Below are 57172 nucleotides of genomic sequence, written 5' to 3'. Positions count from 1 at the left end.
ACCGGGGACCCCGAAGGGTCCCCGGTGAACCTGCGGTGCGAAGCGGCTAGTTCGAGGCCGCCATGCCCACCATCGGCTTGTTCAGCGTGATGCTGCCGGCGGAGCCGAAGAACTTGGCGTCGCCGTAGCTGAAGATGCCGCCGTCCGACGCGTCCAGCCAGTACCCGCCGCCGGTCGGGGTGGGGGTCATGCCCACCATGGGCTTGTTGAGCTTGATGCTGCCTGCCGAACCCTGGAAGGTGGCGTCCCCGTAGGTGAAGATGCCGCCGTCCGAGGCGTCCAGCCAGTAGCCCTGGCCGTCGGCCGTCGGGGCCATGCCCACCACCGGCTTGTTGAGCTTGATGCTGCCGGCGGAGCCGAAGAAGCTGGCGTCCCCGAAGGAGAAGATGCCGCCGTCGGACGCCACCAGCCAGTAGCCCTGGCCGTCGGCGGTGGCCGCCATGCCCACGATGGGCTTGTTCAGCTTGATGCTGCCGGTCGAGCCGAAGAACTTGGCGTCGCCGTAGCTGAAGATGCCGCCGTCGGACGCCACCAGCCAGTAGCCCTGGCCGTCTGGGGTTGATGCCATTGCAACCACGGGCTGGTTCAGCTTGATGGCGCCGGTCGAGCCGAAGAAGTTGGCGTCGCCGTAGCTGAAGATGCCGCCGTCGGTGGCCACCAACCAGTAGCCCTGGCTGTCCGGGGTGGCCGCCATGCCCACCACCGGCTTGTTGAGCTTGATGTTGCCGGTGGAGCCGAAGAACTTGGCCCCGGGGCCGTAGCTGAAGATGCCGCCGTCGGAGGCGACCAGCCAGTACCCGCTCTGCTGGACGCCACGCCCGATAAGCAGCGCCGTCTGCGGGCTGTTGGCGGCATTGTCCTGGAAGCTGATCGTTGCCGCCTGGACGCCCTCAGTGACCGGGGCGAACTCCACCGCCACCGAGCAGAGGCCCTGCGGGGCCAGCGTCTGGCCGGAGCAGTGGTCCTGCACGATGGGGAACTCGGCTTTGGCGGTGCCGGTGACGAACACGCTGCCCACGGTCAGGTTCCCCGGACCGGCGTTGCCCAGGAACACCGAGCGGGAGGTGCTGGTGGTACCCAGCCCGGTGTTCGGGAACAGGGTGACCGAAGGGAACACGCTGGTGGTCAGGACGGATCCGGAACCCGTGACGGGTACCACCGCCGGCGAGTTGCTCGCCGAGCTGGTCACGGTGAGCGTGGCCCCCTGGGCGCCGGTGGCGGCGGGGTTGAAGGTCAGCCCGAGCGTGCAGGTGGGGCTGGCCGGGGTCAGCACTGCGTTGGTGCAGTTGTCGGACGCGATGGCGAACTGGGTGCCGGTCACATTGGCCAGGCTGACCGCGGTGACGGTGGCGGCGCCGCCGCTGGCGGTGACGGTGACCGTCCGGACGGTCGAGGTGGCGCCGATCCCCTGTTCACCGAAGGCGACCGGGTTGGGGCTCACCGATACGTTGCCGGAGATCGTCAGGCGGCCAATCTTGCCGGTGGTCTGTTCGGTGAACCAGATGTTGCCGTCCGGGCCTTCCGTGATGCCCCCGACGGCGCTGCTGGCCGGCAGGGTCGGTGCGAAGGCATTGGCGCTGGGCACCGGGTACTCCGCCACCACGGTGCCCGTCGTGCTGATCTGGTCGATGGTGTTCGTGCCGGCGACGGTGACCCACAGATCGCCGTCCGGGCCGGACGTGATGCCGAGCGGCTGGGCGGTGGTGGTGGTCAGGGGGAAGCGGGTGACGACCCCGGTGGCGGGGACCACCTTGTCGACGAAGCCGTTGCCCGTCCCGTCGCCCGACTCTGTGAACCACAAGTTGTTGTCCGGTCCCACGGTGATGTCACCCAGGTTGCTGTTCGCCAGGGTGGTGGTGGTGACCGAATGGTTGGTGAGCACGCCGGCCGGGGTCATCTGCCCGACCGTGGGCGTCGCGCCGTCCTGCTCGGTGAACCACAGGTTGCCGTCCGGGCCGGTGGTGATCTCGGTGGGGAGCCCGATGACGGTGCCCGACACCGGCTGGGTGGTGACGGTCCCGGTGGCGCCCACCTCGACGACGTGGCCGCCGGCGTACTCAGTGGCCCAGACCGCATTGGTGCCGGACGGGCCCGCCGTAATGCCCGTGGGTACGACCGAGGCGGTGGGCAGGCCAAAGGTGTTGACCATGACTCCCGCCGGGGTCATCTCGCCCACGGCGTTGCCGCTCCCCGATGACTCGGTGAACCAGAGGTTGCCGTTCGGGCCGGAGGCGATGCCCACCGGGGCGCTGGCGGCGTTGGTCACCGCGAACTGGCTGACAGTGCCAGACGGGGTGATCCGCCCGATGGCCCCGGACGCCTCGGCAAACCAGAGGTTGCCGTCCGGCCCGGTAGTAATGCCCATGGGGCTTCCGGTGGCGCTGACGGCGAACTCGTCGATGTGGCCGGTGGCGCCGGCGGCTGGTGCCGCCAGAGCCGTGACAGTGGACCCGGGGAGGAGCGCCAGCACGGACCCCAGGATCGCCAATGTGAGGACACGGCCGAGGAAGCCGGGGCTGACCAACCGAAACCGCTGCATACACAACTCCTTTGCGAGACGGACGTCTGAAGGCATCCGGTATGGGAGGGGGCCGGACGGTACCGGCTCTGCTAGGTACCCGTTTCTACCGCGAACAAACGGGGAAAGCAAGGGAAATTACCGATGTACACAGAGGGATGCGGGGGTATTTAACAGGATCGAGACCATTTTTAATCCTCCGAGCGGCGCAGGAAGCCGCTTCCTGATGGCTTGCTTCAAGACCGCGAACAGTGTCTGTGTGCCCCCTGTGAGCACGCCCAGGTCCTCTCGAATAGCTTGAATTGCTCACACCGCCGGGCCGCGTGGCAAGGTTCTATGGTTGAACCGCCCGTTCGCGGGGCCGATCGCCGATAGGAGGCCGCGCATGTCCCGGGCCCGGCTTGACCGGCTTGACCGGCTTGACCCAGGGGTGAGCGTGCGCCGTGACGCCCAGGCGAGCGCTCCGGGAGCAGGGCGATGCCGCCCGCCCCCGCCCGGGAGCTGGAAGACGTGGCGCAGCAGGGCTCAATGCCGGGCAAGCTCCATCTCGGCGTGCTCCATAGCCGAGTTCCCGCGCTTCCTCAACTATGTACGAGCATCTTGTTCACCCGAAATGTGACTACGCTCCATGGTGCCTTACTACTGTGCCGCTGCGGTGCCCACAGTCGCCGGAAGACCGGCCGTGCCGGCCAGCCGGCCGGGAAGTTCGTCGGCCGAATGGAGTACGAACGCCAGCGCGGTACGCTTGCGGAAGCCGGGAATCCACCGGTGATCGGGGTGCAGGCCCATCTGGCCGTCCAGACAGCTCGAGCACAATTCGAGCCGGTAGCGCACCCCATCCACCTGGAAGACCACCTCCTTGGCGGCCTCATCTGGAATCTCCTTGCGGCAGGCGTCGCAGAGAATGAGCATTGCGTGGCTTCGCATCTGAGGCCTCCTCCGTGAATAGCGGGCATCGGGTCGCGTCATTGTCCTCGTTCGGGCGTCGCCGGTTGCGACGCCCACCCGGCCAATCCCGGGCGAGCCGCCTCCCGACGCGCACCGGCCGGGGGCAGGTGCCCCCGGCCGGCCGGGAAACGTCGGGACTGCAGGTGGGGCTACCGGGCGGTCATCCCCACGATCGGCTTGTTCAGGTGGATCGCCCCGGCGGAGCCGAAGAAGCCGGCGTCGCCGTAGTTGAAGATGCCGCCGTCGCTGGCCACCAGCCAGTAGCCGCCCGAGTCGGGCGTGCCCGCCATGCCGACGATGGGCTGGTTCAGGTGGATCGCCCCGGCGGAGCCGTGGAACAGGGCGTCGCCGTAGGCAAAGATGCCGCCGTCGGTGGCCACCAGGTAGTAGCCGCCCCCACTGGTCGTGGCTGCCATGCCCACGATCGGCTTGTTCAGGTGGATCGACCCGGCGGAGCCGTGGAACGAGGCGTCGCCGTAGTTGAAGATGCCACCGTCGCTGGCCACCAGCCAGTAGCCACCGCCGCCCAGGGTGGGCGCCATGCCCACGATGGGCTTGTTGAGGTGGATGGAGCCCGTCGACCCGAAGAACTTGGCGTCGCCGTAGGCGAAGATGCCGCCGTCGGTCGCCACCAGCCAGTAGCCCTGGCCGTCCGGGGTGGAGGCCATGCCCACGATGGGCTTGTTGAGGTGGATGGAGCCCGTCGAGCCGAAGAACTTGGCGTCGCCGTAGCTGAAGATGCCGCCGTCGCTGGCCACCAGCCAGTAGCCGCCGCCGTCGGGCGTGCGGGCCATGCCGACGATGGGCTGGTTCAGGTGGATGGAGCCCGTCGAGCCGAAGAACGAGGTGTTGCCGTAGTTGAAGATGCCACCGTCGGTGGCCACCAGCCAGTAGCCGCCGCCGCTGGCGGCGGGGGCGACGCCCCTCCCCGCCAGGTTGGAGGTCTGCGGGCTGCCGGCACCGGCGAAGGCGACGGACAGCGACGCCGAGCGGCCCCCAAGCGCGGTGGGCCGGAAGGCGACCTGCACGGCGCAGCTGGACCCGCTCGCCACCGTCTTGCCGGAGCAGCCGTCGGACAGCACCAGGAAGTCGCCGGCGTTGGTGCCGCCCACGCTGACGCCGCCGGGGTTGACCGCCACCGGTGCTCCGGTGACGTTGCTCAGGCTGAACACGATGGCCCTACCGGTGGTGCCGACCCCCTGATCGGGGTACGTGGCGCTGTTCGGGGTCAAGGTGGGGGCGCCGGAACCGGTGCCGCTCAGCACCACTGCATGCGGGCTGCCCGATCCGGTGTCGGTGAACTGCAGGGATGCGGTCCGCGTGCCCTGGGCACTGGGTTTGAACTGCACGGTGACGCTGCACGACGCCCCGGACCCGAGCGACGCTCCGCAGGTGTTGGTCGGGATGGTGAAGTCGCCGGCGTTGGGGCCGACCACCTGGACATTGCTGATGCTGATCGCCGCCCCGCTGGTGTTCATTGCCGTGACCGCCAGAGAGCTCGCCGTCCCGACGCCCTGCGTGCCGAACGCCAGCGGCGACGGCGAGAACGTGATGGCCGACGCAACCGATACGCGATCCAGTGCGCCGCAGGTGTTGTTCTCGGTGAACCAGACGTTGCCATCGGGGCCGACCGTCATGCCGGTGGGCTGCACGTTGCCGGAGAAGGGGCTGATGTTGGTGTTGGAGTTGGGGTCGTGGCACCCGGGCACGGAGACCGAGAGCCAGGCGTGGGTGGTGGGGTTGAACTGCCACACCGAGCTGGTGGAGACGTCGGTCATGTAGATGTTGCCGTCGGGGCCGGCGATGATCGAGTTGGGGGCGAAGGCGCCGAACCCGTTGCCCGAGCCGGGGAGGTCGCCGGGCGGGACGAAGGTATGAATGGCACCTCCCGTGGTGATCATGCCGAGGGCGCCGTTGCCCACCATCGTCGGCCGGAAGGGCGGGCTCCCGGGGCTGTGGTCACCTTCGGCGGTGAACCAGAGCGCTTTGCCGCCGGCGCCGTCCGGGCCGACGGTGATGCCGTCGAGACCGGCGAGCGCGACCCCGGCGTTGGACGGGGCCGGGTCGCCGGCAGGCGGCACGGCGGCGAACTGGTGAACCAGGTGGCCGGTCGGGTCGAGCACGCCGATGTACCTGCCGCCCTGCACCGTCGTCCACAGGTTGCCGTCCGGCCCGGCCACAATGGCCTCAGGCTGTTCGGTCACGGTCGTGGTCGTGCCGAGCGGCTGGCCGCCGGGCAGTGTGAAGATGCTGAGGCCTGTGCCCTCGGTGTTGATCGCGCCGATCCGGCCCGCCCCGAACTCGGTGAACCACATGCGCCCGTCGGGGCCGGGGGTGATGTCGGTCAGCTGCGGCGAGGCGGTGCCGGTTGTCTGGTTTGGGTCGGCCACTCCCACGGGCGCGAACCGGTTGCCGCCCTGGGCGGTGAAGGAGTCGATGTCGTTGGTCGAGCTGCCGTTGTTCACGGCCCACAGGTTGCCCTGCGCGTCGGGAGCGATGGCGACGGTCACCGCGCCCGGCGGCTCGACCTGGTAGAGGGAGAGGGTCTGCGACGCCGGGTCAAACGACCCGATCTGGCAGCTGGGAGCGGGTGATCCGCCCGGCACGCCCGAATTGGGGGCGGACAGGTCCTCGCCGGCATCGGTGTAGAACAGGTTGGCACCGAGGGTGGTCAGGCCGACCGGGTCGCTGCTGTTGTTCTGGACGATGCCGGATCCGGGGCAGTTGCCGCCCGTGCTGGACGTGGGCTGGAACTGCGTGAGGGTGCCGATGGCCGCTTGGGCGGGAGTCGTCAACGCCGCCAGGGGCGCCACCGCCAGCACTGTGCCGACGAGGGACACCAGGGCGACCTGGGCTGAACTCAACCGCAACCGGCGATCATGCATACGCATCTCCTTTGTGAGCGGGACTTCAAAGCTGCCTTGTTTGTGTTGTTTTTGATGCTGAGTGTTCCTGCTTTGCCTGTTCCTACCCTCTGGCTGCCCTGCAAAGCAAGGCCAGCACCCGATTCAGCGCGTTCATCCCGGCGCCTGAGCGAATCTTCAGCGCGCGTTAATGGTGCTCCGCCCTCCCGTACTCCTTCCTGGGCTTCCTCCGGCGCGTGAACTTACTCCATATCGGATTCGAACCGTAAAAGCTGAATCCGTTGCTTAAAAACCAGGCGCCATCCCGACGATCGGCTGGTTCAGGCGGATGCTGCCCGCTGAGCCGTCGAACGACGCATCACCAAAGGCAAAAATGCCGCCGTCGGTGGCCACCATCCAGTACCCATTCCCCGAAGCGCTCCCCGCCATGCCAACGATGGGCTTGTTGAGGTGGATTGAGCCGGTGGAGCCGAAGAACCGGGCGTCACCATAGGAGAAGATGCCCCCGTCGGTGGCCACCAGCCAGTACCCCGCCCCGTCGGGGCTGGCGGCCATCCCGACGATGGGCTTGTTCAAATGGATCGCCCCGGTGGACCCGTAGAAGGTGGCGTCGCCGTAGCTGAAGATGCCGCCGTCGGAGGCCACCAGCCAGTAGCCGTGACCGTCCACGGTGGGCACCATGCCCACGATCGGCCGGTTGAGGTGCAGCGAGCCCGTGGACCCGTAGAAGGTGGCGTCGCCGTAGCTGAAGATGCCGCCGTCGCTGGCGACCAGCCAGTAGCCCCCGCCGTCGGGGGTCGTGGCCATGCCCACGATGGGCTTGTTCAGGCGCAGCGACCCGGTGGACCCGAGGAACTTGGCGTCGCCGTAGCTGAAGATGCCGCCGTCGGTGGCCACGAGCCAGTACCCACCGGCGTCGGTGGTGGCCGCCATGCCCACGATGGGCTTGTTCAGGTGGATGCCGCCCGCCGATCCGTGGAACACCACGGAGCCGTAGCTGAAGATGCCGCCGTCGCTGGCCACCAGCCAGTACCCCAGCGTCACGACGCCCCGCCCGAGGAGGGTGATCGACTGGGGGCTGTCGATGCCGGTGTCGTGCACCTGGAGCGAGGCTGCCCGGATGCCCTGGGAGCTCGGGTGGAACACCACACCAATGGCGCACGTCCCCCCCGGGGCCACCGTGGTGCCCGAGCAGCTGTCCGACGTCACGGCGAAGTCGCCGGCCGCCGCCCCGGTGATGGACGTCGAGGTGACCGCCACCGGCGAGTTGCTCACGTTGGTGAGCACCGCCGCCCGGGAGGTGCTGGTGACCCCCACCTGCTGGTTGCCGAAGGGGAGCAGGGTCTGGGTGAACGACAGGGTGGCCGCCACCCCGGTCCCGGACAACGGCACGGTCTGGGGGCTCCCGAGCGCCCCGTCGGTCACGGTCAGGATGGCGCTGCGCGGGCCGAGGCTGCCGGGGGTGAACGAGACCTGGATGGTGCATGTCTGACCGGTAGCCAGCGTCGCCCCGGAGCACCCGTCAACGATGGGGAAGTCATCGGGGTTGGGGCCGGTGACGCTGGTGGAGGTCACCGAGAAGCTGGCGCCCGCGTTGTTCGAGAAGGTGAGGGTCACCGGCGCCGAGGTCGAGCTGACCGCCTGGTTGCCGAAGCTGATGCTGCTCTGGTTGAACCCGGCGCCGCTGGTGGCGGACCCGGAAAGGTTGACCACCTGGGACTGGGTCCCGGCATCGTCAGCGAAGGTCAGGGTGGCGTTGCGGGCCCCGAGCGGGCCGGTGGTGGGCGAGAAGGCGACCGACACCGTGCAGGAGTTGTGTGCCGGGATGAGGGCCTGACCTCCGCAGCCGTCGCTCACGATCCGGAAGTCGGCGGCGCTCGTGCCCCCGAGGGTGACCGAGGCGATGCTCAGGGTACCCCCGCCGGTTGACGTGGCGGTGACCACCTGGGGGGCGCTGGCACTGCCGATCGCCTGGCTGCCGAAGGTGAGCGAAGCGCTGGCCGGGGCGATGGCCACCGACGGGCTGATCAGGAGCTTGCCGATCTTGCCGGTGTTGGGCTCGGTGAACCAGATGTTGCCGTCCAGCCCGGCGGTGATGCCCGTTGGCGGGATGTTCGTCGAGCTCGAGAAGGCGCCGGCGGTGGGGACGGCGTACTCCTGGACGGTGCCCCCGGTGGTGACCGAGCCGACCTTGTTGGTGCCCTGGTCCGTGAACCACAGGTTGCCGTCCGGTCCGGCGGTGATGGACGTCGGGTTCGAGCTGGCGATGGGGAACGTCGCCACCGACCCGCCGGTGGTCATCCGGCCGACGACACCCGGGGCCGTGAACCACAGGTTCCCATCCGGCCCGGCCGCCAGGCCGTCGACGCCGGTGGCCGCGGCGAACTCGTTCAGGACCGTCCCGCTGGTGTTCATCTCCCCGATCTTGCCGGTGCTCTGCTCGGTGAACCACAGGTTGCCCGCCAGGGACACGATCGCCTCCGGGTGCACGGTGCCGGTGAGCGGGTAGTCGGTGGTCTTGGTCCCGGCGCCGGCGTTGGCCGCGATCGCCCCGATGGCGTTGGCCCCCTTCTCGGCGATCCACATCCGGCCGTCCGGCCCGAGGGTGAGGCCGGTGGCCAGGCTCAGGCTGGTGGAGACCCCGAAGTCGGTCTCCACGCCCCCCACGGTGGTGCGCCCGACCTGATCGATCAGCGCGGTGAACTCCGTGAACCACAGGTTGGACCCGTCGGAGGCGATGGCCACCGGCTCGGCGCTCGGGGTGAGGGTGGCGTGGACCGTGGCCCCGGTGCCGTTGGTCGCCACCTTGCCGACGCCCGAGTTGGTGGCATCGGTGAACCACAGGTTGCCGTCCGGCCCGGAGGTGATGCCCACCGGTTCGGCGGCGGCGGTCAGCGTCGGGATCGCAATCTCCGAGATGGTGCCGGTCGTCACCACCTCGGCCCCCGCCCGGCCCGCCAGCGGCGTCCCCGGGGCGGCGATGAGGAGGCTCGCCAACAGGGCGAGGAGGGTGCCGCTGGCCAGCGGGTGGCGGGCAGCCGGGTGCGGGCGGGACGGGGATTGGGTCATCGTGGCCTCCTCATAGGCAGAACCGAGATTGTCTCGCATTGCTCACTAATTCCACCAGCCCCACCCCGCCAGGACTGCGGGCAGGTCCTCCAGCGTGTCGATGGCGGCGTCGGGCTCCAGGGTGGCCACCACATCGCCGCCCGCCGCCAGCGCCTCGGCGCGCTCGGCGCCGTCGAGCTCGTTGCGGAACTGACGGGTGAGGACGGTGCGCATCCCGACCTTCTGGGCGCCGCCGATGTCGTCATACAGCCGGTCGCCGACGAAGGCGGCCTGCGTCGGCCGGGCGCCCAGGCCGCTCAGCACGTGCTCGAAGATCCGCCGGTCCGGCTTGCGCCAGCCGAACTCGGAGCTGAACGCGGTGGCAGCGAGGAAGGGCGCCAGCCCGAGGGCCTCGAGGTCGGCCCGGAGGAGGTGCGGCATCAGGGTGATGTTGGACACCAGCCCCATGCCCACCTCCCGCTCCCGCAGCGCCTCCAGGACGCCGATGGTGGCCTGAGGCACGGCGATCGACCCCGAGAAGGCCCGGTGGTCCAGGACGGCCAGCTCACGGGCCAGCGTCGGGGGGAGGTGGACCCCGATGCCGGCGAAGGCCTCGGTGAGCAGCTCGACGACGTCCAGCTCCTGGATGCGGGCCTCCTCGTAGGAGCGCCGCACCAGGGCGTCCATGGCGTCGGTGATCTGCCGGGCGAGGTCCTCGGTCTCAGGCACCTCGTGGTGCGCCTCCCGGATCAGCCGGTTGCGGATCTCGCCGTAGGCGGCGAAGAGCGCGGCGGGAACCCGGCGGAAATCCACCAGGGTGTGGCCGAAATCGAACAGCACGAACCTCTCCCCGCTCAAGACCCCTCATTCTTCCTGCCGCGCCCGACCGATGTCTGGATTTGCATGCCGGGCGGCTAACCTTGCGGGGATGGCGGTCAAGGTGGTGTCCGATCTCCACTCCGGCGTCGAGGCCCTCGCCCGGGAGGTGGGACCCTGGGACACCCTGCTGCTGCTGGGCGACCTGATCAATGTCATCGACTACCGGGCAATGGACGGCATCCTCGTCGAGGTCTACGGCGCCGAGGCGGTGGCCGAGGTGGTCCAGCTCCGGGCGCAGCGCCGCTTCGACGAGGCCCGGGCCGTGATGCGCCGCCGGCGGGAGGGCCGGGAGGAAGAGGTCACGGCCGCCTTCCAGGGCCGGATCCGGGAGGGCTACCGGCGGGTCGCCCAGGTCCTGCCCGCCCGCACGCTGCTCATCCTGGGCAACGTAGACTCACCGGCCATCGCCGCTGAAGAACTCGGCTCGTGCGCCGAGTTTGTCGACGGGAAGGTGGTCGAGATCGAGGGGCTGCGGGTCGGCTTCGCCGGGGGTGGGCTGCCCACGCCGCTGGGGGTGGCGGGTGAGGTCTCCGAGGAAGATTTCGATGCCAAGCTGGCGGCCTTGGGCGAGGTGGACATCGTCTGCTCGCACGTCCCCCCCGACCTGCCCGAGCTGACCTACGACACCATCGCCCGCCGGCGGGAGCGGGGGTCGGCCGGGCTGCTGGCCTACGTGCGTGAGGTCCAGCCCCAGCGGGTCTTCTTCGGCCACATCCACCAGCCGCTGCTCTCCTCGACGCATGTCGGGAGGACGCACCTCGTCAATGCCGGGTACTTCAGGAAGACCCACCGCGCGCTTCGTCTTTCTCTGTAAAGGCGCTCTAGAATCAGCCGATCCCCCGGCGCCGGGTACCACTTCGTAGGGGGGACCGTTCACGAAAGGCACTGTGCGATGGCAGCAGAGTCCGGAAGCGAGACAATCGACATCAAGGCCACCCCGACCCGCATCCTGCAGGTGGTCACCGATCTCGAGGCCTACCCGAAGTGGAACGAGGAGTTCAAGGAGGCCAGCATCCTGGACCGGGATGGCGAGGGCCGTCCGTCCCGGGCCGCCTTCGTGCTCGATGCCAAGATCAAGACGGTGAAGTACACCCTCGACTACACCTACCCGCCCGACGGCGTCGCCTGGGTCAACGAGGAAGGGGGCGATGTGAAGCTCATCAAGGGCTCCTACGCCCTCTCCCAGACCGGCGACACCACGACGGTGACCTACAACTTCGAGATCGACCCGGGCTTCCCGGTCCCGTCGTTCATCCGCCGGCAGGCAGTGAAGATGATCGTCTCCCGGGCGCTCGGGGGCCTGAAGAAGCGCTGCGAGTCCGGCGAGTAGGGGCGCCGCCCCCGGCCCGATGCTGACCGCAGGGGTCGACCTCGGGGGTACCAAGGTGTTCGCCGCCCTGGTCGACGAGGCCGGGGAGATCCGCGCCCGGGCCACGCGCCCGACCGAGCCCGACGCCGCCACCCGATCCACCCTGCGGACGCTGGCTGCCCTGCTGGACGCCTCGGACGAGCGCCCCTCGGCGGTGGGGGTGGCCGCGGCGGCGATGGTGGAGCGGCCGTCAGGGCGGGCGATGTTCTCGCCCAACCTCGCCTTCGAGGACCCGGACCTCGGGGCGGCGATCCGGGGCCGCTTCGGCCTCCCGTCGGTCGTGGTCAACGACGCCACCGCCGCCACCTGGGCGGAGCACCAGCACGGGGCGGGCCGCGGGGTGGCCGACATGATCTTGCTGACGGTCGGGACCGGCATCGGGGGCGGGGCGATTGTGGACGGTCGCCTCCTGCAGGGCGATCGGGGGTACGCCGGCGAGTTCGGCCACATCACCCTCGTCGAGGGCGGCCCGATGTGCGGCTGCGGCCAGCGCGGGTGCCTCGAGGCGCTGGCCTCGGGGACGGCTATCGGGCGGATGGCCCGGGAGGGCATCGGCTCGGCCGGGGACTCCATCGTGCTCGAGCTGGCGGGCGACCAGCCGCAGCGCATCACCGGGGCCCTGGTGGCGGAGGCGGCGCATGCGGGCGATGAGTACGCCGCCGGCATCCTCGAGCGGGCGGGCCGCTGGCTGGGCACCGGCCTCGCCAGCCTGGTCAACGTCTTCGACCCCGCCCTGGTCGTCGTCGGCGGCGGCGCCGCCGGGGCCGGGTGGTTCCTCTTGGAGCCGGCCCGCCAGGAGCTGGGGCAGCGGGTCGGGGACCGGCGGCCGCCCCCCCGGATCGTGGCCGCCGCCCTGGGCAACGACGCCGGTGCGCTCGGGGCGGCGGCCCTCGCCCGCGAACACGCCGCCCACAACCGGTAGGCTGGGCTCTGTGAACGCCGACCTGTTGCTGCGGGAGCTCAAGCGCTGGGGCCTGGCCGTCCCGGCGATCGGCAAGCTGGTGGTCGCCCTGATGATGGACCCCCGGGTGCCGAAGGCCAACAAGCTCATCGTCGGCGGCATCACCGCCTACCTGCTGGACCCCATCGGCATGGTGCCCCGCCGGCTGCTGGGGCTGCGCCGGATCAACGACGTGATCATGCCGGTGGTGGCCCTGGACGTCCTGCTGAACGGGGCGAGCGACCAGGTGCTGCGGGACCACTGGGATGGCGACCCCGAGGTGCTGCGGACGCTGCGCAAGCTGGCCCGCCGGGGCAGCGCGCTCGCCCCGGGCCGGGTGCAGCGCCTCATCGGCAGCGCCGGCTAACCCCCTCCCACCCCGAAGTGCAAGGCCCGGCTGGCGCCTTTATCCTCGTCGGCGTCGAGACGCTCGCCGGGACGTTCCTCCTCATGTGGATCACCATGCTGGGCTGGCGGGTGGTCGACCGCGGCCACTACCGGGCGGCCACCTACTGCATCGTCCCCCTGCTCGCTGCCCTGTCGTTCGCCCTGAAGGGGACGCTGCGGGTGGAGGGCTTCGTGCTCACCGGGCTCATGGCCCTGTTCCTGGTCATGGTGTACACCCAGCGCCCGGCGCTGGAGATCCTGACCGGGGCTCTGGCCTCCGGGCTGGGCGTGTGGCTCATCGTGCAGGGCGGGTCCCGGAGCTGCGGTGGCTGCGGCGACGGCGTGGTGCTGTCGGTGAGCGGCGCCTTCTTCCTGGGAGCCGTTACCCACGCCATGGTGCTGGGGCACTGGTACCTCACCCAGCCCCGCCTCCCCCTCGAGCCCCTGAAGGGGGCTACCCGGATCATGCTGGCATCGATCGGGGCGGTGGTGGTGGCGGGCGTCGCCACCCGGGGCCGGCTGCTGCGGGCGGTGCTGCCCGGGCTGGTGCAGATGTCGGCCGCCAGCTACTGGTGGGCCTGGGTGCTGCTCATCGCGGGGACCGCCGGCCTGGGCCTCATGGTCCGCTCCACGGTGTGGGCCCGCTCGACGCAGTCGGCGACGGGTCTGCTCTACGTGGCGGTGCTGACGGCGATCGGCGCACACTTCCTGGTGAGCCTGCTGCTGGCGTCCTGAGCATCGGTGCCTGCTAAGTCTGAGGGTTCCGTCAGCATTGCTGCGCCTGGTGCTCCGGGTCTGTTACCGCGCGGCCGGCAGTAGCATGGGTCGACGACTGCTGACGACGCCTCAGGAGGAAGCGGCCATGGTTCAGGAAGTGCTCTCCGTACCCGAAGTCACCTGCCATCACTGCGTTTCTGCAATTGAGGGCGCCGTGGGGGCCCTGGCCGGGGTGAGCAGTGTGAAGGTCGACCTCGACCGCAAGGACGTCACCATCGCCTACGACGCCGCTGCGGTGGGCCACGACTCGATCGTCACCGCCATCCAGGGCGAGGGCTACGAGGTGGCGGGGGTTGCCGCGGGCTAGCCGGGCTACACACACCTGGGGACCCGGCTGAGGGCGAAAGCTGGCGCGATGTATCCACAGTGGAGACATCGCGCCACCAACTCGGCCCTGCGCCCGAGCGGTTAGGGCTGTTTCTTCCGCTTGGCCAGCAGGCGGGCGGCCAGGTCTTCCGGTTCCTCGGCCGGCTGCGCTGAGGGCGTGGCTGGCTCCGGCTTCGCCTTCTCGGCTCCACCCGCCCGGCGGTCCAGCCGTCCCCGCAGGCGCAGCAGGGTCGGCTCCACCTCGGCCGGGGCGGCGGGGGGGCGGACGGCCTCGGCCCACACCTTCGTGTCGGCCCGGGAGACCACCAGGCGCCGGGCGGCGATGTCGATCGGGACCAGGAGGGCTGCCAGGGCGAGCAGCCAGGCGGTGAGCGCCTCGCTGACCGACAGCCGGGGGAGGCGCACCCGGTAGGCGGCAGCGGCACTGGGCAGCACCGTCCCGCCCCCCGCCGTGGCCAGCTGGCGCAGGAAGGCGGCGTTGGTGCCGAGGAACTGGTACTCGGGGGAGTAGGCAATCGCCACCCCGCCCAGGGTGCTGTGCAGGACGGTGCCCCCGGACGACGCCGAGACGTGCACCAGGTAGCTGCCGGTCTGGCCGGCGGGGAAATTCCCGACGTAGGTGCCCGGGCCGGTGGCGGTGAGGGGGACCTGCACGCCGGAGAGGTCGGGGCCGGCGACCGTGGCCACCACCTGGGCGCCGGCCGGCAGCGCGGTCGAGGTGGCCAGCTGGGCCGTGATCGCGCCCTGGTTGCCCTGGACGCTGGTCTGGAGGTTGAGGGCCGAGTCGCTGGGGGTGGGCAGCGTCCAGGCCACGATGTTGGCCAGCAGGGTCCCCGACTGCGGCGACGCCAGGAGCGCCCTGGTCCACAGCCCGTCGGTGTCGCTGGTCCAGGTGGCCGCCCGGCCGAGGCCGTACTGCCAGGTGGCCAGCACGGGGTCGCCGGCCGGCGAGGTGAGCACGTCCTGGGCGGCCGGCTTGGTGGTCTCGGCCACGTAGGCGTCGATCGGGGGCAGAGTCGACGGGTTCACCCCGCCCAGGGCAGGGCTCGCAGTGTGGAGGGCCGGGGTGAAGCTGCCCTGCACCACCCACGGCTTCAGGGACTTCTGCGATTCCTGGAGCAGGAGCTGGGGGAGCTGGGAAGGGTTGTCGGACTCGAAGAAGTCGCCGCCGCCCCCGGTGGCGAAGGCCTGCATGTTGGTCATGAACGTCGACTGGGAGTGGACATTGATGCCCACGGCCGAGGCGCTGATGCCCTGGGCGGCCAGCGCCTTGCCCTCGCCGTTGTAGTCGTCCGAGGCGTCGCCGTCGCCCACCAACACGATGAACTTGTTGGCGTTCAGGTTGGTTCCGGGGTTGGCGCTCAGGGCCTTGGCCGCCTCGTTCAGGAAGGGCGAGTAGGTCGAGGGATCGCCAAAGGACATGGTCTGGATGGCGTTGTCGATTGCCGACTTGTTGGCCGCGCTCTGCAGGGGCACGGCGAGCCCGGACGCCCCGTCGGTGATCCCGACGAAGTCCTGTGGGGTGAGCTGGTTGACCAGGGCCACCGCCGCCCCCCGCTCGACGACGTCGGCCTGCGGGTCCTCCATCGTCTCCAGGCAGAGCACGACCGCCACCGGTGGCTTCTTCAGCTGCTGGGGCAGCTGGGCCGAGACCGGGAGGGTCGAGTCCAGCGGGGTGCCGGCGTACCCGCCCGGCCCCAGGGAGTCCTGGCCCCCGAAGGCGGCCAGGCCGGTGCCCAGGTCCCGCACGCCCGCCTGCAGGGTGCCCATCTGCGCCGCGCTCAGAGCCGAGGCGGGAACGTTCACCAGGGCCACCGCCGAGTAGGCGGCCAGCCCGGCGAGGGTGGCGGGCACGGCGGCGGGCGGCACCGTGGTGGGGTTGAGGGCAGCCGCCTTCAGGGCATTGGCGACGTTGGCCCCCTGCCCCGGGGCGCCCTCGACCACCAGCACCCGCTCGGGACCGGTCACCTGGAGGAGGGCGGCGCCCACGTTGTTCTGGGCGTAGGTGTCCTGCGGGGGCGAGATCTGGGCCGTGATGGAGTGGAACCCCGAGACCGCCGGCGGCAGCGGCACGTTCACGGTGGTCTGGCCGGCGCCCAGGCTGACCGGCGCCTGGTAGACCTGGGTCTGGTCGACCGACACCGACAGGGCGGCGGTCTGGGTCACGTTGGAGTCGATGACCACCTGGACCTGGGTCGATGCCCCGGCCGGGAGGCTGGACGGGGCGTGCACCGAGTCCACCCGGGCTTCGGCACCGGTGGGCACGGCGACCGGGAGGACGTCAACCCGGACCCCCTGGGAGCGCAGGGACCGGGCTTCGGAGACCGCGTCGCCCAGGTTCTGCTGCCCGTCGGAGACGACCACGATGTGCTGCAGGGTGGTGGTCGGCATCACCGAGGCGCCGAGGCGCAACCCGGCTTCGAGATCGGTGAAGTCGGCGTCCGGGCTGGTCTGGAAGGTGGTGAACGCCGGCGCCGCGCCCGCCGGGGCCGGGGGCTGCTCGACCAGCGCCTGCTCGCCGGTGGTGACGACGCCCAGCTCGTTGGCCCCCGTCAGGGTGCGCTGCAGGGCGGCGACGGCCTCAGTCTCCTGCTGGGCGCCGCCGGCGGTGCTGGCGCTGCGGTCCACCACGGCCACCAGGCTCTGGGCGTGCGGCGCCCGGGCGAAGGCCAGTCCGCCGATGGCGGCGGCGAGCAGGAGGAGCACCAGCAGGTGGATCCCGAGTGACAGCCGGCCCCGGCGCCGGGAGAGCGGGGGCGGCATCGCCAGCCAGATCGCCACGGCCGCCACCGGCGCCAGGAACGCCACGGCCCCGAGGGCCGGGTGGGCGAGCTGGATGAGGCTAGAGGCCACGGTGGAACACCGCCCACTCGGCGGTCAGGAGCACCAGGGCGGCCGCCGCCGCCCAGGGCCACCACTCGGTGCGCTGGGAGCGCCGGGCTGCCCGGGGCCCGCCCGCCCCCTGGGCGAGGGTGAGCTGGGGGACCGGGGCGATCGGTGCCGGGACAGCGTTCACCACGAAGCGGGACAGCGTCGAACGGCTCCCACCGCTCACCCGGACGACGGTGTAGACGCCCGGCGTCCCGGTGTCGGCGAAGACGAGCGGCTGGGCGGCGGTCAGGGCGTCGAGGTGGCCGTTGGGGCGGATGACGCCGAGGTCGCTGCCGGTCTCGGCGATCCCGACCTCATCGCCCGGGTGGTAGGTGGCCTGCGTGGTCTGGGGGAGCAGCCAGCCGGTCAGGCGGTCGATGAGCACCGGGAAGGCGGTGCGCAGCGGCAGGTCGGACTCGTGCAGGTCGAACCCGATCAGCACGCCCCGGGCCGGTGCGGCCGGCGGCTGCCGCAGCTCCACGACCGGCCCCCCGGGCGAGGTGATGAGGGGCTGGCCGAAGCCGGATTTCGTCAGGTCGTGGGCGGCGGCGACGTGGACGTCGCTGAGTGTCAGGCCGGTGAGGAGCGGGTTCGGCCCGGCCGGCTCCAGCGGGCCCGGGGAGAAGGCGTTGCCCATGGCCCCCGCCGCCCCGCTCGGCGGGTCCACCAGCAGCACCGGCGCGGCGGGCAGGGTGGGCGGGGTGAACTGGTCAAAGACGTAGAGGTCGGCGGGGGGCTCGGCGCTGTAGGCGCTGGCCGTCGCGCTCACGGAGGTGACCGTGATCCCGGGCACGAGGCTCAGGGCCTGCTGGAGGAAGACGTTGCCGTTGCTCACCAGCAGGACCCGGTAGCCGCGGGCCGGGCGGGCGAGGGCCCAGGCCGAGTCGTCCAGGGCGAAGGCGTCGCCCGGGTCGAGGGTGGCGTGGAGTTGCTGGGCGCCCGGCGGCAGTGGGAAGGTGAGGTCCTGGCCCGCCCCGCCGTCCAGGGCGATGGTGCGGGCGTTGGTCAGGCGCCCGTCCACGCTGAGGTTGACCGTCGCCGACCGGCGCTGGCGGCCAGTGTTCTGCACATGGGCGAAGGCCTGCTGGCCGGTGTCGCCGGGCTGGGCCGACAGCGCGGTGATGGCGAGGTCCTCACCCGAGGCCCCGATGGCGTGGAAGGTGACCTGGAAGGGGAGCGCCACCGGGGCGACCACCGGCTCGGTGATCCCGTCGGACAGCACCACCAGCTGGGTGTCCGTACCCGACCCGGACACCGAGGCGGCCAGCGCCAGGGCACCCTGCAGGTCGGCAGGACCGTCGCCCGGCTGGAGGGTGTCGAGGGCATGGCGCAGGGGGCCCTGGTTCCCGACGCTGTCGGCGACCACCCGCGGGTTGCCGTCGAGCACCATCAAGGTCATCCGGTCGCCCGCCTTGACCTCGCCGATCAGCTTGGCCGCCTGGGACTTGGCCTCCTGGAAGCGGCTCGGGTGGACGTCGGTGGCCTGCATGGTGGCCGAGGCGTCGATGAGCACGATGGTGTGGCCCGCCAACGGAGCCGGCGCGCTCTGGGCGGGGCGCATGAGGGCCAGCACCAGGGCGATGGCCGCCAGGATCTGCAGGATGAGCAGCCACGAGATGCGCAGGCGCTGCCAGGGGACGCTGGCCTGGCGATCCTTGATCATCGAACGCCACAGCAACGTGCTGGAGACCGGGACGGGGGTCCGGCGGACCTTGAGGAAGTACAGGGCGACGATCGCCGGCACGATGACGCCGAAGGCGGCGGCAGCCGGGGCGAGGAAGGTCACCAGCGCGCGACCGTGGCCGCGGCGGGCGGCGGGCTAGCTGGACCTTCGGGTGCCGGATCCGAGGCAGTTGGGCCGCCCCGAGGAAGTCTGTGAGTGCCCAGTCCCGTATAGCGACGCGAAACACTCACAGGCAGCCCACCGGGAGGGGGCGGCGGCCACGTGTCTGTGAGTGCCCAGTCCCGTACAGCGACGCGGAACACTCACAGACAGTCCACGGGGAGGGTAGTCGGCGGCTGGGATGCATGGCGTACGGGGTCAGGTGAGCAGGCCGATGCGCCGGAACACGTCCACGACCACGAGATCGAGGGGCTCGTCGCTGCGTACCCGGCGGTAGAGGGCCTGGTGGGCGCGGGCCAGGGCGCGCAGCCGTTCCGTGTGCTCCTCGAGGGCATCCCGGTAGGCGGCGATGAGTGCCGGGGTGACGGTGACGTCCACGCGGGCGCCGGTCTCGACGTCGGTGAGGGCGACGTCGCCCGCGACCACCGGGTCCAGCTCCTGGGGGGCCAGCACCTGCAGGAGGGTCACCTGCTGGCGGGCCCCCCGGAGGGCGGCGAGGGCCGTGCCCAGGGTGGCCGGCCGGTCCTCGCCGCCGAGCGGGGTGAGGAAGTCGGAGAGGATCACCGTGATCCCGGGGCGCAGTGAGCGGGTGACCGGGAGGAGGGTGGTGAAGTCGCTGGCCGGGCCGGTCGACTGGGAGCCCAGCCGGCGCAGGGTGCCCCAGACCCGGGGGCAGCTCTGGCGGCCGCGTTGGGGGCGCAGCAGCCCGGTGACCCGGTCGGCGAAGCCGGCGACTCCGAGGCGGTCGAAGCCCGAGAGCCCCACGTAGGCGAGAGCGGCGGCGATGGAGCGGGCAGCGGCGTCCTTGGCGGGCTCGCCCCAGTGCATCGAGGCGCTGGTGTCCACGAACAGGTGGACCGACAGGTCCTCCTCGCCGAGATACAGGCGCAGCATGAGGCGGTCGAGGCGGGCGTAGGCGTTCCAGTCCACCCGGCGGAAGTCGTCGCCCGCCACGTAGGTCCGGTAGTCGGAGAACTCGGCCGAGGTCCCGGGCCGGGGCGAGATCCGCTGCCCGGCCCCTGACCCCACGACCGGCCGCCGGGAGCGGAAGGTCAACCGGTCCAGCCGGGCGAGCAGGGCCGGGGAGAGCCCGACGTCGTGCGGGCCGGCGACCGCGAAGGCGGGGGTCACGAAGCCGGCGGGCAGCAGGAGTTCAGCGGGCGGGCTCCGGGACCACGGCGTCCAGCAGCTCGGTGACCACCGTATCGGCGGCTACCCCGGCGGCCTCCGCCTCGAAGTTGACCAGCACCCGGTGGCGCAGGGCGGGCAGGGCGGCGGCCGTGATGTCCTCGAAGGCCACGTTGTAGCGCCCGGCCAGCAGGGCCCGCACCTTGCCGGCGGACACGAGGGCCTGCAGCCCGCGCGGGCTGGACCCGAAGCGCACGTAGCGGGTGACCGAGGCCAAGGTAGAGCGGTCGGGGTGGGTGGCGGACACCAGGCGGACGGCGTAGTCCAGCACGTGGTCGGCGATCGGCACCGCCCGGGCCAGGTGGATCATCCCGAGGAGGAGGGCGGCGTCGGCGGCCACCTTCGGGGTGGCGCTGTGCTCTCCGGTGGTCCGCTTGGCGATCTCCATCAGGTCGGGGGCCGACGGGAACGGGACGAGGATCTTGAAGAGGAAACGGTCGAGCTGCGCCTCGGGCAGCGGGTAGGTGCCCTCCAGCTCGATGGGGTTCTGCGTGGCCAGGACGAAGAACGGGGAGGGGAGCCGCCGGGTCTCGGTGCCGACGGTGACCGAGCGCTCCTGCATCGCCTCCAGCATGGCGCTCTGGGTCTTGGGCGTCGCCCGGTTCACCTCGTCGGCCAGCACCAGGTTGGCGAACAGCGGGCCGGGCTGGTAGGCGAAGCGCCGGCCCCCGTCGGTGTCCTGGATGATGTTGGTGCCGACGATGTCGGCGGGCATCAGGTCGGGTGTGAACTGGATCCGGGAGAAGCGCAGCGACAGCACCTGGCCCAGTGTCCGCACCAGCATCGTCTTGCCCAGGCCGGGGACGCCCTCCAGCAGGACGTGGCCGCCCGCCAGCAGGCAGGTGATGGCGTCGCGCAGCAGAGCCGCCTGGCCCACCATGACCGTGCGCAGCTCGCGCTCGATGGTCTCGGCGGCGGCGGCGAACTGCTCCGGGGTAACCGGCCGGCCGTCGGTGGCAGCGATGGTGGGGGCCTCGCTCATGGCTGGGGCGCCTCATTCACTCCTCCGCCTGGAGCGACGGCGGTCTGATCAAGGCCGTTGAAGTACCGCTGCACGAGGGTTTGTTCGTCCGGGGGGAGCGATGTCTGGTCGAGGCCGTTCAGCTCGACCTGCTGGTACGACCCCAGGACGCTCTGGTAGCCGGTCTCGGGCACGCTCGAGCCCTGGCCGAGGGGGCCGATCGGGACCTGCGTGCCCTGCGCCTGGCCCTTGGGCGGGACGTACACGTTCTGGCTAGGGCTGCCTGCCTGACCGCCCCCGGCGCTGGGACCGCCCGAGCCGGTGCCGCTGCCGGGGCTGCCGTGGCCGGACCCTTGTCCTTGGCCCTGCCCCTGCCCCTGGCCCTGCCCCTGGCCCTGCCCCTGGCCGGCGGTGGCCTGGGCGGCCAGCTCCTGGGCCAGCTGGGTGGCCGACTCCGCCTGGGCCAGCTCCTGCTGGCCCGCCTGCTGCCCGGCCAGCGACGAGAGCCCCTGGGCCGCCTGCGACAGGGCCTGCTTCGCCCCCGAGACGTTGCCCGCGGCCAGGGCTCCCGCCGCCTGGGCCAGCGAGGACCCCAGGGGCGGGTTCTGGGCGGCGGCCGCTGCCTGGCTCAGGTTCTGGGCGAGCTGCGCCCGCTGGGCGGGCGTCAGGCTGTTGAGGGCATCGGCCAGTGCCTGCGCCTGCTGGGCGGCCGCCTTGAGGTTCGAGGAGGACAGGGCCCCACCCAGGGCCTGCGACGCCGGGTCGGACCCGAGCGCCGGACCCGCCGCCTGGGCGGCGGCCACCTGCGCCCCGGTGCTGGGGTTGTTGAGGGACTGCAGCTGGTCATTCAGGGCGGCGAGGGCCCGCTGGGCCTGCTGGGGCGTGTTCGCCGAGCCGAGTTGCCTCTGGGCGTGGTTGAGGGCATTCTTGATCGCCTTCTGCTGGCTGGTCGGGTGGCCGCCAGCCGCCTGGGTCACGTGCTGGAGCTGTTCGGTGATCTGGTTCTCGATGGTCTTCACCGTGGCCTTGGCGGCCTGGCGTTGGGCGATCACGGTGTTCTTGGCATTGGGCAGGAAGGCGAGGGCCACGGCCACGGCCAGGGCGCCGGCGGCGATGAGTGCGAGACGCCGGTGCCGGGCCGCCGGGTAGGCCTGGCCCGCCTCCCGGTCACGCAGAGCGGTGAGGGCGTCGGCCCGCAGGAGGGCGGGCAGCTCGCCTTCGGTGCTCGCGAAGGCCAGGGCGGACGCGGTGCGCTCGGCCAGACCGAGCCGGGCGTCCACCGTGCGGGCGACCTGGGTGAGGGCCGGGCGGCTTCGGACCCACCCGGCAACCGCAAAAAGGACCAGCACGCCGGCGCCCACCGCCCACCCCGTGCGGGCCGCGGACCACGCCCACAGGCGGGAGACGAACAGGACGGCGACCGCCCAGGCGGCCACGCCTGCCACTGCCCGCAGCCCCCAGCGCAGGGCCTCGTCGGCGAGCGCCCGGCGGCGGAAGGGAACGAGGAGGGCGGCGAGGTCGCCCTCGGGCCGGGTCTCGAGATCAGCGGACGTCTTCATGGCGCCTCACCGGCAACCGCCGGGACGGGCGCGGGCGGTCTCGCCCGGCGGCGCCGGGGCAGGCGGGCCAAGGAGCGGGACAGCACGGTCACGCTGAGAACCACCAGCAGGGCCACGAACAGGGCGCTCATCAGGGCGTAGGCCTGCCATGCCCGCCAGCCGTGGAAGAGCCCGGCCTGGATCTTGTCGGTCTCGGGGGTGGGCACGTTCACCGTGATCTTGGTCGTTGCCGGGGACGATGGGTTGGTGAGAGGGCCGATCGAGCCCGAGGCGCCCACGCAGGTCGACCCATTGGCGGTGACCGTGCAGCTGAGCGACGGCGCCGATGTGGCGAAGCCGCCCGGGAAGACGGGCGCCGGCGAGGGCGGCGACACGACGATCCCGCCCGGGATGGGTCCGGCTGCCGGGATGGTGAGCGTCTTGGTGGGCGAGGGGCCGGCGAGGGTGTGGACCGGGGCGTCGAACAACGTGGAGTACAGCGTGTAGCCCGGGTTGGCGATCGAGGCGTACTGCTGGGCCGATGTGGACAAGAAGGTGGTGGGGAAGATGAACGAGGTGGCCAGGGGCACCAGGATGTAGAGGAAGGACAGGACGTAGGCCGACACTGTGGCTGCCGTTGGCCGCCGGATGCACACCGAGCACGCCAGGCCGATGGCGCCGATCACCACTGCGGTCACCCCCAGGGTCGCCGCCACGCCCACTACCTGGGACAGTTCGACCCCGCCGAACAGGAAGACCATCGAGAACACCGGCACCGAGGCCACCAGCAGCAGCAGGGCGAAGAGCAGCGACGCGATGAGCTTGCCCATGACGATGGCCGACGGCCGCACGCGGGTGCAGAGCAGCAGGTCCAATGTCTGGCGCTCGCGCTCCCCGGCGATGGCGGTGGCGGTCAGCACCGGAGCGATGAAGAAGATGAGCACCAGCTCCCAGCCGGTGAGGGCCCGGAAGATGGTGATGCCGGCGTTCACGCTGAGCTGGCCGTTGCTCACCCCCCGGGAGGCCTGGCGCTCCACGATGACGTAGGTGAAGAAGCCCACCGCGGCCAGGGTCACCAGGTAGATCGAGATCAGCAGGCTGGCCCGGCCGCTGCGCATGCGCGAGCGCAGCTCCTTCTCAACGATCGGGTTCCAGAAGACGCGTCCGATACGACGGATCACGTCGGCACCTCCTCGTCCGGCGCGACGGGTGCCTCCCCGGCAGGCGCCGCAGGCGCCGGCTCTGAGGCCAGTCCCTGCGGGGCGCCGTTGCCGTCGCCCATCACCCGGAGGAAGGCGGTCTCCAAATCCTCCTCGACCGGCACGAAGGCCTGCACTGCCACCCCGGCGGTGACCAGGGCCTGCAGGATGGCCTGGTCCTCGATGCCGGTCGATCCGGTGCCGTCCCGGCTGATCACCACCGTCGCCCCCTCCACCGTCACCTCCTGCACCCCCGGGATCTCCCGGGCGATGCGGGCGGTCTCGGCCGGGTCGCCCGCCGCCCGCACCTTCACCCGCCGGGCGCCCGCTGCCGAGCGCAGCGTCTCCGGGGGGCCGGCCGCCAGCATCTTGCCGCCCTGGATGATGCCAAACGAGGTGCACACCTCGGTGAGCTCCGGGAGGATGTGGCTGGAGATCAGGATCGTCTTGCCCATCTCGCGCAGTTCTTTGAGCAGCTCGCGCAGCTCGATGCGGGCCAGGGGATCGAGCCCGGAGGCGGGCTCGTCGAGCAGGAGGACAGCCGGGTCGTGGACCAGGGCCCGGGCCAGGCACAGGCGCTGCTTCATGCCCCGGGAGAGCGAGTCGACCGCCGAGTCCCGCCGGTCGTCCAGGCGGACCAGCTCGAGGAGGTCGGTCACCACCCGGCCCACCCGACGGGAGGCCACGTTGTAGCAGCGGGCGTAGAACGCCAGGTACTCGCCGGCGGTCAGGCGGTCGTACACGCCGAAGAAGTCCGGCATGTAGCCCATGCGGTCCCGGACAGCGTAAGGATCGCCACCCACCTCGACGCCGCCGACGAATGCCCGCCCTGAGGATGGGGAGAGCAGCGTGGCCAGGATACGCAGCGTGGTGGTCTTGCCCGCCCCGTTGGGGCCGACGAAGCCGAAGGTCTCGCCGTAGGGCACCTCGAAGCTCACGCCGTCCAGGGCGGTGAAGTTGGCGTACCGCTTGGTCAGGCCCTCGACCGCCACTGCGGGCGCACTCATGACGCCGCCATCTGGCCGCTGATCTCGAGGTCGGTGGCGAAGGTCATGCCGTTTGGGCTGGAGGTGAGCTTCACCAGCACCAAGCCGTCGGGCGACACGTGGTTGGCCACCGGCAGGGCGACGGTCTGGCCCTGGCTGATCGCGATCGGGTCCCACGTGCCGGTGGACCGGTTGAAGACCGATACCGCCGACGTGCCGGAGCCCGGGGGCATGACGAGCCCCGGCAGGGCCGAAGCGACCGCCCCCATGGTGAGCGAGAGCGAGGACCAGTTGGGCCCGGGCAGGGCGAACTGCTCGGTCACGGTCCCGCCGGGCAGGAAGAGGCCGCCCCTCAGGTTGCCGATGATGCCGGGGATCGGGCTGTTGTTGTCCACCGCGGTGGCCGGGATCACACCGGCGAGCAGGGTGGCCCCGGAGATCTGGGGCTGGAGCGGCAGGACGAAGGCGTCGAGCTCGTTGAGCTGGGCCTGCTTGCCGTCCACCAGCACCGGTCCGGCGCGGCCTTCAGGGGTGGTTGCCCAGGCGACGAAGAGGGGTTGGGGCACGTTGATGGAATTCTGCTCCAGGATCCCGCCCAGCACCTGGTCCCGGCGTTGCGCCTCCCGCTGCTGCACCGAGGGCCGGGTGCCGGCATTGGTCCCCGGCCCGGAGCAGCCGAACTGCGACGCGCAGGATGCGGGTGCGTGCAGGTAGATCTGGTCGGGCAGGCTGTTGGCGCTGCCGGTGACCACCGCCTGGTAGGGCAGCGGCAGGTTGATGCTGACGCTCTGGCCGGGCCTGATGGCGCCGAACGTGTGAAAGGCGTCGCCCGACATGACCACCGCATCGCTGATGGTCACCGGGAGGTGGTTCGTCACGGTACCGGTCAGGCGCCCGTTGGTGACGGTGATGTGCTGCGCCAGGCCCCCGGACACCAACTCGTTGTAGGACTGCCCGAACGACTGGATGGAATCGGCCACCGGCCAGTTGAGGCGCACGGCGGCGGGGGGGCCGGCGTCGATGCTGAGGGACTGGCTCTGCAGGTTGTTCTGGTTGATGAAGGAGAAATCGCCCACGGTGGTGATCGGCGAGCCGGACGACGGGTCGGCGATCTGCCCGGTGCTGGCGTTGACCAGGTGGTTCCCGGTGTGCGGGGAGAACACCCCGGTGGCCGAGTTGACGTACGCCAGGGCCGGGGCGGAGCCGGAGGCCGCCCCCGGCTGCAGGTACACCTCCCGGATCCGGTCGGCCAGCACGTTGGTCCCCCGGGTGGCCAGGCCGAAGGCGTAGATCGAGCCGCCCGAGAACACCACGATCAGGGGGATGGTCACCCACGCGGCGTCCGGCCGGTGCACCCGGTGGAGGACCACGTAGTTCACCGGGCCGACCAGCAGGACGAAGACCACCAGCAGCACGGCGATCAGCGCCGGCGAGGGCAGGTCGAGCGACGGGATGTTCGCCAGGGCGCTGTACAGCGGGGGACCCTGCTGCTGGATGCTGCCCCCGGGCGCGGCGGCGAAGCCCAGCCCGCTCAGGGATTCGGCGGAGGACGCCCGGCTCAGGATCTGGCGGAGCAGAGCCGGGGTGCCCGACCAGGAGGCGATGGGGTCGGCGGCGAGGTCGGGGGTGGCATAGAAGAGCTGGCCGGCGCCCAGCGGGACCTGGAGCAGGATCGGTGTGGTGCCGTCGCTCAGGTCGGCGATGCTGCCCGCCGTGCGCTGGCCGACGGCGACGTCGACCGGCGTGGTCGAGGTGAGCGGGTTCGCCCCGAGGCTGGCCGCCAGCGAAGGCAGCCCGGACCGAGGCTGCGTCCCGGTCGGGGCCAGCGCCACGAGGTTCGCCGGGAGCCCGGCGGCGGTCTTCTGCCAGGCGTCGCCGCCGGTGACCAGCAGGCTGCCCCCCTGCTGGACGTAGGCCTCGAGGGCCGCCTTCTGGGGTGCTGTGAGCGACGAGGTGGTGGCGTTGTCGATGGCGATGAGCGGGAAGCTGGCCAGCACCTGGGTCGAGTCCGGCAGGGTGGCGGGGGTCAGGTGGATCACCTGGAGCTGGATGCCGGGACCGGGAAACGAACCGGAGGCGGACGTGGCGGCGAACTGGCCCAGCGCGCTCCCGGAATCGGACACCACCGCCACGGCCGAGCCGTAGTTGGTGGTCAGCGTCGTCTGGGCGGTGGCGACGGTCTTGCCCGTGGGACCGAGCACCTGGGCCTGGATCGCGGTCATCCCGGCGGGCATGTCGGCCTGGAAGTGCTTGGTCGTGCCCGCGGGGAGCACGATCGACTGGCGCTGCTGCAGGGGGCCCCCGCCCGGGGAGGACACCGGCACCGGGATCCCCAGCTTGCCGATGATCGGGGCAATGCTCACGCCCCGGTTGGGCAGGGTGATCACGCCGCCCCCGCCGCCGTAGCTGGTACTCGAACTGGTGCCCTGGGTGAGCACCAGGGTGCCCTTCAGGTCGGGCCCGCTGTTGGTGACGCTCACGTTCACGGGAATCCAGCCGTTGCCCGACGTCATGCCGTTGTAGCCGGCGGTGACCTGGAGGGTGACCGGGGACGGCCTGGCCGCGGCCCGCGCGGCCCCCGTGGGGGCCGCGAGCGCAAGGAGAAAGGCGGCGCCGGCCAGCCCCACCCCCAAGGCCCTCCGGGCGGTGCGATGCGGCCTGACGGCTGGTTGTGCGTTGACTGTGCCCATCCCTCACCTAGCTCGCAACCAACATCCTACACAGAGAACGCAAAGTGTGGATGCTGTTTTAGACGATGGGAGGCCTGAGAAAGTTGCCTGTGCTCCGGGAAACTGTGGCGGGATCCGCTAGCCCCTGAGGCCGGCGAGGTCCGACCAGAGCGTCCCGGCATCGGGGCGGGCCTGCAGGGACCAGAAGTCGTACAGGCCGCCGCCGATGGCGCCGTGCGCCTGCAGGGCGGCGACGTACTGGGTGACTTCGGGCTGCGTCACGCAGTTGGAGATCCCGCCCATCGGGGCCATGGGCCGGGTAACTCCCATCAGGGACTCGGTGGTGGCGATGACATCGTCCATGTAGGCGGTGACGTCCATCGACACCTTCTGGCAGGTGGCGTTCGCCTTGGTGACCGTCCAGTAGGCCATCGGCTCGACAACGTCGAAGTCGGCCCCGATCTGCGGCCAGGGGAAGCCTGCCCAGTGCGCCGGGGCGCGCTTGTCGTTGCGGGCGTCAGGCACGATGGCGCCGAGCGTGGTGCCGGCCGGGACCGCCGCCCGCAGGCCCTGGGCATAGGCGGTGATGCCGGCGTTGAACTGCTGCAGCGAGCCGGTGGCGCCGTGGTCCTCGATATCGGCGGCGAAGCCATCGAAGCGGCCGCCCCCGGGCGAGACGTAGGTGAGCACCGCCGCGCTGCGGCGGATGTCGGTCGTGACGTTCGCGAAGCCGGGCAGGTACCACCCCACCACCTTCATGCCCTGGGCGTGGGCATCGTCGATCAGGGCACCGAGGGCGCCCGGGAAGTCGAGGTCGCCGCCCGAAGTCCACCGGGCGGTCTGGACGAAGATCGTCTGCACCCCCCGGCTCGCCATCTGGCTGACGATGGCGTCGGGGGCGGGGTCGCCGGGGTTGCCGTAGCCGTAGAGCGAGATCCAGGCCCCCAGCCCGCGGTAGGCGGCCAGCCCGTCGGGCGCCAGCGGTCCGGCGGCCGCGCTGCCTGGCGCGGTCAGGCCGGGGATGGCGGGCAGCTGGATGTTCGGCAGTTGGATCGGCGGCAGCAAGGGCAGCTGGAGCGGGCCGAGCGGGATGGAGGTCGGGAGGCCCAGCAGGCCCCCGCCCGGTTGGCCGCCGTCCGCCCAGGCGGGGGTCACGCCGACGAGCAGGATGAGCGCCAGGAGGGCTGGCAGCAGGAACCGAGGGCGCCGCATGCCGGAAGGATGGCGTATCCACGCCTAGTTGTAAAGGCCGTAATCGTCCGTTCCTGGGCCTGACGTCGTGGTAGGGCGCGCCCGGCGAGGACCCCGGCCAGTCCGGAGCCTGTCTCGCCAATACACTGGGGCGCCATGGAGTTCCGGCGGATCGGCCGCTTCCCGCCCTACGTGTTCGCCGTGGTCAACGATCTCAAGGCGGCGGCCCGGCGCGCGGGGGAGGACGTCATCGACCTCGGCATGGGCAACCCGGACCTCGCCACACCCGAGCCCATCGTCGAGAAGCTGGTCGAGGCGGCCCGCAACCCGCGCAACCATCGGTACTCGACGTCCCGGGGCCTGCCCAAGCTGCGCCTGGCGATCACCGACTGGTACGAGCGCAACTACGGGGTGACCCTGGACCCCGACACCCAGGCGCTGGCCACCATCGGTGCCAAGGAGGGCCTCAGCCACCTGATGTGGATCCTGCTGGAGCCGGGCGACTCGTGCCTGGTGCCCGATCCCACCTACCCGATCCACACCTACGCCCCGGTGCTCGCCGGGGCGAACGTGCGCCGGGTGCCGCTCTCGCTGGGCGCCGACTTCTTCGCCGACCTCACCACCGCGGTCGAGGACATGGCGCCGCCCCCCCGGGTGATCATCGTGTCCTTCCCCCACAACCCCACCACCGCGGTGGTCGACCTGGCGTTCTTCGAGCGTCTGGTTGCCTTCGCCAAGGCGCGGGGGATCATCCTGGTCCACGACATGGCGTACGCCGATCTGGTCTTCGACGGCGAGCGGGCCCCCTCGATGCTGCAGGTGCCGGGCGCCATCGATGTCGGCGTCGAGCTGTTCTCGATGTCGAAGTCCTACTCGATGCCGGGCTGGCGGCTGGCGTTCCTGTGCGGCAACCCGGAGATCGTCGCTGCCCTGGGCAAGCTGAAGTCCTACCTGGACTACGGGGTCTTCCAGCCCATCCAGATCGCCGGCATCATCGCCCTCAACGAGTGCATGACCGCCCCCAAGGAGATCCGGGAGACGTACCGCGCCCGCCGGGACGCCTTGGTGTCGGCCCTGGAGCGGGCGGGGTGGGACATCCCGGTGCCGCCCGCCACCATGTTCGCCTGGGCCCCCATTCCGGAGCCCTTCCGGGCGATGGGGTCGTTGGAGTTCGCCAAGCACCTGCTGGCCGAGGCCAAGGTGGCGGTCGCCCCGGGCATCGGATTCGGCGGGGCAGGAGACGGCCATGTCCGCTTCGCCCTGGTGGAGAACGAGCACCGGATCCGCCAGGCCGCCCGGGGCATCAAGCGGGCGCTGGACCAGGGCGCGGACTAGCCCGCGGCGGGAGTCGGGGGAGCCCCCGTGCGCTATTTAGTTCCCGGGCCGGACAAGCCGACATTCGTTCTGTTATGGCGACACGCACGTCGGGGCCCCCGGTGACGGCGACCGCTGGTCGGTCGCGGGAGCGGCTGGGGCACACCGGTCTCGGTGACCTCGACCAGCACATCCTGAGCGTCGGCGCCGCGGTGTTCACCCTGGGGCTGGCGGCCTGGCTCATCGCCACCCGGGCTACCCCGCACCAGTCCTGGAGCATGCTGGACCTGCAGATCTACCGCTGGGCCGGGGTCGTTGCCCGGCACGGGCACGACGCCTACACGCCCACCTACCACGGCCTGTCGTACACCTACACGCCGTTCGCGCTGCTGCTCTCCGCAGCGGCCTCCGTGCTCAGCATCTCCGTCCTGCGGGTGCTGGTCACGGTCGCCAGCCTCCTCGCCCTGCTGGCCATCGTGTGGGCAGCCTGGGGGATGGCGGGCCTGGCCCGGGATCAGCGCCGGGTGGGCCTGACGCTGGGCGTCGCCGGCCTCGCCCTGTGGCTGGAGCCCATCGTGCAGAACCTGCGCTTCGGCCAGATCAACCTGCTGCTGGTGGCCCTGGTGGTGCTCGACCTCGCCCGGGCGGACTCCAGCCGGTGGAAGGGCGTCGGGGTGGGGATCGCGGCGGCGATCAAGCTGGTCCCGGCCATCTTCATCGTCTACCTGCTCCTGACCGGCCGTTGGCGGGCCGCGGGGCGGGCTGTGGGTGTCGTCGTGGGCGGGGTGGTGCTGGGCTTCGTGGCGTTCCCCGGGGCGTCGGCGCACTACTGGTTCGGCCGGCTGTTCATCGACTCGTCCCGGGTCGGCGGCGTGGCGTACGTGTCCAACCAGTCGTTGAACGGCGCGCTGGTCCGCCTCCTGGGTGGGGTGAGCCCGGCGGTGCCCTGGTGGATCGTCTTGTTCCTGGCCGTGGGCGCCGGCGGGCTGGCCCTGGCGGTCTGGGCGCACCGGCAGGGCGATGAGCTGCTGGCGGTGGTGGTCGTGGCCTTGACCGGACTGCTCGTCTCGCCGATCTCGTGGTCACATCACTGGGTGTGGGTGCCCGTCGGCCTGGTGGCGGCACTCGAGGTGGCGGTGATCCGGCCCCACCGGGCGCTGGCCGCGCTCGGGGTGGTGGCGGTGGTGCTGGGCGTGTTCGCCTGGGTGCCGGTCAAGTTGATCTGGCGGGTGCCGTACTCCGAGGGCCGGGAATACCACTGGCATGGCTGGCAGCTGCTGGTGGGCAACACCTACGTGGAGTTCGGCCTGCTGCTGCTGGGGGTGGTGGCGCTCTACCTGTGGAGCCGGGCCCGGGCCTCGCGGGGTTCGGCGGGCGCCGGGCGGCGGGGTTCGGCCGAGGCGGGCCGGGAGGCGTTGGCGTCGGTGTGACGGCCGTGCGCGGCTGGCCACGGGTTTGGCCTCATCGACTGGCGTTCTGACTCTCCATGACATAAAGTCATGTCTCGTTCCCTTGTGTAGACATCAGCCAGGGAGGAGTCGGGTATGCGCAAGGAACCATTCCCCTGGAGCCCGGACCCGGAGTCGGGCCGCCCCACCCGGTGGACGGTCCCGCGGCTGACCCGCAGGTTGGCGAGCTCGCCCGGCCGCCTGCAGGTGGGCCTCGTGGCGCTCCTGCTGGTGGTCGCCGTGGTGGCGGTGCTGGTGCCGCAGGCCGGCTCGGGTGGGTCGGCCCGGGCAGCTGCGCCCAGCTTCCCGGTCGTCTACAGCCTTGCCGCCGGGTTCCGTGCCGAGCTCACCCAGCCGGGTGCGGCGCCGCCCGGGGCCAACGACTGGTCGTGCGTCCCGACCGCCGAGCACCCCGATCCGGTGGTCCTGGTCCACGGCCTGCTGGCCAACATGACCGAGAACTGGCAGACGATCTCGCCCCTCCTGGCGGACAACGGCTACTGCGTCTTCGCGCTCACCTACGGCGCCGATCCCGGCCTCGGGATCGACCAGATCGGCGGCCTGCAGCCCATGGATGCCAGCGCCCAGGTGCTGGCCGGGTTCATCGACCGGGTGCTGGCGGCCACCGGCGCCCAGAAAGTGGACATCGTCGGCCACTCCGAGGGGGCCACGATGCCGTACTACTACGTGAAGGCCCTGGGCGGGGCGGCAAAGGTGGCCCGCTACGTGGGGCTGGCGCCGGTGTTCCACGGCACGACGTTGAGCGGCATCGGCACGCTGGCGCAGTTGATGGCCGGGGCCTTCCCGGGCGCCGCGGGGGCGGTGGGCCAGTTCTGCGGCTCGTGCCAGCAATTCCTGCCCGGCTCGGCCTTCCTGGGGGCGCTCGACGCCGATGCCCCGGCGGTGCCGGGCGTGGCGTTCACCGACATCGTGACGAGGCTGGATGAGGCAGTGACCCCGTACACCAGCGGGCTGCTCACCGGGCCGAACGTGACCAACATCGTGGTGCAGGACCAGTGCCCCCTCGACCTGGCCGACCACATCGCCCTCGCCGCCGACCCGGTGGCGGCCCAGGACGTGCTCAACGCCCTCGACCCGGCGCACGCCCAGGCGCCGGCCTGCGGATTGGTGCTGCCGCTGCTGGGCTGAGGTCTGGGGGGCCGTGCGGGCGCCTGTCAGGTTCGTCGGGGATTCGTTGCCGAGGGCCGGCGCTAGACTGCCTTTCGTGGTCGCCTACACGTCTTCCCGCCCGGTCCACGTGACGACGGACCGGGTGGTCGATCTGCGGTCCGACACCGTCACCAAGCCCACCGAGGCCATGCGCCAGGCGATGGCGACCTGCGAGGTGGGCGACGACTTCCTGGGCGAGGACCCCACCGCCCAGGCGCTGGAGGCCCGGGTGAACCAGCTCTTCGGGGCCGAGGCGTCGGTGTTCGTGCCCAGCGGGCGGATGGCCAACCTCGTGGGGCTGAAGTCCCTCACCGAACCGGGCGACGAGGTGCTGTGCACCCGCAACGCCCACTTCCTGCACTACGAAGGGGCGGCCATCTCGGCCTTCGGCGGAGTGCAGCCCCGGTGGCTGCCCGACCGGCGGGGGGTGCTGGACCCCGCCGATGTGGCTGAGGCGGTCCGGGCGCCCCTGGATTACCTGCCCCGGACCCGGGTGGTGGCCGTCGAGAACACCCACAACCAGGAGGGCGGGGCGGTCTACCCCATCGACGAGCTGGTGGCGCTGCGCAAGGTCGCCGACGAGCACGGCCTAGCCGTCTACATGGACGGCGCCCGCCTGTTCAACGCCTCTGCCGCCTCCGGTGTCCCGGTCTCCGAGTACCGCCGGCTGACCGACGGGCTGATGTTCGCTTTCTCGAAGGCGCTGTCGGCCCCGGTGGGGTCGATGGTGGTTGGGTCTGCTTCGTTCGTGGCCAAGGCTCGCCGGTTCCGCAAGCTGCTGGGCGGCGGGATGCGCCAGGTGGGCATCCTGGCGGCGGCCGCCCTGGTGGGCCTGGAGACGATGGTGGAGCGGATCCCTCTCGACCATGAGAACGCCCGCCGGCTGGCATCGGGGATCGCCGCCCTGCGGGACGGGGCGGTGGACGTGCCCGGGGTGGAGACCAATATCGTCATGGTCCGGACGGCGCCCTTGGGCTTCACGCCGGACGAGTTCGTCGCCCGCCTGGCGGAGAGCGGGGTCAAATTCTTCACCTTCGGGCCGGGTACGGTGCGGATGGTGACGCACAAGGACGTGTCGGCCGAGGACATCGAGCTGGCCCTGGAGGCGATCGGCGAGGTGGTGCGGTGATCCGGGATGAGGCCGAGAAGCTCTGCGAACGGCTGCGGGAGCGGTTCGGCGGCGAAGGCTCCGAGTTCACTGCCGAGGTCGCGGCGTCTGACGAGCGGGTTGAGTTTGCTGCCCCGGGCGGGGCCCGGCCGCACATCATCCGCTACAAGATCCGGGTAACGGCGGGCGAGCAGGAGGCGCTAGTCAGCCTCGAGGATTGCGAGTCCGCCCTCGACGCATCCACGGGTCGAAATGCTGAAGCGCTTTTTCGGGAAATCGCGGCCCGCTCGTAGCTGGCTGCCGCTGGTCGCCTCCGCTGCAAAATAAAGTCTGCGCGTCTATTTCTTGACGCTGAACGAAACCGTTGCGGGCGCAGAGGTGTTGCCTGCTGCATCGATCGATTGAGCCTGGACGGTGAAGGCTAACGTCTGGTTGCCTGTTGGCGCTGGGCCAAACGCAAGGTTGTTCCAGGTCTGGCTCCAGGCTGTGGTGCCGGCGACCGTGAAGAAGGTCTCAGTGGACAAGGTGAAGCTGGCCGCTCCGGTAGTGAGATTGAAAGAGCCGTCCCACCACTTGTTCGCCGTCGCCGAGAACACGGCAATCTGCACCGTAGCAACGCCGCTCCCGCTGTCGCCAGCCGTGCCACACATGGTCCCACTCACGCCGTTGACAATGCAGGAGTTGCCGTCCCAACTGTTTGTTCCGTTGTTGCCGATGGAGTAGCTCGTTCCGGTCACTGGGAAGGTGACGGTGGCCGTTGGGGGGGTCCGGTCAATGATGATTGTCTTGACACCTGTGGCGCCGACATTGCCCGCCGAATCGCTCTGGCTAGCGCTTGCCGTATACGTGCCCTGTGCCGTTAGAGGCGTACCCAGTGTGTAGGTCCAAGAGCCGCTGGCACAATTTGCCGCGCCAGTCTGCGCCTGCACCGTGATTGTGACGGTCACCGGCGCCAAGTCGCCACTCGCTGTTCCACAACTGCCACCGACCGAATTGACAGAGGTCGCGTTGGTGGCGTACGGGAAGGTGACAGTGGCGCCGTTGACCTGCGTGAGCGAGATGGTGGGCGCCGTCCGGTCGATGTTGATCGTCACCGTTGCGGTGCCGAGGTTGCCGACGCTGTCCGCCTGGGACGCGGTGGCCGTGTATGACCCCGTGGCCGTCAGCGAGGTCCCAAGCGTGAAGTTCCAGGTACCTCCCGCATTACAGGTTGTGGTGCCGGTCTGCGGCGGGGATGACACGGTGAGCGTTACGGTGATCAAGTCGCCGGTTGCTATTCCACATGTGCCGCCGATCGAGGTCACGGTCCCGGTGGTAAAGAAGGGAAATGTGACCGTGTTCCCGTTTACCTGGGTGATGGCCACCGACGGGTCTTGATTGTCGAAGTTGTAGGTCTGACCCGGGAAGGGCAGCGGTCCAGCGAGAGCTTGAGCTGATGAGTTCTGGATTGTGCCCGCACTGGTGAGGTTCAGGCCGATGGTGCCCGACCCCGACACGCCGGAGGTGGTGGCGGTGACGATGTAGGTCGTCGCCGGCCCGGACGCCGGCGAGAGCGAGATGCTCGGCGTGCGGGTCAGACCGCTGGTGGCCAGCGAGAAGTTGCTCGTGGAGACGTGCACCACGGGCTGGTTGAAGGTCACCGTCCAGTGGAGGGTGGCGGCCTTGGTGGGGTTGGCGTCGTTGCGATTGATGGAGGTCACCTGCGGCGGAGCGCCCACGGTGATGCCGGCGCTCTTGGCGCTCTCCTGGCCCGTCCAGTTCGCCAGGACCGGCGTGTCGGTGTACTGCCAGCTGCCGGTGCCGGCGTTGTCGACGCAGGCGACTGTGGTCCCGACGGTGCTGCAGCTTCCAGTGATCGGGCTGGACGATGCGGTCCCAGACACATAGCGAACGACGTTGTAGTTGGTGACCTGGGCGGCAGGCGTACCAGTGGTGCTCACCGTGGCGAAGGTCACGGTGACGGTGGTCCCGAAGGTGGCGAGGGTGGGTGTGGCGCCCTGAGGCAGGCCCTGGGCGGCAGCGGTGGCCGGGTTGCTCGAGTTCGTGGTCGTGAAGAACGCAAAGGCCCCGCCGATGGTGGCACAGATCATGAGCATCACGAGGCCCAGGACGAGCCGGCGCGAGGCTCGGCCGGTGCTGACGGCGCGAGCGTACGAACGAGTCCCTCTGCTCATGAGTGCACCGTGATCTGGACGGGGATGCTGAAGGTCGCTCCCTGGCAACCGTTCGACGAGGCCGTGCTCATTGCGGCGGCGCCCGGCAGGTGAAAGACCGCGCCGGTGGTGTTGGCTGGCACAGCGAGGTTCACGGTGCCTGGGGCGGTGAACGTCACCCCGGTGGTCGTGCAGGCCGGGTGGCTGCCATCAGCAGTGATCGGGCCGACCCCGGCAGTCACACTCGTGACCGTCACAGTGAAGTTGTTGGGATTCGTGACCTTGAGAACCACGTCAGCGGCGGGGCCACCCGGGTAGAGCTGTGAGGTGAGGGTCTCGCCTGTGTAGGCCGCCACGGTGACGGCCTGCATCGTCCCCACGCTGGCGGTTCCCGTGCCGGAGCCGCTACCAGAGAAATAGGCCCGGGCCGCGCCCGCGCTCAGCAACATCGTCAGGGCGCAGAAGATTGCAACCAGAATCGGCCGCCTCATGCCTGCACTCCAGTTCCTGCGTACGACATGTGGAAGGTGACGCCCTGACAAGCGTCCTGGCTCACCGGTAGGTCAGGCATCTGCAGGAGCGGGAACTGCGATGCGGCCGCGCCGAGATCGGTCAGCGACTTCGTCGAATTGGCCGGAACGATCACCGTTCCGCTGAACTGCCGGGTCACCGTGATGTTGGTCGTGCCGTTGCAGGCGGGCACGGGACCGCCCCCGGGCGACGTCGTGCCTGCCTGCACGCCGACTGTGATGCTCGTCACTCTGAGGTCGTAGTTGTTCGGGTTCGTGAGGACCAAGTCCAGCGGTTGGGCGGGGGCACCCGGGAAGAAGGGCGAGCTGGCGTTGCCGCTGATCGAGAACGGCTGGTTGTTGTTCTTGCCCTTGATCGTCCAGCAGAACTCGGCGGGTGTGCTCTGCGTCCCGGCCCGGTCTACGGCGACGACCGAAAAGCAGTGCTCGCCGGGCGAGAGGTGGTGGTACTCGATCTCGCCGAAGGAGCAACCGTTCCGGCCGCCCTGCCCGTCGTCATCGCCGTCTCGATCGTCCCCGTTCTCGTTGTCGTTGTCGGAGTTGCAGTGCTTGTTGGAGAAATTGTCGCCGTCGTGGTCGGTGTCACCCGTGCAGTGCACCTGCGGGCCGCCATCGAGCGAGCACAGGAAGTGAACGTTGCCCTGCAGGTCGTAGTACCCGAACTCAGGGTTGGTGTCCCGTGTGGTGCTGTCCGCCCGCTCGGTGATGACCGGCTTCGGGGGACCATTGGGATCGACGATGGTCCAGGTCCAGGACGCCGGGGAGCTCTCGCCCAGCGAGAACGCCCTGGCCTCCACCCGGAAGGTGTGCGAACCGAGAGAGAGGTTGGTGTAGGTCTTGCCGCTCGTGGAGCACGAGTGGAAGTCACCGGAGTCCAAAGCGCAGCGGAAGGAGGCTCCCGACTTGCTGTCGGCATAGGTGAATGACGCCGTCCGCGAGGTGGTCGGGTCGCCGGGTCCCGACGTGATCGTGGGCCTTGGGGTTGCGGGTGCCGCCAGGGCGGCCGAACCGGCCCAGATGGCGCCAGCGACGACACCGACGACCGCGGCAATGCCCACCGCAATCCGGCCCCACCCTGCTTTGCTTCCTCCGGCTTTGGAACTCATAGGGCTATTCCCTGAACTTCGCTCGGTTGCTTCCTGCGGCCTTGAACGTCGAGGTTGTAGCGTCCGGCCCGCCTGCGCCGGGCCGTGGTTCGGCCACGGCCCGGCGTCAAGCGACGGATGTTGATGCTCGCTAACTGGCGAAGGCGGTGATGTCCGGGGCCGCGCCCTGACAGGGGTCCTGGTTGGTGCCGGACTCGATCATCGTGACGACGGTCGATGCGGCGACGGTGCCCCCAGGGGCGACAGTGGTCGGCACCGCCGGCGTGGTGGTCAAGGGGCTTGTCACCGAGAACCAGCTTGCCGAGCAACCGGAAATCGGGACTCCGGCCTGGGTGATGTTGCCACCGCTGCTGTCAACGGTCGCGGTCACGGTGTTGAGCGACTGGGCGGCTCCGCCTGCGTTGGTGACGGTGAAGGTCACTGTCTCCGTCGCCGTGCCTGGCAACAGAGTCCCGGTGTGCGAGGTCTCGACCACGTTCCAGTTCGTCGCCGTGCCCACGTTGCCGGAACCGGTGCCCGAGCCCGTGCTGGTGAAGAACGCGAAGGCGCCGATCGTACCCGCCAACACAGCGGCGGCGACGCCGCCCACGATCAGCTTGCGCTTTCGGGATGAAAACTTCATACCCCTGTACTCCTTTCTGCCTCAGCCGCGTTCGCGCGGCAAAGCTTGACAACCGAACTGGCGGGGGGTCGGGTTCGCCGCTTGCTCCCCCGGGCGCCAGGCGACCAGATTTCGACGCCGGGTCTTTGCAACACCCCGACGCGCGGTTCTGCTTATTCCGCTTTCACCGCGCCCGGTACCGTACTTGCGTCAGTCGTGAGTGTCCAGGGATAAATCGGTCAGATACTAAGATTAAGAATTGCTAATGCTGGGTGGGATGGAAATATCTTGAAATACCCAGCTGCCCCTGCCAATTATCCACAATCGGTACCATGTGGGACACCCTTGATAAAAAATTTGGCTCGACCGCGGGAGTAGTCTCGCGTTTGGAGCGGCTGTTAACTATGTATGACGCGCCCCAGGCGGGGGGTGGGGCCGGGTGTTATGCGCTATTAGTGAGCAGCCGTCACCCTCCGTGGCGGCCAGGGAGGGGAAGTGACGCCCCCCTCGATTATTCAATCCGGCTGCTCAAAGGTTGTCGCCGATCGTGGTGACGCCGGGGCCGGACTCCTCCGAGGAGAGGGCATTGGTCCCGCTGGCCCCCACCGGGCAGGCGGCGACCGACCAGGCGGTCCAGTTTCTCTAGCGCCAGCTATCGGACGGGGCGGCGACGTCGAGGAATAACTAGAGGAGTAACTGCCGGATAACACCGGGGATCGTGGCTGGGGTCGTAGCTTTCGCCGATCGAGCGACCGTACTGGCCGAGATCCACGGTGTGGTCCCGCTCTGCGTGGAGGCGATCACGCAAGGGTCCTACTCGCTGGCCATCCAAAGCGACCGGTCGATGGTGATCGACCTGCACCCACGGCTCGAGCCACCCGCTCCCCGGAGCTCACCCCACCCGCCCGGTCACGTACTCGTGGGTCCGCCGGTCCATCGGGACCTCGAAGATGTGCTCGGTGTGGCCGTACTCCACCAGCTCGCCGGTCGCCCGGTCCTCGCCCAGCAGGAACACGGCGGTGTAGTCCGACACCCGGCGGGCCTGGAACATGTTGTGGGTCACCAGGCCCACGGTCACGTCGACCGCCAGCCGGGAGATCAACTCCTCGATCTTGGCGGTGGCCACCGGGTCCAGGGCCGAGCACGGCTCGTCCATCAGCAGCACCTCGGGCTCGACCGCCAGCGCCCGGGCGATGCACAGGCGCTGCTGCTGGCCGCCCGACAGCACGGCGGCCGGGGCGTGCAGGCGGTCCTTCACCAGCTCCCACAGGGCGGCGTGGTGCAGGGCAGCCTCGGCCGCCTCCCCCAGGATCGTCCGGCTGCGGACCCCGTTGAAGCGCAGGCCGGAGACCACGTTCTCGAAGATGCTCATCGTCGGGAAGGGGTTCGGGCGCTGGAAGACCATGCCGATCCGGCTGCGCACCAGCTCCGGGCGGGTGTCCCGGGCGTAGACGTCGAGGTCGCCCACCCGGATCGACCCGCTGACCGTGCCGCCGGTGGCGTCGTGCAGCCGGTTGATCGCCCGCAGGATGGTGGTTTTGCCGCACCCCGACGGCCCGACCAGGGCGGTGACCTTGTTGCGGGCCAGGTTCAGGGTGACGTCCCGCACCACCTGGTGGTCGCCGAAGCGCACCCCGACCCCCTCGAGGGCGACGGCGGTCTCGGCCTCGACGACCCGCTCCCGGGCGGTGGGGGGCCGTTTGGGAGCCTCGGGCGGTGCAGGGGCGGTCTGGGCTGGGGCGGTGGGCCCGGTGGATTTGGCGGACTCGGTCACGGCCATCTCACATTCCTTCGGCAATCTCGGTGATGCCCGGCGCCCGACGCCCGGTCCTCGTCAGACGGCCGGCGATCGCCCGGGCGCCCAGACTGAGCACCAGGACCAGCATCAGCAGCACCAGGGCCGTGCCCCAGGCGACCTGCTGGGCGTCGGGGAAGGGTTGGGTGCCGCTCGAGAAGATCACCAACGGCAGGGCGGCGGTGGGTTGGGTGGGCGAGAGATTGAAGAACTGGTTGCCGAAGGCGGTGAACAGCAGGGGGGCGGTCTCGCCCACGGCCCGGGCGAGAGCGAGCAGCGACCCGGTCACCAGGCCCGCCAGCGCCCCCCGCAGGACGACCGACCGGGCCACCCGGGAGCGCCGGGCCCCCAGGGCCAGGGCGGCCTCCCGCAGGTCCACCGGCACCGACCGCATGGCGGCCTCGGCCGACCGCATGACGATGGGCAGCATCAGGACCCCGAGGGCGGCGCTGCCCGCCAGAGCGGAGAACCCGAGCGGCTCGACGACGACGGCATAGGCGAAGATCCCGATGGCGATCGAGGGCACGCCGGCGAGGACGTCGCCCGCCAGGCGGAGCGCCGATGCGAACATGCCCCGGCGCTCGAACAGGAAGAGTGCGGCCAGGATGCCGAGCGGGATGGCCAGGGTGGCCCCCAGCCCGACGATCAGCAGGGACCCCACGACGGCGTTGGCGATGCCCCCGCCCGGGATGCCGGGCGGGGTGGGTTCGTGGAGGAGGAACCCGAGGCTGAGGGCGTGGATGCCCCGGGCGGTGGTGTAGGCGATGAGCGCCACCAGGGGCGCCAGGCACACCGCCGTGGCGACGGCGCACAGCACGGTCGCCACCCGCTTGGTCGCCTGGCGCCGGCCCAGGGTGCGGGCGGCGGCCACCCGGATCGCCCGACGGCGCTCGGCGGCCCCCGCCGCCAGGGCAGGGGGGAGGGGCTCGTCGGGCAGGAGCTCGGGCCGAACGTCGAGCACCTCGAGCCCGCCCCCGTCGCTCATGGTCCCTCCCGGCGCCGCCGGCGGCGCAGGAGCACCTGCCCGGCCAGGTTCACGGCCGCGCTGATGGCCAACAGGACCACCACCAGGCCGATGATGGCGCTGCGCTCTAGCGCGGTGGTCGCCCCGGCGAAAGTGTTGATGACCGCCGAGCCGAGCGTCGCCCCCGGGGAGAGCAGGGCAGTCCCCACGCTGTGCGGCAGGGCGAAGCGGTTGCCGATCACCATCGCCACGGCGATCGACTCACCGAGCGCCCGCCCGGTGGCCAGGGTGACGGCCGCCTCGATGCCCCCCCGGGCGCCGGGGATGACGGCCCGCCGGGTGACCTGCCAGCGGGTGGCGCCCAGGGCCATCGCCGCCTCCCGGTCGGCGTCCAGCACCCCGCCCAGGGCGGTGCGGGACAGGGCGACGATGGTGGGCAGGATCATGACCGCCAGCACCACCCCGGCCAGCAGCATCGAGGAGCCGAGGGCCGGGCCCCGGAACAGGAGGTCCACGACCGGCACCCGGCCCAGGAAGGGCTCGACGTGGTGGGTGAACACCGGGGTCAGCACCAGCAGACCCCACAGGCCGACGACGATGCTGGGCACGGCGGCGAGCAGGTCGATGAGCACCCCGAGCGGCTGGGCGAGGCGCCGGGGCGCCATCTCGGCCAGGAAGGCCGCCCCGCCGACGCCGATCGGCACCGCCAGGACCAGCGCCACGGCCGTGGTGATCAAGGTCCCGACCACGAAAACCCCGGCCCCGAACACCGTGTGCACCGGGTCCCAGGTGCCCCCCCACAGGAATGCGATCCCCGAGTGGGCGAACGCCGGGCTGGCGCTGGCCACCAGGCTGACCACCAGGGCGACGACGACGGCGAGGAACAGCACCGCCCCCGCCCAGCCCGCCGCCGTGTACGCCCGCCCGCCCCGCTGCTGGCGGCGGTGCTCCATCGCCTCCCGCACCCCGGGGATGGGGGAGCGGCGGGGCGGCGGGACCTCCTCGAGGAGCGAGATGCTCATGGCACCCGGGTCCTGGAGGCCGCGCCTTTTCTGTCTACATGAGATGCCATGTGGAGCCCCCCCATGTACACAGAATCGAAGAAGTACACAGAACTGACGGCGCCCGGGGCGGAGCGGTCAGGAGAACAGCGGCTGCCCACTGGCGTTCTCGAGCTGTTGGAGGGTGGAGTGCGCCAGGGCCACGGCATTGGCGGGCAGCGGGGTGTAGCCGGTCGAGGTCGCCTGTTGCTGGCCGGTGGTCGTCACCCAGTCGAACAGCTTGCCGAGGGCGATGCCGGTTTCGGCGTCGGCCTGCTTCTGGTAGAGCAGCGTCCAGGAGAAGTTGGCCAGCGGGTAGGTGTCCGCCCCGGGCCCGTTGACGATGGTGAAGTTGGTGGCCGAGAGACCACTGGCCTGCGCCCCGGCGGCAGCGATCGAGGCGGGGGAGGGGGTGACGAATGCCCCGCTGGCGTTCTTCAGGGCTGCGCTGGTGATATGGGCCTCGGCGGCGTAGGCCTGCTCGACGTAGCCGATGGCCCCGCTGGTCTGCTGGATGTAGCCGGCGACGCCGGTGTTGAGCTGCTGGCCGACGCCGATCTCCGCCACCGGCCAGTGGGTGCTCGCCTTCGTGGTCTGGATCTTGTCCGTCCAGGCCGACCCGCCGGCGTCGATCAGGTACTGGTCGAGGTCGTAGCCCGGCCCCGAGGAGTCCGCCCGGTGCACCGCCACGATGGGGGTACCGGGCAGGGACATGCCGGGGTTGAGGCCGGTGATCGCCATGTCGTTCCAGGTCTTGATGGTGCCGAGGAAGATGCCGGCCAGGGTCGGCCCGTCCAGCTTCAGGCCGGCGCCCACCCCGGTGACGTTGTAGGCGAGGGCGACCCCGCCGAGGTCGACGGGGAGCTGCAGGATGGTCCCGGCGGTGCCCGAAGCGGGAGCGGGGATGGGGATCTCGGAGTCGCCGAACTGCACCGTGTTCTGCTGGATGTCGCTGACCCCGACGCTGCTGCCGGCCGGGTTGTAGTTGACCTTCACGCCCCGGTTGCTGAACCGGTAGGTGTAGAAGGCCGTGGTGAAGAAGGGGGACGCCGAGCTGGCCCCGGCCCCGTTGAGGGTGACCGCCGGGCCGCTGGTGTCACAGGCCGGGCTGAGGGCCGGAGGGGTTGACGACGGGCACGCCGTGGGGGAGGTGCCCGCGCTCTTGGTGGAGCTGCAGCCGGCGGCCACCAGCCCGGCGGCGACGATCACCGTGGCGAGACGGGCGGGACGGGCGGGCCGGCTGGGCACGCTGGGGCGTCGTTCGAGCACGGTCAAGGGCCCTCCCCGGAGGTGACATCTGCGCCGGGGGTTGGCCCGCCGACGTGCACGCCATGACCCGGGGCGACCCGGGAGCCGACCAAACATCATTTGGTCGGTCCTTATAGTAGAAAGTCAGCCGAGGGGTGTCAACCGTGGGCAGAGCGCGCTGATGCGTAAATAGGTGAACTATTCAGCAACCGGTCCGACGGTGACCTCCTCGATGACGACCAGGTACTGGCGGTCGTTCATTGCGGGGCGGACGGTGCGTCGACGTAGACGCCGGTGCTGATGGGCGCCGGGACGGGTTGACCTTCCGCACGAAGACCCTCGATGTGGAAGGCGATGGCCTCCTGCATGTGCCGCTCGCACTCCGAACGTGTTCGGCCGGTCGCAACGACCCCCGGAAGGTCGGGCGAGTATGCCGAATAGTTCGAGGATGCGTTCCCCTCGATGACGACGAGGTACCGGCCGATCATTGGCGCTCCCTCATTCCAGCCTGTCTCAGGATGCTCGCAAACGTCTTGGGGTGCAAGGTGTCCTTTGGTTTGCCGACAATTGTCACCAGCCCCGGGAGTTTGGTCGTGCTTGTACTGGCGATGGCTCCCGCTGACTCTCACCAGATGCCAGCCATTCTTCTCGACCAGGTTAAGCGCCCCCCGCACATTCATGCGGTTCGCGTGAGTTCCGTCGCAGTCGCTCCGCTCCTCGCCCGCTCCACCGCTGCCCGGACCTGCGCTGCCATCGGGTCGGCGGCTCCCATGCCGGCTGCTACGCCGGGAGCCCGTGCTGCCCGGGCGAATCCGGGGGCCACCGAGTCCAGCACCGTGGCCCCGGCGGCGACCGCCAGGCCGGCCTGGAAGGTGGGGATCCGCCGGGTCAGCGTGGCCGCCGCCCGCTGGCCGGAGCGCAGCACCCGGCGGCGCAGCGTGAAGCCGAGGACGGCCACCAAGTTGAGCACCGCCATCTGCGCCAGCAGCGACTGGCCCTGCCCGGAGCCCAACAGGGCATCCGCCGCCAGCAGGAGGAAGGTGAGGAAGGCGGCCATGACCACGACAGTCACCAGGGCCCGCAGCAGCGCAAAGGCCCACGCCCACAGCACCACCCGCCCGGAGCGGGGCAGGGCGGCGCCCAGGGCGGCGAAGGGCATGACGGCGATGAGGCCGACTGCCACCACCTGCGCCACCACCACCGTGCCGGCGACCATGCCCAGCGAGACGACCAGGATGCTGCCGGCCACCAGCACCAGCACGGCGACGCCGAGGCGCTCGGTGGAGGGCTGCCGGTTGAAGGCGTAGAGGGCGTGGCAGGCCGGTGTGTCCATAAGGGTGACGATGGTGTCCCGGTCGCCGCCCGGCCCCGCCGCCAGGATCAGGTCCTCCGGTCGGCTGCACGCCGGCGGGACGGGCTGGCCCCACTCCAGCAGCTCATAGGGGCGCCGCACGAAGGCCTGCTCGACCTGGGCGGTGAGCGGGGCCACGGCGGCGTCGAGGCCGCCCAGCGTGAAGCTCCCGGATCCCGGGCCGCCGGACGCAGGGCATCCCGGCGCAGTGCCGAGGGCCACCGTGGCCACCGACCCCGCCAGGTGGGCGGTGGTGCTGAAGGCGGTGTCCAGGAAGCCTTTGGGGCTGGCCAGGAACCAGGTCCCGAAGGCGGCGGCCAGCAGCAGCGAGAGGGCGAACTCGCCGACCCCCCGCCCCAGCCGCCCCCGGAAGACCTGCACCGCCCCGTAGGCGGCGGAGAGGAAGAGGGCCGAACCCACCAGCGGGGCGTAGAAGCCGGACTGGTAGCGGCCGGCCACGGTGGCCATCGGGGCCGCCAGCCGGTTGGCGACACCGAAGGAGAAGGCCCAGCCCACCAGCCACATCCCGACCCCGACCACCCAGCGGACGGTGGCGAAGGTGAGTTCCGTCATGGTCCCCACCGCCTTGCGGGACACCGCGGTGAAGCCGCCCTCGTCGTAGTCGATGGTGTAGTCGCTGAGGGGGAGCGCCGTGGCGGAGACGGCGGCCGGGCCGCACGACGGCTGCGGGATCACCGTCTCCATGAGCGACCCGCCCGGGCCCGGGGCGGGCGGGGTCTGGGCTCCCGCCGGGGCGGCGAGGAACGCCAGCAGCGCCACGACCCCCAGGGCCATCCCAGCGGCGACCCGGGCGGCGACCCGGGCGGCGACCCGGTGGCGGCCCACCCTCATGCGGCGCCCGGCCCGGCGGCAGGAACCTGGGCAACCGGGTTGGTGTCGAAGGCGGCGTGCAGCTCGGGGATCATCGACGCCAGCACCTGCAGCCGGCCCACCCGGTCCCGCACGTCCCGGAAGAAGCAGGCCCCTTCGGGGGCGGCGGTCAGGAAGCCGACGGCCTCGTCGCTCGGCTCGACGCCCACAAAGTGCAGCGCCGCCGGGGCGGCCTGCGCCGACTGCCGGAAGGCGAAGCGGGGGCCGAGCAGGTGGGCGAGCTGGTCGTCACCCAGGTCGTCGGGGTGCTGCGACAGGAGCCAGATGGCGGCGTTGTGCTTGCGCCCGTCCCGGATGCCGTCGAGCAGGAGCGCCCGCCCCTGCAGCGAGGAGGTCAGGCACCAGGCCTCGTCGAACAGGGCGGCGCCGAAGCGCCGGGGGTCGGCGAAGGCCACCGCCCGGGCCACCGCGGCCACCAGGTAGAGCAGGGCCTGGGAGAGCACCTGGTCCGGTAGGAGATGCTGGGCGAGGTGTTCCCGGAGGGCGACCTCCCGGTCCGGCAGGCTGAGGCCGGGAGCGTGGAAGACGAGGTAGTCGGCGTCGAGCGCCACCGGGTCGCCCGGGCCGAAGGCGAAGCGGGCCAACGGGTTGCGCCGGGCATGGCGGAGGATGCGCCAGGCCTGCTCGGCGTGGGGGTCGGCGGGGGCGGCCCGCTCCAGCTCCTCGAGGACCCCGTCCAGGTTCCCGTCCCGGCGGGCTGCCACCTTCTCGACCGCCTCGGCCAGGGCGAGGCCCTGCAGCCCGCCGGGGGCGGCCCCGGTCACCAGGGTCAGGAAGGCGAGGGTGACGCTCACCCGGTCCTCGCCGGCGAAGGCGGTGAGGGGGTCCAGGCAGACGCCCCCGGCACGGGCGAGCGACACCACCTGCGCCCGCCCGGGCAGCACCGGGGCCAGCCGGGCGTACTCCGCCGACGGGGTGCGGTCCAGCACCACCACCTGGCCGCCCCGGGCGAGGGTGGCGTGGACGGCGAGCTTGGCGAAGTAGCTCTTGCCGCTGCCCAGTGCCCCGAACGCGCCCAGCGAACCGGAGCGGTTGACCGAGGGCCCGTAGGCGGGGTCGAACAGCACCGGGCGGAAGGTCCCGGCGTCGGGGCAGTAGCCGAGGAGCATGCCTTGGGGATCGCCGAGGTCGGCTGCCCCGAAGGGCATGCCCGCTGCCAGGTCGCCGGCCAGCAGGTGGTGGACGTAGTCGGTGGCCGGCGTGCGGAGCGGCGAGCCGGGCAGGAGGGCGGTGAGCAGGCCGAGCTGCCCGCCGGTGGGGCGGTGGAGCTGGTACTCGCCGGCGGCGTAGCGGGCCTGCAGCGCGGCGGCCCGCTCCTCCAGGCGGGCCAGGGTGGGCGCCGACACGGCGAAGGCGGTGGTCACCCGCAACTCGGCGTCCGCCGGGTTGGCAGCCAGCTCGGCCCGGAGGTGGCCGAGGTCGTCGATGGCGTCGGCCAGCCCGGGAGGCGCTCCGGCGGGGTCGCCGGCGTACTCGCCCACCTGGCTGCGCAGCTGGCGGGCCTGCCGGCGGGCCGTAGCCTGGGCGGCCTGGTTGGGCACCGGCCGGATGCGCACCCCCCAGTCCACCGGGAACGGGCACTGCTCGGCCGCCACCAGCCATTCGCCGCCGCCCCCCGGGAAGGTGAAGCGGTGCGGCATCCCGGACAGGGCGAGGAGGGCCTGGTATGCCACCCCGGCCTCGGTCTCCACCCGCAGGTAGCGCCGGTGACGGGGGCGGTCGACGTCCGCCGGGTCGCCCCCCTCCTGGAGCAGGGCGTCGGCCAGGGCAACCAGGGCGGGGCCGCCCACAGCGGGGACATCGGGCTGCGGGGCCGGCTGGCCGAGGCCCCGGAGGAGGGCGGACCGGTAGATCCACGCCACCTCGCCCGCGGTGGCGGGCCGCACGGGGAGCAGGAGCTCCAGCCGCCGGCGGAGATGGTCGGCCTGCTCGCCGCGTCGTGCCCGCTCTCCGGCCCGGACCGGACCGGGCGGGAGCCCGAACGCGCCTGCGAAGCCGGCGATGGTCGAACCGGCCACCGACCGGGCGGTCCAGGCCACCGGCCCGGCGGGAAGCTCGGCCGCCAGGAAGAGGTGGCGCTCGGTTGGGTCCAGGTCGCACGCCGCCTCGCCCGCCAGCCGGCAGAGGGTGCGCCAGGCGTCCAGGGGGACGGCGCCCGCACTCATCCGGGCGGTGAGCTCGGCGGGGGCGAGCGGGGCGCACAGCGAGAGCAGCAGCGTCTCGCCGCCGGTGCTCACCAGTGCCGCCCGGGTGCGGCGGTGGAGGTCGAGCTGGTCGTGGCGGGACAGCCAGGCATAGACGGCCGGCTCCACGGCAAAGACCGCCCACACGCCGCCGTACCGGGTCCAGACCAGGTTGCCGGCGAGGGCTCGGGCTGGGAGGTGCACGACCTACCGGAGGGTGGGCTGGACGGGCAGCCGGGCGGTGAGGCGGACCGGCCCGGGGTTGCGCCGGGGCCGTCCGTGGATGCGTCCCGCCCGGGGGAAGCTGAGGTACATGAGGGCGCCCAGGAGGGCCCGCACCGGGCTGCGCCCCTCGACCTGCAGGTGCCGGGCACCCCAGGCGGCAACCGCCGGGAGGGACACCTCGACCAGGAGGTTCCCCATGCGGGGCAGGTGCGCCCACAGTGCCCGGGTCTGGACCAGCACCAGGAGGGTGAGTCCCATGGCGGCGAGCTGGGACAGGCTCAACTGGGTGGGCAGCTGCCAGCCCCCGATCGAGCCGATCACCCACGGGTACCGCCGGGCGTGGGTGTAGGAGCGGCAGGCGATCTCATCAGGCACCGGCATTCCCCCCGGTGCGCCCGCTGATGGCGGGCAGGGAGTGCATCTCCTGGCCGATCTCGTTCTGGAACCACTCGATGTTGGCGGTGCTCCACAGCACCAGCCCGGACAGCAGCACCGCCCCGATGGTGGGGACCAGCGCCTTGGTCTTCCACCACACGTGTCCGATGAACAGGATCCCCGCCACGACGAGGCCTGCCTGGATGAGCTGGCGGATCTCGGCCAGCTTGCCGGTCATCCACGGGATCACTGCGTACCTCCTTGCTTGTCGGGTCCGGTGCCGGGACCTCGGTCGGGCTGGGTTGCGGCGAGCGGGGGTGCGGGCAGGACGGCAGCGACGGCCCAGGCGCCGGCCGTGCGGCGGAGCTCGACGGTGTAGTCGAGGAGCACCGGGATGCCCTGGGCATCGGTGGCGGTGACCCGGGCCTCGGCCAGCCGGTGCGTGCCGGTGGGCGGGGCGAGCGCCAGCGCGCCGACCGTGGCCGTGACGGCCAGGGTGCCCTGGAGATAGGTGGTGATACGGGCGCTGAGGACCGGGTCCGGGACTGTGCCGGTGAGCAGGGCAGGGACGGCGAGGGCGGGTTCTGGGGCCGGAACCGGAGCGGGCACGGCGGCGGGCAGCGTGGTGGCGACCAGGCCGGCGGGCGCGGTCTGGATGGCCACCCGGTAGTACTGGGTCCCCCCGGGCTGGTAGCCGCCCGGGGCCGCGACCAGGACGTCGGCCCCGACGGTGACCGCCCAGTACCCCGGGGCCAGCTCCCGGGTGGCAACGGTCGCCGCCCGGGCGACGTACCGGGCGCCGGCGGTGACGCCCGACAGGTCCAGCGGCCCGTGATAGTAGGCGGCGACCACCGGCTCCTGGCCCGCACCCGCCTCGAGGTAGGCGGCCACGTACAGCTCGGCAAAGCCGGCCAGCCCGTCGGGGGCTGCGGGCGGCGGGGTCCCCGGGGCGGGATGGGCGGCCAGGCCCCGGATGCCCCCCAAGGCGGCGAGCGCGATCAGCACCCACAGCATCCCCGTAGCCACCCGGACCCGGAGGAGGGCGAGCTGGGGCGGCGAGAAAGCCGGCGCGTGCAAGGAAGAGAAGGAAGAAGCGGTGTCCACGGGGGCTCCTGAGGGTGTCGGTCAGGGCAGCGGCGGCAGGGTCACCGGCTCGCCCGGGAAGATCAGGTTCGGGTTGCCGGAGCGGAGATGGGGCCGGTTGCGGGCGACGACATCCACCCAGTACCGGGCCACCTGCTCCGGGCCCGGCGGCGAGGGGGCGCTGGTTCGGCCGGCGGCGAGGGTTACGGCGGCGATGCTCCACAGGCTCTCGCCCGGCAGGACGACGTGCGGGCCGGGCGGAGCGGCCGGTGCCGGGCTCTTCTCCTGCGGGGGTCCGGATGCCGCCGGGGGCAGAGTCGGGGCGGGAGTGGGGGCGGGGACCTCCGTCGAAGACGAGATTTTGGTTCGGGGCAGGGGCGGTCGGAGGCTGGCGGTGGCGGTGACTCTTGCCACCCCCGGGGGCGGGGGGGCGGGTGGCCCGGCGGCAAAGGCCGTGCCCCCTGTGACGGTGGCAGTCACCGCCACGGTGAGGGCGGCGTCCACGAGCCGGCGCAGCCCCCGAGGTGTGGCCCAACCGGCCGCCCGGACGAGGCCCGGGAGCCGGGCCAGGCGGCCGGTCAGGTAGAGGGCGGTGCCGGCCAGGAGCCAACCGGTCAGGCCCACCGCGACCAATCTGAGCACCGCGGCCACGGCATCGGCGGGCGGTGAGGTGGCCAGCCAGGTGCCCCACCCATCGATGCGCAGACCGGGGGTGATGAAGAAGGGGAGCGACCCGAGCCGCAGGAAGGCGGGCAGCGACGCAGCCTCGAGTATCAAGATGGCAACAAGCCGCAGGAACCGGCAAGTAGTGCTTGATCTCGCATGGGTGCGCATCACAAGAGGCATGCTAGCGAGGGACGAGACCGATGTCAACCCCTAGATGTGCCTAGAGATGTGCTGGGATCGAAGTCGTGGTGCAGAGGGGCCATCCATGAGCAGCGGAGCACAGAGATGTGCGGCCTGAAGCTAATCCTCGACGGGGGCGGTCTCCGGGGGGTCGCCGGCTGGGGGCGGGTCGGGCTCGTCGGGCAGGAACAACGAGTCGCTATCGGGCGGCGACTCCTCGGGGTCCGGATCATCGGCGACCAGGACCCGCACCGTCCCGACCGGCTCCAACTCGGCGGCGGGGACGTCAGAGCCGCCGGCGGGCAAGGGGGTGGCCTCGATCCGGGTCGTCCGGGCGCCGGCCCGGCCCTTCCGGCCGGGGGGCGCCCCCTGGTAGCGGACGATGAGGAATCCCACCAGGGCCACCACCAGGATGCAGGTGATCTGGCTCCCGGTGAGTCCCAGGCCGAGCCATCGCTTGTCCACCCGGAGGAAGTCGGTGGCGATGCGGCCGGCGGCGTACAGCCCCGCCCACACCAAGAAGAGCAGGCCCTTCTTGCGGGGCTTGAGGCCGAGAAGGCTGAGGATGCCGAAGATGCACAGGCACCACAGGGCGTCGTACAGGGCGGTCTGGTAGACCTCGATGCCCGGCACGATGCAGCCCGAGGCCGTGGGGTACACGTGCCCTCCGGAGGGGGTCAGGCACGGCGGTGGCGAGATGAGCGTCCCGCCCTTGTAGACCCAGCCCAGGAAGAAGTGCGTCGGCTTGCCCAGGTGGTCGCCGATCACCAGGTCGCCGGAGCGGCCCAGGGCGATGCCGATGGCCAGCCCCGGGGCGCCGAGATCGGCGAACTCCCAGAAGTCGAGGCTGTTGCGCCGGAAGTAGAGCCAGGCGAGCAGGGTGCCCCCCAGCAGGCCCCCGACCAACGAGATCCCGCCCTTCCAGATCTCGACCCACTGCACCGGGGACGTGTAGCTGCTGAAGTGCCCGACGACGTAGGCGATGCGGGCACCGAGGATCGCCCCGACGACGCCCCAGGCGGCGGTGTTCCAGGCATGGTTCTCGTCGATGCCGTTGGCCCGGCACCGGCGGGCCAGCAGCCAGGCCCCCACGAGGCACCCGAACGCGATGCCGACCCCGTGCGGGGAGAACTGCACGGGGCCAATGCCGATCCGCGGTATGACTTTCCAGCCGAGCATGGGAACCGGGGCCAATCCTATGGCCTACCGGTCGGCAACGGGCTCTGAGTAGAATGCGCCCCAGGAGCAGGCACCTTGGGGTGGCTCACAGCATTGGGAGGTTGAGAGGCCGATGACGTACGTGATTTGCGAGCCCTGCAACGGCGTGAAGGACCGCGCCTGCGTCGACGAGTGCCCCGTCGATTGCATCTACGAGGGGGACGACCAGCTGTACATCAACGCTGCGGAGTGCGTGGACTGCGATGCCTGCCTGCCCTCGTGCCCGGTGGACGCCATCTACCCGGGAGACAACGTGCCGGCGGAGTGGAAGAGCTTCCTCCAGAAGGCCACGGATTGGTTCGCCGCCCGTCCCGATGCCTCCGGTGGTGCCTCCGAGAGCCCGTTCGCGCCCAGCGAGGAGCGGGGCTAAATAGCGGACACAGGGCAACGTCCGCTCGAATCCCGCCTCGGCGAAAAGCTGTCGATCCTCTACCGGCTTGGCCCTGCGGAGGCCGAGGCCGGGCACCCCTTCAGCGAGGTGGTCGGCGTCCTGCAACGGGTCTCCCGGTTGCCTGAGGGGGGCCGCACCCTCCACGTCTGCCGGCGCGACGGCTCCCTGGTGGCCGTGGCGGAGGCGGACATCGTCCGGATGAAGTTCGTGCCCACGCGCCGCCCCTGAGCACCCGGCTCGGCCCTCTGGAGACCCAATGGGTGCCCGATGAGGGCCCATTTTTCTGCCAAAATATTGCGATGCCGAAGTTCGGAAAGCCTGGCCGCGACGAGCTGGAGAAGCTCAAGGAGTTCGCGGCCACGCACCAGGGGGTCGAGGGCTACCTGGAGCCGCAGACGGCGACCTACGACCAGACCCTGCTCCTGGTGGCCCGGGGCGGCGAGCACGCCCGGGCGGCGATCTCCGACCGGCGCAAGGCCGAGCAGTTCTGCAAGAAGGTGGGCATCCCCTTCTACGACGCCGCCATCGTCGGGTACCCGGAGCGGATGCGGGGCCGGCGGGCGTCGAAACCGGCGGTTCCGGACGCCCCCAGCCCGGCGGAGCTGGAGGCCTGGTTCAAGGCCGAGTCCTCCGCCGAAGGGGACTGAGCGCCGGGCACGGCCGGAGGCGGTGACCGATCTCATCGCCGGCAAGCTCGACCTGGCGGTGGCCCGAACCTGGGGGCTACCCCCTTCCGAAACCGGGACGGGGCCCGATAGGAAATTTGTGCATCGCTGAGCAGGATTATCCTGTTTACCGGTGCACAAACAGGCTCCTCGCTGTATCCAAGGTGGGTAGGTGGCCGGATACTATTGAGGGGAGGCAGCTCCTAGGGGTTTCGGACCCGATCGTGGCCCTCCTCGTCCTTGCATCGCCTCTCCTTTCCGCTGATGCCGGAGTCTGGGCCGTGGCGGTCCGGTTCCGGCGATCGAATGAGGCCCCCCGCCGGGACGCTCGCGCGGGTATGTGACGCTCTGCGGACATTGTGTGAACATTGCGGGAACATTGCGGGAACAGGGGATGAATACTTTGATTCCCTTGATTCCGGGCGATTGCCGGGTTCCCGGCGGCGATCTCGGCGCGCGGGGCCTCCCGCCAAAGGGGGTATCCTGAAAAGGCACCGAACGTCTTTGCTTCCCCGGAGCTGCCGGGAAGCACTTGAGCCGGGAGGACGAGAATTGGAAGCCGGGACGATTGAGACCCAGCCGCAGGTGATCAACCTCACCGAGACGGCAGCCAAGAAGGTACGCCAGCTCCTGGATCAGGAGGGCAATCCGGAGTACTTCCTGCGGGTGGCCGTCCAGCCCGGTGGGTGCTCAGGCCTGCGCTACTCGCTGTACTTCGACGACCGCCCCATGGAGGGCGACAACCTCAACATCATCGAAGGTGTGCCCGTGCGGGTGGACCGCATGTCGGCGCCCTACCTGCGGGGCTGCAAGGTCGACTGGCTGGAGACGCTGCAGCAGTCCGGGTTCTCGATCGACAACCCGAACGTGCACGGCACCTGCGCCTGCGGCGACTCGTTCCACTAGAGGTTCCTTTTGCCGGCCCCGCCCTGGAGGGCGGGGCCGGTGCGCGTCCGGCGCAGTACCTGGAAGGGACTTCGCATGCGCACATGCGATAGTGCATGTCGTCATGCACCATGGACTGGCATAATCGTATGGTGGGCAAGACCATCCAGATCCGGGACCTCGACGACGACGTCTATGCCGCCCTGGTCCGGCGCGCCGCCGAGGCCGGAGTCAGCGTTCCCGAGCTGCTGCGGGCGGAGGCAGTGCGCCTCGCCTCTCGGCCGACAATGCAGGAGTGGCTTCGCCGGACGCGCACCAGGTCGTCGTCAATCGGGCGGGCCGAGATCCTGGCGGCGCTGGACGAGCATCGGGGCCCGTGGCCGGAAGGGTGACCGCCGATGCTTGTCCTGGACGCGTCGTGCCTGTTCGAGATCCTTGCCGGGGAGGCGGCGGCTGAGGCCATAGGTCGTCGCATGCGGGCCGATCCCGATCAGGCCGCTCCGCACGTCATCGATGTGGAGGTATTCGGGATCGTACGACGGGAGTTTCTCCGGGGCAACCTTGACCGCACCGCCGCGACGCAGGCGATCGACGAATTGGAATCTTGGCCCGGGGAGCGGTTCGGGCACCGGGCTCTCCTCGGGCGGGCGTGGGAACTCCGGGACACGGTACGGGGATGGGACGCTATGTACGTGGCACTCGCCGAAGCTCTCGGGGCGGCACTGCTCACCGCTGATGCACGGTTGGCCGCGGCCGTTGGTCCGCGATGCCCGATCGAGGTTGTCCCTCTCAGTGGCCCGTCGAGCTGAAGTGCTGGTAGTCGGGCGTGCCGGCCCAGTTGCCGCCCCAGCCCCACCCGATGGACGCGAACGCTCGCACCAGCTCGCCCCCGGGCACCGCCATGCCCGGGCGGACGTCGGAGCGGTTGACGTAGGCGGTGGCGTTCGGGGGCTGGACCTGGCCGCCCTCCAGGTACGGGTTCTCCACCGTGTTCACGTCGATGGCCAACCCGTAGGCGTGCTCTGACCAGGTGGGCGGCCCGGCGGCGACGGCATCCCGGCAGTTGAAGCCGGCGGTGTTGTCGGCGGCGGTCGAGGCGGGGTCGCTGCCGCCGTAGTCGCTCACCGGGCGCATCGAGCGGATGGGGAAGCGCTCGCCATACAGGGTGCGGAACACCGTCTCGACCGCCGGCACCACCGAGGTGGCCACCACGATGCGCCCCTCGTGGGGCTGGTTGTCGAAGCCCCAGTAGGTGAGGGTGATGCCGCTGAGCTGGTCGGGCGCGACCGGGCAGCCGGCGTGCCAGGTGGCTCCCAGGTCGCTGGCGTCCTCCTGGGACACGGTGGCGCTGAAGGCGGCCGGGGGCGTGGGACTGGCCGGGGGGGAGGGCAAATGGGAGGCCGACGGGGAGGGCGGCGCCGGCGCGGACGGAGGCGGGGCAGGGAGCGATTGGCGAGGGCGTGCTGGGGAGCAGCCGATGCCTGCCAGCGCCACCACGACCAGGAATACGACGGCACGGCCCGCCGGGCACATGCCCTCACCCTACGACCGGGATAGGGTCGGCGGATGAAGTGCGCCGTGCTGTGGGGGGCGCTCGCGGTGCTTCTGGCCGCGTGCGGCACGCAGGGGGCGCCACCCGGTCCGGGCTCGCCGTCGGCACCGGCCCCGATCACGCCCGTGGTCGGCGCACCGGCGGTGTCGTCCTCCTCCCCGGCCCCAACCGTGGTCGCCCCGGCCACCGCCCCCGCCGGGTGCCCGGCGGGCCTGGCCTCCGAACTGGCCGACACGCACGGGGCGGCCCAGCTCGTCACCGTCGTGGCGCCCTCGTACGCCGCCACCGCCGGGACCGTCACGCTCTGGCAGCGGTCCGGGGCGTGCTGGACCGTGGCCGGTGGCCCGTGGTCGGGTCGGCTGGGGGAAACCGGCGTCTCGGACCACCACCGCGAGGGCGACGGCTCGACGCCCACCGGGGCCTACGGCATCGGCGCGGTCATGTACGGCATCGCCCCCGATCCCGGGGTCCGGTACCGCTACCACCAGCTGGTGTGCGGCGACTGGTGGGACGAAGATCCCGCCTCGGCGACCTACAACACCTTTGAGCATGTCGCATGCGATACGACCCCACCCTTCGGGGGCGGGAGCGAGGCCCTCTGGAAGCAAACCGTTGCCTACCAGGCGTTCGCGGTCGTGGACTACAACGCCCACCCACCGGTGCCGGGGGCGGGCTCGGCGGTGTTCCTGCACGACGACGTGGCCGGTCCGACCGCCGGGTGCATCAGCCTCCCGCCCGCCCAGCTGCTCACCACCCTGCGCTTGTTGGATCCCGCCGCCCACCCCCTGATCGTCGTCGGCACCGCCGCCGAGATCCGCCGCTTCTGACCGGGTCTGGGGCACGGCCATCGCGCTCCCGGGCGGAGATCCACGACGGCGCCGCCCGCTGTGCGGTGAAGCTCACGCGGTGGGTCAGGTCATCGACCTCGAGCACGCCCGGATGGTACAGGCCGCGTAGGATGCGGAGCCCACCCCGAAGGGAGTCAGCCATGCCGAGCTACTGGATCATCGTCGGGAGCCCCGACAACTTCGCCAAGACCGAGGCCCTCGGGTTCACGATCCAGGGCATGAAGAGCCGCCAGCGGCGCAAGGCTGAGCGGATGGAAGCGGGGGACAAGTTCGCCTGGTACATCACGGGCGAGCAGGCCTTCGCCGGCTACGCCACGATCACCGGGTCCGCCTTCGAGGACCACGAACCCATCTGGGTGGGCAAGAAGGACGGCGAGGACTACCCGTGGCGGGTGCCGATCGCCAAGGACGTTGTCCTGCCGAAGGACCGCCGGGTGGGCGCTGAGGGCGTCGCCCGGCGGATGACCTACGTCTCCAAGTGGCCCGCCGAGCACTGGCGCCTGGCGTTCCAGGGCAACGTCCACGAGATCCCGGAGTCCGATTTCGCGCTGCTGGCGGGCGAGATCGACAGCGCCGCCTCCGAAGCGGCGTGAAGCCGGAGTGCTGAGGGTGACCGACGGGTTTCGAACCCGCGACCTTCGGGACCACAACCCGACGCTCTACCAGCTGAGCTACGGCCACCATGTCCGGGGGCAGAGCCTTCCGGAGACTAACGCTGGGCACGGGGATACCTCCAGCATTTCGATGGTAGCGCACCGGTGAAGGGGACCGCCGACGTTGTGGTCGTGGGGGGCGGCATCATCGGCTGCGCCACCGCCGCCGAGCTGGCCCGGGCCGGCGCCGCCGTGGTGCTGGTGGAGCGGGGCCCGATCGCAGCCGGCGCCTCGGGGCGCAACCACGGCCTCATCTTCACCCCGGAGGACCCCGGCCTGCGGGCGCTGGCCGGTGCCTCGATGGCCCGCTACCGGGAGTTGGCGGCCGAGAGCTCGCAAGTCGGTATCGGCCTCGACGCCGAGCCGGTGGGCCTGCTGGTGGCCGTGACCCAGGACCACCAGTGGGAGGCCGCCCGCCGGGAGGCGGCGGGTGCTGCCCGCGGCGGGCGGCCGGTGGAGTACCTCGACGCCGCCGGGGCCCGGGCGGCGGAGCCGGCGCTCGGCCCGGGCGTGCTCGGCGGCTACCTGATCGGCGACGGGTACCGGGTGGACCCCGCCGCGCTCACCCTCGCCCTGGCCTACCGGGCGCGGGCGTCGGGGGCCGAGGTGGCCACCCACACCGAGGCGAAGCAGGTGCTGGCTCCCGGGGGGCGGGTGCGGGGGTTGGCCACCGACGCCGGGGTGATCACCACCGAGATCGTGGTGGATGCCGCCGGCCCCTGGGCAGCCAAGCTGGCCCGGTCGGTCGCCCAGCCGCTGCCCATCGGGGGGGTGCGGGGCTGGCTGCTGCTCACCGCCGCCCGACCCGGGTTGATGCACCACCTCGTGGTCTCCGCCGGGTGGCACCTCCCCGGCCGGGCGGGTGCGCCTGGGCCGGCCACGGTGGCGGCGCATGGCAGCGGCGCGCCCGTGCCCCGGGACGTCGGCACGCTGGTGCAGCAGAACCCCGACCAGCACATCCTCCTGGGCGGGTCCCGGGCCCCGTCGCTCGACGCCGACGGCTTCGAGGAGGCATCGGCGACCACC

The 57172-nt window shown here is 71.2% G+C and carries 50 protein-coding genes and 1 tRNA gene; 19 read left to right on the top strand and 32 right to left on the bottom strand.

All coding sequences use genetic code 11. The features are described 5' to 3' along the window. Nucleotides 1-46 precede the first annotated feature (46 nt). From VFW71_00810 to VFW71_00790, 5 genes are all read right to left on the bottom strand, one after another. Nucleotides 47-2539 (bottom strand): choice-of-anchor D domain-containing protein, encoded by a 2493-nt coding sequence (locus VFW71_00810; protein HEU5001305.1) that lies wholly within the window; start codon nucleotides 2537-2539, stop codon nucleotides 47-49. A 618-nt stretch (nucleotides 2540-3157) separates the two neighbouring features. Beyond that, a complete protein-coding gene (locus VFW71_00805; GenBank protein ID HEU5001304.1) occupies nucleotides 3158-3445 on the bottom strand; it encodes a hypothetical protein in 288 nt (95 codons plus the stop codon). A 170-nt stretch (nucleotides 3446-3615) separates the two neighbouring features. After that, nucleotides 3616-6351: a choice-of-anchor D domain-containing protein gene (locus VFW71_00800; GenBank protein HEU5001303.1), complete on the bottom strand. Its 2736-nt coding sequence runs from the start codon at nucleotides 6349-6351 to the stop codon at nucleotides 3616-3618. Between the two features lie 264 nt (nucleotides 6352-6615). After that, the gene (locus VFW71_00795; GenBank protein ID HEU5001302.1) at nucleotides 6616-9399 is read right to left on the bottom strand and encodes a choice-of-anchor D domain-containing protein; all 2784 of its coding nucleotides are present in this window, start codon (nucleotides 9397-9399) and stop codon (nucleotides 6616-6618) included. A 45-nt stretch (nucleotides 9400-9444) separates the two neighbouring features. Then, nucleotides 9445-10236 carry an HAD family hydrolase gene (locus VFW71_00790; protein HEU5001301.1) on the bottom strand — a complete coding sequence of 264 codons (792 nt, stop codon included), beginning with the start codon at nucleotides 10234-10236 and terminating at the stop codon, nucleotides 9445-9447. Nucleotides 10237-10306: 70 nt separating this feature from the next. Here VFW71_00790 and VFW71_00785 point away from each other — a divergent pair, with 70 nt between their 5' ends. The 6 genes from VFW71_00785 (at nucleotide 10307) to VFW71_00760 (ending at nucleotide 14037) form a co-directional block, all read left to right on the top strand. Next, a complete protein-coding gene (locus VFW71_00785; GenBank protein HEU5001300.1) occupies nucleotides 10307-11071 on the top strand; it encodes a metallophosphoesterase in 765 nt (254 codons plus the stop codon). A 78-nt stretch (nucleotides 11072-11149) separates the two neighbouring features. Next, on the top strand, nucleotides 11150-11587 hold the full coding sequence (locus VFW71_00780; protein HEU5001299.1) for an SRPBCC family protein: 438 nt from the start codon (nucleotides 11150-11152) through the stop codon (nucleotides 11585-11587). A 19-nt stretch (nucleotides 11588-11606) separates the two neighbouring features. Next, nucleotides 11607-12548, top strand: coding sequence for an ROK family protein (locus VFW71_00775; GenBank protein ID HEU5001298.1), 942 nt, complete (start codon nucleotides 11607-11609; stop codon nucleotides 12546-12548). Between the two features lie 10 nt (nucleotides 12549-12558). After that, nucleotides 12559-12933 carry a hypothetical protein gene (locus tag VFW71_00770; GenBank protein ID HEU5001297.1) on the top strand — a complete coding sequence of 125 codons (375 nt, stop codon included), beginning with the start codon at nucleotides 12559-12561 and terminating at the stop codon, nucleotides 12931-12933. Nucleotides 12934-12950: 17 nt separating this feature from the next. Continuing rightward, entirely contained in the window at nucleotides 12951-13688 is a 738-nt protein-coding gene (locus tag VFW71_00765) for a hypothetical protein (GenBank protein HEU5001296.1), read from the top strand. Between the two features lie 127 nt (nucleotides 13689-13815). Next, entirely contained in the window at nucleotides 13816-14037 is a 222-nt protein-coding gene (locus VFW71_00760; GenBank protein ID HEU5001295.1) for a heavy-metal-associated domain-containing protein, read from the top strand. Between the two features lie 101 nt (nucleotides 14038-14138). Here the strand turns inward: VFW71_00760 and VFW71_00755 are convergent, their stop codons facing one another. From VFW71_00755 to VFW71_00715, 9 genes are all read right to left on the bottom strand, one after another. Continuing rightward, nucleotides 14139-16910: a VWA domain-containing protein gene (locus VFW71_00755; GenBank protein HEU5001294.1), complete on the bottom strand. Its 2772-nt coding sequence runs from the start codon at nucleotides 16908-16910 to the stop codon at nucleotides 14139-14141. Then, a complete protein-coding gene (locus tag VFW71_00750; protein ID HEU5001293.1) occupies nucleotides 16900-18714 on the bottom strand; it encodes a BatA and WFA domain-containing protein in 1815 nt (604 codons plus the stop codon). Before VFW71_00750 ends, VFW71_00755 begins: the two co-directional genes overlap by 11 nt. 255 nt (nucleotides 18715-18969) lie before the next feature. After that, a complete protein-coding gene (locus VFW71_00745) occupies nucleotides 18970-19902 on the bottom strand; it encodes a DUF58 domain-containing protein (protein ID HEU5001292.1) in 933 nt (310 codons plus the stop codon). Nucleotides 19903-19924: 22 nt separating this feature from the next. Beyond that, nucleotides 19925-20941 carry a MoxR family ATPase gene (locus VFW71_00740; GenBank protein ID HEU5001291.1) on the bottom strand — a complete coding sequence of 339 codons (1017 nt, stop codon included), beginning with the start codon at nucleotides 20939-20941 and terminating at the stop codon, nucleotides 19925-19927. Then, nucleotides 20938-22479: a hypothetical protein gene (locus VFW71_00735; GenBank protein HEU5001290.1), complete on the bottom strand. Its 1542-nt coding sequence runs from the start codon at nucleotides 22477-22479 to the stop codon at nucleotides 20938-20940. Before VFW71_00735 ends, VFW71_00740 begins: the two co-directional genes overlap by 4 nt. Further along, nucleotides 22476-23639, bottom strand: coding sequence for an ABC transporter permease (locus VFW71_00730; GenBank protein HEU5001289.1), 1164 nt, complete (start codon nucleotides 23637-23639; stop codon nucleotides 22476-22478). The genes VFW71_00735 and VFW71_00730 overlap by 4 nt, the downstream gene beginning before the upstream one ends. Then, a complete protein-coding gene (locus VFW71_00725) occupies nucleotides 23636-24664 on the bottom strand; it encodes an ABC transporter ATP-binding protein (protein HEU5001288.1) in 1029 nt (342 codons plus the stop codon). The genes VFW71_00730 and VFW71_00725 overlap by 4 nt, the downstream gene beginning before the upstream one ends. After that, the gene (locus VFW71_00720; protein ID HEU5001287.1) at nucleotides 24661-27270 is read right to left on the bottom strand and encodes a hypothetical protein; all 2610 of its coding nucleotides are present in this window, start codon (nucleotides 27268-27270) and stop codon (nucleotides 24661-24663) included. The genes VFW71_00725 and VFW71_00720 overlap by 4 nt, the downstream gene beginning before the upstream one ends. A 180-nt stretch (nucleotides 27271-27450) precedes the next feature. Further along, complete coding sequence (locus tag VFW71_00715; GenBank protein HEU5001286.1) at nucleotides 27451-28524, bottom strand: hypothetical protein; 1074 nt, start codon at nucleotides 28522-28524, stop codon at nucleotides 27451-27453. 135 nt (nucleotides 28525-28659) lie between these two features. Between VFW71_00715 and VFW71_00710 the strand changes: the two genes are divergently transcribed. The 5 genes from VFW71_00710 to VFW71_00690 all read left to right on the top strand — a co-directional run bounded on the left by VFW71_00710 (nucleotide 28660) and on the right by VFW71_00690 (nucleotide 33836). Continuing rightward, nucleotides 28660-29838 (top strand): aminotransferase class I/II-fold pyridoxal phosphate-dependent enzyme, encoded by a 1179-nt coding sequence (locus VFW71_00710; protein HEU5001285.1) that lies wholly within the window; start codon nucleotides 28660-28662, stop codon nucleotides 29836-29838. 101 nt (nucleotides 29839-29939) lie between these two features. Beyond that, a complete protein-coding gene (locus VFW71_00705; GenBank protein ID HEU5001284.1) occupies nucleotides 29940-31247 on the top strand; it encodes a glycosyltransferase 87 family protein in 1308 nt (435 codons plus the stop codon). Between the two features lie 114 nt (nucleotides 31248-31361). Next, nucleotides 31362-32414 (top strand): alpha/beta fold hydrolase, encoded by a 1053-nt coding sequence (locus VFW71_00700; GenBank protein ID HEU5001283.1) that lies wholly within the window; start codon nucleotides 31362-31364, stop codon nucleotides 32412-32414. 76 nt (nucleotides 32415-32490) lie between these two features. Continuing rightward, nucleotides 32491-33564, top strand: a complete 1074-nt coding sequence (locus tag VFW71_00695; GenBank protein ID HEU5001282.1) for a GntG family PLP-dependent aldolase — start codon at nucleotides 32491-32493, stop codon at nucleotides 33562-33564. After that, the gene (locus tag VFW71_00690) at nucleotides 33561-33836 is read left to right on the top strand and encodes a hypothetical protein (GenBank protein HEU5001281.1); all 276 of its coding nucleotides are present in this window, start codon (nucleotides 33561-33563) and stop codon (nucleotides 33834-33836) included. The genes VFW71_00695 and VFW71_00690 overlap by 4 nt, the downstream gene beginning before the upstream one ends. A 45-nt stretch (nucleotides 33837-33881) precedes the next feature. Here the strand turns inward: VFW71_00690 and VFW71_00685 are convergent, their stop codons facing one another. From VFW71_00685 to VFW71_00610, 16 genes are all read right to left on the bottom strand, one after another. Next, a complete protein-coding gene (locus VFW71_00685; protein ID HEU5001280.1) occupies nucleotides 33882-35639 on the bottom strand; it encodes an Ig-like domain-containing protein in 1758 nt (585 codons plus the stop codon). A gap of 74 nt (nucleotides 35640-35713) precedes the next feature. After that, nucleotides 35714-36187, bottom strand: a complete 474-nt coding sequence (locus tag VFW71_00680) for a hypothetical protein (protein HEU5001279.1) — start codon at nucleotides 36185-36187, stop codon at nucleotides 35714-35716. Then, the gene (locus tag VFW71_00675; protein HEU5001278.1) at nucleotides 36184-37332 is read right to left on the bottom strand and encodes a hypothetical protein; all 1149 of its coding nucleotides are present in this window, start codon (nucleotides 37330-37332) and stop codon (nucleotides 36184-36186) included. The genes VFW71_00680 and VFW71_00675 overlap by 4 nt, the downstream gene beginning before the upstream one ends. 130 nt (nucleotides 37333-37462) lie before the next feature. Then, nucleotides 37463-37954 (bottom strand): hypothetical protein, encoded by a 492-nt coding sequence (locus VFW71_00670; protein ID HEU5001277.1) that lies wholly within the window; start codon nucleotides 37952-37954, stop codon nucleotides 37463-37465. 871 nt (nucleotides 37955-38825) lie between these two features. Then, nucleotides 38826-39713, bottom strand: a complete 888-nt coding sequence (locus VFW71_00665) for a phosphate ABC transporter ATP-binding protein (GenBank protein ID HEU5001276.1) — start codon at nucleotides 39711-39713, stop codon at nucleotides 38826-38828. Nucleotide 39714: 1 nt separating this feature from the next. After that, a complete protein-coding gene (pstA, locus tag VFW71_00660; GenBank protein HEU5001275.1) occupies nucleotides 39715-40713 on the bottom strand; it encodes a phosphate ABC transporter permease PstA in 999 nt (332 codons plus the stop codon). Next, on the bottom strand, nucleotides 40710-41714 hold the full coding sequence (pstC, locus tag VFW71_00655) for a phosphate ABC transporter permease subunit PstC (GenBank protein ID HEU5001274.1): 1005 nt from the start codon (nucleotides 41712-41714) through the stop codon (nucleotides 40710-40712). The genes pstA and pstC overlap by 4 nt, the downstream gene beginning before the upstream one ends. 117 nt (nucleotides 41715-41831) lie before the next feature. Beyond that, on the bottom strand, nucleotides 41832-43001 hold the full coding sequence (gene pstS, locus VFW71_00650; GenBank protein ID HEU5001273.1) for a phosphate ABC transporter substrate-binding protein PstS: 1170 nt from the start codon (nucleotides 42999-43001) through the stop codon (nucleotides 41832-41834). 236 nt (nucleotides 43002-43237) lie between these two features. After that, a complete protein-coding gene (locus VFW71_00645) occupies nucleotides 43238-43660 on the bottom strand; it encodes a type II toxin-antitoxin system HicB family antitoxin (protein HEU5001272.1) in 423 nt (140 codons plus the stop codon). After that, nucleotides 43657-45183: a hypothetical protein gene (locus VFW71_00640; protein HEU5001271.1), complete on the bottom strand. Its 1527-nt coding sequence runs from the start codon at nucleotides 45181-45183 to the stop codon at nucleotides 43657-43659. The genes VFW71_00645 and VFW71_00640 overlap by 4 nt, the downstream gene beginning before the upstream one ends. After that, nucleotides 45180-47609: an ATP-binding protein gene (locus VFW71_00635; protein HEU5001270.1), complete on the bottom strand. Its 2430-nt coding sequence runs from the start codon at nucleotides 47607-47609 to the stop codon at nucleotides 45180-45182. Before VFW71_00635 ends, VFW71_00640 begins: the two co-directional genes overlap by 4 nt. A 3-nt stretch (nucleotides 47610-47612) precedes the next feature. Next, nucleotides 47613-48005 (bottom strand): TcpE family conjugal transfer membrane protein, encoded by a 393-nt coding sequence (locus VFW71_00630; GenBank protein ID HEU5001269.1) that lies wholly within the window; start codon nucleotides 48003-48005, stop codon nucleotides 47613-47615. Then, entirely contained in the window at nucleotides 47998-48255 is a 258-nt protein-coding gene (locus VFW71_00625; GenBank protein HEU5001268.1) for a hypothetical protein, read from the bottom strand. Before VFW71_00625 ends, VFW71_00630 begins: the two co-directional genes overlap by 8 nt. Further along, on the bottom strand, nucleotides 48252-49109 hold the full coding sequence (locus VFW71_00620) for a hypothetical protein (protein HEU5001267.1): 858 nt from the start codon (nucleotides 49107-49109) through the stop codon (nucleotides 48252-48254). Before VFW71_00620 ends, VFW71_00625 begins: the two co-directional genes overlap by 4 nt. A 21-nt stretch (nucleotides 49110-49130) precedes the next feature. After that, nucleotides 49131-49865, bottom strand: coding sequence for a hypothetical protein (locus VFW71_00615; protein HEU5001266.1), 735 nt, complete (start codon nucleotides 49863-49865; stop codon nucleotides 49131-49133). Nucleotides 49866-50054: 189 nt separating this feature from the next. Beyond that, nucleotides 50055-51071 (bottom strand): prolipoprotein diacylglyceryl transferase family protein, encoded by a 1017-nt coding sequence (locus VFW71_00610; GenBank protein HEU5001265.1) that lies wholly within the window; start codon nucleotides 51069-51071, stop codon nucleotides 50055-50057. Nucleotides 51072-51225: 154 nt separating this feature from the next. On the opposite strand from VFW71_00610, the gene VFW71_00605 reads away from it, so the two are divergent. The 5 genes from VFW71_00605 to VFW71_00585 all read left to right on the top strand — a co-directional run bounded on the left by VFW71_00605 (nucleotide 51226) and on the right by VFW71_00585 (nucleotide 53902). Continuing rightward, nucleotides 51226-51522 (top strand): ferredoxin family protein, encoded by a 297-nt coding sequence (locus tag VFW71_00605; protein ID HEU5001264.1) that lies wholly within the window; start codon nucleotides 51226-51228, stop codon nucleotides 51520-51522. A 320-nt stretch (nucleotides 51523-51842) separates the two neighbouring features. After that, nucleotides 51843-52190 carry an oxidoreductase gene (locus tag VFW71_00600; protein HEU5001263.1) on the top strand — a complete coding sequence of 116 codons (348 nt, stop codon included), beginning with the start codon at nucleotides 51843-51845 and terminating at the stop codon, nucleotides 52188-52190. 570 nt (nucleotides 52191-52760) lie between these two features. Further along, a complete protein-coding gene (locus tag VFW71_00595; protein HEU5001262.1) occupies nucleotides 52761-53114 on the top strand; it encodes an iron-sulfur cluster assembly accessory protein in 354 nt (117 codons plus the stop codon). Between the two features lie 128 nt (nucleotides 53115-53242). Beyond that, entirely contained in the window at nucleotides 53243-53485 is a 243-nt protein-coding gene (locus tag VFW71_00590) for an antitoxin (protein HEU5001261.1), read from the top strand. Between the two features lie 6 nt (nucleotides 53486-53491). Then, complete coding sequence (locus tag VFW71_00585; protein HEU5001260.1) at nucleotides 53492-53902, top strand: PIN domain-containing protein; 411 nt, start codon at nucleotides 53492-53494, stop codon at nucleotides 53900-53902. Here VFW71_00585 and VFW71_00580 read toward each other — a convergent pair. Continuing rightward, on the bottom strand, nucleotides 53883-54626 hold the full coding sequence (locus VFW71_00580; GenBank protein ID HEU5001259.1) for a M15 family metallopeptidase: 744 nt from the start codon (nucleotides 54624-54626) through the stop codon (nucleotides 53883-53885). The genes VFW71_00585 and VFW71_00580 overlap by 20 nt on opposite strands. A gap of 33 nt (nucleotides 54627-54659) precedes the next feature. Here VFW71_00580 and VFW71_00575 point away from each other — a divergent pair, with 33 nt between their 5' ends. Further along, complete coding sequence (locus VFW71_00575) at nucleotides 54660-55472, top strand: L,D-transpeptidase family protein (protein HEU5001258.1); 813 nt, start codon at nucleotides 54660-54662, stop codon at nucleotides 55470-55472. 161 nt (nucleotides 55473-55633) lie between these two features. Beyond that, nucleotides 55634-56086, top strand: coding sequence for an EVE domain-containing protein (locus VFW71_00570; GenBank protein ID HEU5001257.1), 453 nt, complete (start codon nucleotides 55634-55636; stop codon nucleotides 56084-56086). Between the two features lie 15 nt (nucleotides 56087-56101). Here VFW71_00570 and VFW71_00565 read toward each other — a convergent pair. Then, nucleotides 56102-56174 (bottom strand) — tRNA-His (locus VFW71_00565). Between the two features lie 77 nt (nucleotides 56175-56251). Here VFW71_00565 and VFW71_00560 point away from each other — a divergent pair. Next, nucleotides 56252-57172: FAD-dependent oxidoreductase (locus VFW71_00560; GenBank protein HEU5001256.1), on the top strand; the 921-nt coding region annotated here is incomplete at its 3' end.

The sequence above is a fragment of the Actinomycetota bacterium genome, from assembly GCA_035765775.1.
In the GTDB taxonomy this organism is placed as follows: Bacteria; Actinomycetota; CADDZG01; order JAHWKV01; family JAOPZY01; genus DASTWV01.
The sequence above is the reverse complement of the archived record's forward strand: the minus strand, read 5'-3'. Positions and strand labels throughout refer to the sequence as shown.

Excerpts from the sequence above, each read along its gene's own strand:
- VFW71_00810 (HEU5001305.1), bottom strand. The coding sequence starts at position 2,539 with ATGCAGCGGTTTCGGTTGGTCAGCCCCGGCTTCCTCGGCCGTGTCCTC.
- VFW71_00805 (HEU5001304.1), bottom strand. The coding sequence starts at position 3,445 with ATGCGAAGCCACGCAATGCTCATTCTCTGCGACGCCTGCCGCAAGGAG.
- VFW71_00800 (HEU5001303.1), bottom strand. The coding sequence starts at position 6,351 with ATGCATGATCGCCGGTTGCGGTTGAGTTCAGCCCAGGTCGCCCTGGTG.
- VFW71_00795 (HEU5001302.1), bottom strand. The coding sequence starts at position 9,399 with ATGACCCAATCCCCGTCCCGCCCGCACCCGGCTGCCCGCCACCCGCTG.
- VFW71_00785 (HEU5001300.1), top strand. The coding sequence starts at position 10,307 with ATGGCGGTCAAGGTGGTGTCCGATCTCCACTCCGGCGTCGAGGCCCTC.
- VFW71_00780 (HEU5001299.1), top strand. The coding sequence starts at position 11,150 with ATGGCAGCAGAGTCCGGAAGCGAGACAATCGACATCAAGGCCACCCCG.
- VFW71_00775 (HEU5001298.1), top strand. The coding sequence starts at position 11,607 with ATGCTGACCGCAGGGGTCGACCTCGGGGGTACCAAGGTGTTCGCCGCC.
- VFW71_00760 (HEU5001295.1), top strand. The coding sequence starts at position 13,816 with ATGGTTCAGGAAGTGCTCTCCGTACCCGAAGTCACCTGCCATCACTGC.
- VFW71_00740 (HEU5001291.1), bottom strand. The coding sequence starts at position 20,941 with ATGAGCGAGGCCCCCACCATCGCTGCCACCGACGGCCGGCCGGTTACC.
- VFW71_00735 (HEU5001290.1), bottom strand. The coding sequence starts at position 22,479 with ATGAAGACGTCCGCTGATCTCGAGACCCGGCCCGAGGGCGACCTCGCC.
- VFW71_00725 (HEU5001288.1), bottom strand. The coding sequence starts at position 24,664 with ATGAGTGCGCCCGCAGTGGCGGTCGAGGGCCTGACCAAGCGGTACGCC.
- VFW71_00715 (HEU5001286.1), bottom strand. The coding sequence starts at position 28,524 with ATGCGGCGCCCTCGGTTCCTGCTGCCAGCCCTCCTGGCGCTCATCCTG.
- VFW71_00710 (HEU5001285.1), top strand. The coding sequence starts at position 28,660 with ATGGAGTTCCGGCGGATCGGCCGCTTCCCGCCCTACGTGTTCGCCGTG.
- VFW71_00700 (HEU5001283.1), top strand. The coding sequence starts at position 31,362 with ATGCGCAAGGAACCATTCCCCTGGAGCCCGGACCCGGAGTCGGGCCGC.
- VFW71_00685 (HEU5001280.1), bottom strand. The coding sequence starts at position 35,639 with ATGCTCATGATCTGTGCCACCATCGGCGGGGCCTTTGCGTTCTTCACG.
- VFW71_00680 (HEU5001279.1), bottom strand. The coding sequence starts at position 36,187 with ATGAGGCGGCCGATTCTGGTTGCAATCTTCTGCGCCCTGACGATGTTG.
- VFW71_00675 (HEU5001278.1), bottom strand. The coding sequence starts at position 37,332 with ATGAGTTCCAAAGCCGGAGGAAGCAAAGCAGGGTGGGGCCGGATTGCG.
- VFW71_00670 (HEU5001277.1), bottom strand. The coding sequence starts at position 37,954 with ATGAAGTTTTCATCCCGAAAGCGCAAGCTGATCGTGGGCGGCGTCGCC.
- VFW71_00665 (HEU5001276.1), bottom strand. The coding sequence starts at position 39,713 with ATGGCCGTGACCGAGTCCGCCAAATCCACCGGGCCCACCGCCCCAGCC.
- pstA (HEU5001275.1), bottom strand. The coding sequence starts at position 40,713 with ATGAGCGACGGGGGCGGGCTCGAGGTGCTCGACGTTCGGCCCGAGCTC.
- pstC (HEU5001274.1), bottom strand. The coding sequence starts at position 41,714 with ATGAGCATCTCGCTCCTCGAGGAGGTCCCGCCGCCCCGCCGCTCCCCC.
- VFW71_00645 (HEU5001272.1), bottom strand. The coding sequence starts at position 43,660 with ATGAATGTGCGGGGGGCGCTTAACCTGGTCGAGAAGAATGGCTGGCAT.
- VFW71_00640 (HEU5001271.1), bottom strand. The coding sequence starts at position 45,183 with ATGAGGGTGGGCCGCCACCGGGTCGCCGCCCGGGTCGCCGCCCGGGTC.
- VFW71_00605 (HEU5001264.1), top strand. The coding sequence starts at position 51,226 with ATGACGTACGTGATTTGCGAGCCCTGCAACGGCGTGAAGGACCGCGCC.
- VFW71_00600 (HEU5001263.1), top strand. The coding sequence starts at position 51,843 with ATGCCGAAGTTCGGAAAGCCTGGCCGCGACGAGCTGGAGAAGCTCAAG.
- VFW71_00590 (HEU5001261.1), top strand. The coding sequence starts at position 53,243 with ATGGTGGGCAAGACCATCCAGATCCGGGACCTCGACGACGACGTCTAT.
- VFW71_00585 (HEU5001260.1), top strand. The coding sequence starts at position 53,492 with ATGCTTGTCCTGGACGCGTCGTGCCTGTTCGAGATCCTTGCCGGGGAG.
- VFW71_00580 (HEU5001259.1), bottom strand. The coding sequence starts at position 54,626 with ATGTGCCCGGCGGGCCGTGCCGTCGTATTCCTGGTCGTGGTGGCGCTG.
- VFW71_00575 (HEU5001258.1), top strand. The coding sequence starts at position 54,660 with ATGAAGTGCGCCGTGCTGTGGGGGGCGCTCGCGGTGCTTCTGGCCGCG.
- VFW71_00570 (HEU5001257.1), top strand. The coding sequence starts at position 55,634 with ATGCCGAGCTACTGGATCATCGTCGGGAGCCCCGACAACTTCGCCAAG.